General features: G+C 53.6%; 51 protein-coding genes and 1 pseudogene (2 of these 52 only partly in view). 36 read left to right on the top strand and 16 right to left on the bottom strand.

Translation table 11 applies throughout. The features are described 5' to 3' along the window. From B9P82_RS06935 to B9P82_RS06925, 3 genes are all read left to right on the top strand, one after another. On the top strand, positions 1-45 hold the end of the coding sequence (locus tag B9P82_RS06935; protein ID WP_016157127.1) for a peptide MFS transporter. 1,497 nt of this gene lie to the left of the window's left edge; the window shows 45 of its 1,542 coding nt (coding positions 1,498-1,542); its start codon lies beyond the left edge, outside the window; it ends in the stop codon at positions 43-45. 63 nt (positions 46-108) lie between these two features. Continuing rightward, the gene (locus tag B9P82_RS06930) at positions 109-1,191 is read left to right on the top strand and encodes a Gfo/Idh/MocA family oxidoreductase (RefSeq protein WP_101700126.1); all 1,083 of its coding nucleotides are present in this window, start codon (positions 109-111) and stop codon (positions 1,189-1,191) included. A 51-nt stretch (positions 1,192-1,242) separates the two neighbouring features. Beyond that, the gene (locus tag B9P82_RS06925; protein WP_019077377.1) at positions 1,243-1,458 is read left to right on the top strand and encodes a zinc ribbon domain-containing protein; all 216 of its coding nucleotides are present in this window, start codon (positions 1,243-1,245) and stop codon (positions 1,456-1,458) included. On the opposite strand, the gene xseA is transcribed toward B9P82_RS06925, so the two are convergent. Further along, positions 1,455-2,828, bottom strand: a complete 1,374-nt coding sequence (gene xseA / locus B9P82_RS06920; protein WP_080860045.1) for an exodeoxyribonuclease VII large subunit — start codon at positions 2,826-2,828, stop codon at positions 1,455-1,457. The genes B9P82_RS06925 and xseA overlap by 4 nt on opposite strands. 160 nt (positions 2,829-2,988) lie before the next feature. On the opposite strand from xseA, the gene guaB reads away from it, so the two are divergent. Continuing rightward, complete coding sequence (gene guaB, locus B9P82_RS06915; RefSeq protein ID WP_019077375.1) at positions 2,989-4,455, top strand: IMP dehydrogenase; 1,467 nt, start codon at positions 2,989-2,991, stop codon at positions 4,453-4,455. Positions 4,456-4,518: 63 nt separating this feature from the next. Beyond that, on the top strand, positions 4,519-6,096 hold the full coding sequence (gene guaA, locus B9P82_RS06910) for a glutamine-hydrolyzing GMP synthase (protein WP_016153990.1): 1,578 nt from the start codon (positions 4,519-4,521) through the stop codon (positions 6,094-6,096). 555 nt (positions 6,097-6,651) lie between these two features. Here the strand turns inward: guaA and B9P82_RS06905 are convergent. Further along, positions 6,652-6,855: a YfgG family protein gene (locus B9P82_RS06905; RefSeq protein ID WP_047416419.1), complete on the bottom strand. Its 204-nt coding sequence runs from the start codon at positions 6,853-6,855 to the stop codon at positions 6,652-6,654. 350 nt (positions 6,856-7,205) lie between these two features. On the opposite strand from B9P82_RS06905, the gene B9P82_RS06900 reads away from it, so the two are divergent. Next, positions 7,206-9,476: a sensor domain-containing phosphodiesterase gene (locus B9P82_RS06900; protein WP_101700125.1), complete on the top strand. Its 2,271-nt coding sequence runs from the start codon at positions 7,206-7,208 to the stop codon at positions 9,474-9,476. Here B9P82_RS06900 and ppx read toward each other — a convergent pair. The 4 genes from ppx to purM form a co-directional block, all read right to left on the bottom strand. Continuing rightward, positions 9,456-10,997, bottom strand: coding sequence for an exopolyphosphatase (gene ppx / locus B9P82_RS06895; protein WP_046275211.1), 1,542 nt, complete (start codon positions 10,995-10,997; stop codon positions 9,456-9,458). The two genes, B9P82_RS06900 and ppx, sit on opposite strands and share 21 nt — an antisense overlap. Before the next feature lie 4 nt (positions 10,998-11,001). Further along, the gene (ppk1, locus tag B9P82_RS06890; RefSeq protein ID WP_003835119.1) at positions 11,002-13,068 is read right to left on the bottom strand and encodes a polyphosphate kinase 1; all 2,067 of its coding nucleotides are present in this window, start codon (positions 13,066-13,068) and stop codon (positions 11,002-11,004) included. Positions 13,069-13,278: 210 nt separating this feature from the next. Next, on the bottom strand, positions 13,279-13,923 hold the full coding sequence (gene purN, locus B9P82_RS06885) for a phosphoribosylglycinamide formyltransferase (RefSeq protein ID WP_065554051.1): 645 nt from the start codon (positions 13,921-13,923) through the stop codon (positions 13,279-13,281). Continuing rightward, positions 13,920-14,957, bottom strand: coding sequence for a phosphoribosylformylglycinamidine cyclo-ligase (gene purM / locus B9P82_RS06880; RefSeq protein WP_065554052.1), 1,038 nt, complete (start codon positions 14,955-14,957; stop codon positions 13,920-13,922). The genes purN and purM overlap by 4 nt, the downstream gene beginning before the upstream one ends. A 295-nt stretch (positions 14,958-15,252) precedes the next feature. Here purM and B9P82_RS06875 point away from each other — a divergent pair, with 295 nt between their 5' ends. From B9P82_RS06875 to B9P82_RS06860, 4 genes are all read left to right on the top strand, one after another. Next, positions 15,253-16,683 carry a 6-phospho-beta-glucosidase gene (locus B9P82_RS06875; RefSeq protein WP_101700124.1) on the top strand — a complete coding sequence of 477 codons (1,431 nt, stop codon included), beginning with the start codon at positions 15,253-15,255 and terminating at the stop codon, positions 16,681-16,683. Positions 16,684-16,866: 183 nt separating this feature from the next. Further along, positions 16,867-17,493: a uracil phosphoribosyltransferase gene (gene upp, locus B9P82_RS06870; protein ID WP_003835110.1), complete on the top strand. Its 627-nt coding sequence runs from the start codon at positions 16,867-16,869 to the stop codon at positions 17,491-17,493. Between the two features lie 95 nt (positions 17,494-17,588). Continuing rightward, positions 17,589-18,878 (top strand): uracil permease, encoded by a 1,290-nt coding sequence (gene uraA, locus B9P82_RS06865; protein ID WP_016157119.1) that lies wholly within the window; start codon positions 17,589-17,591, stop codon positions 18,876-18,878. 95 nt (positions 18,879-18,973) lie between these two features. After that, positions 18,974-19,675: a DnaA inactivator Hda gene (locus tag B9P82_RS06860; RefSeq protein ID WP_200049399.1), complete on the top strand. Its 702-nt coding sequence runs from the start codon at positions 18,974-18,976 to the stop codon at positions 19,673-19,675. 35 nt (positions 19,676-19,710) lie between these two features. On the opposite strand, the gene arsC is transcribed toward B9P82_RS06860, so the two are convergent. Together arsC and bepA are read right to left on the bottom strand one after the other, a co-directional pair. Beyond that, positions 19,711-20,070 carry an arsenate reductase (glutaredoxin) gene (arsC, locus tag B9P82_RS06855; protein WP_046275209.1) on the bottom strand — a complete coding sequence of 120 codons (360 nt, stop codon included), beginning with the start codon at positions 20,068-20,070 and terminating at the stop codon, positions 19,711-19,713. 87 nt (positions 20,071-20,157) lie between these two features. After that, positions 20,158-21,621, bottom strand: a complete 1,464-nt coding sequence (bepA, locus tag B9P82_RS06850) for a beta-barrel assembly-enhancing protease (RefSeq protein WP_101700123.1) — start codon at positions 21,619-21,621, stop codon at positions 20,158-20,160. A 226-nt stretch (positions 21,622-21,847) separates the two neighbouring features. Between bepA and B9P82_RS06845 the strand changes: the two genes are divergently transcribed. From B9P82_RS06845 to iadA, 4 genes are all read left to right on the top strand, one after another. Then, positions 21,848-22,912, top strand: a complete 1,065-nt coding sequence (locus B9P82_RS06845) for an AI-2E family transporter (protein WP_016153975.1) — start codon at positions 21,848-21,850, stop codon at positions 22,910-22,912. Between the two features lie 165 nt (positions 22,913-23,077). After that, positions 23,078-23,737 carry a nucleoside recognition domain-containing protein gene (locus tag B9P82_RS06840; RefSeq protein ID WP_016153974.1) on the top strand — a complete coding sequence of 220 codons (660 nt, stop codon included), beginning with the start codon at positions 23,078-23,080 and terminating at the stop codon, positions 23,735-23,737. 1 nt (position 23,738) lies between these two features. Continuing rightward, entirely contained in the window at positions 23,739-24,200 is a 462-nt protein-coding gene (locus tag B9P82_RS06835; RefSeq protein WP_003037948.1) for a YjiG family protein, read from the top strand. A gap of 11 nt (positions 24,201-24,211) precedes the next feature. Beyond that, a complete protein-coding gene (iadA, locus tag B9P82_RS06830) occupies positions 24,212-25,375 on the top strand; it encodes a beta-aspartyl-peptidase (protein ID WP_101700122.1) in 1,164 nt (387 codons plus the stop codon). Positions 25,376-25,490: 115 nt separating this feature from the next. Here iadA and bcp read toward each other — a convergent pair whose 3' ends face one another. Beyond that, positions 25,491-25,961 (bottom strand): thioredoxin-dependent thiol peroxidase, encoded by a 471-nt coding sequence (gene bcp / locus B9P82_RS06825; RefSeq protein ID WP_003835095.1) that lies wholly within the window; start codon positions 25,959-25,961, stop codon positions 25,491-25,493. Continuing rightward, a complete protein-coding gene (locus tag B9P82_RS06820) occupies positions 25,961-26,533 on the bottom strand; it encodes a glycine cleavage system transcriptional repressor (RefSeq protein WP_019077363.1) in 573 nt (190 codons plus the stop codon). Before B9P82_RS06820 ends, bcp begins: the two co-directional genes overlap by 1 nt. A 145-nt stretch (positions 26,534-26,678) precedes the next feature. Here B9P82_RS06820 and dapA point away from each other — a divergent pair, with 145 nt between their 5' ends. The 6 genes and pseudogenes from dapA (at position 26,679) to ypfH (ending at position 33,230) form a co-directional block, all read left to right on the top strand. Beyond that, entirely contained in the window at positions 26,679-27,557 is an 879-nt protein-coding gene (gene dapA / locus B9P82_RS06815; RefSeq protein ID WP_016153972.1) for a 4-hydroxy-tetrahydrodipicolinate synthase, read from the top strand. Between the two features lie 16 nt (positions 27,558-27,573). Continuing rightward, positions 27,574-28,607 (top strand): annotated as a pseudogene (gene bamC, locus B9P82_RS06810) (outer membrane protein assembly factor BamC). Between the two features lie 111 nt (positions 28,608-28,718). After that, positions 28,719-29,432 (top strand): phosphoribosylaminoimidazolesuccinocarboxamide synthase, encoded by a 714-nt coding sequence (gene purC / locus B9P82_RS06805; RefSeq protein WP_003835086.1) that lies wholly within the window; start codon positions 28,719-28,721, stop codon positions 29,430-29,432. 128 nt (positions 29,433-29,560) lie between these two features. Next, positions 29,561-30,427: a KPN_02809 family neutral zinc metallopeptidase gene (locus B9P82_RS06800; protein WP_016153970.1), complete on the top strand. Its 867-nt coding sequence runs from the start codon at positions 29,561-29,563 to the stop codon at positions 30,425-30,427. Positions 30,428-30,442: 15 nt separating this feature from the next. Then, positions 30,443-32,458, top strand: a complete 2,016-nt coding sequence (locus B9P82_RS06795; RefSeq protein WP_101700121.1) for a tRNA(Met) cytidine acetyltransferase TmcA — start codon at positions 30,443-30,445, stop codon at positions 32,456-32,458. Between the two features lie 73 nt (positions 32,459-32,531). Next, on the top strand, positions 32,532-33,230 hold the full coding sequence (gene ypfH / locus B9P82_RS06790) for an esterase (protein ID WP_016157110.1): 699 nt from the start codon (positions 32,532-32,534) through the stop codon (positions 33,228-33,230). Positions 33,231-33,278: 48 nt separating this feature from the next. On the opposite strand, the gene B9P82_RS06785 is transcribed toward ypfH, so the two are convergent. From B9P82_RS06785 to B9P82_RS06775, 3 genes are read right to left on the bottom strand one after another with little or no spacing between them, the layout of a single operon-like run. Continuing rightward, on the bottom strand, positions 33,279-33,479 hold the full coding sequence (locus tag B9P82_RS06785) for a YpfN family protein (RefSeq protein ID WP_003835080.1): 201 nt from the start codon (positions 33,477-33,479) through the stop codon (positions 33,279-33,281). 27 nt (positions 33,480-33,506) lie between these two features. Beyond that, positions 33,507-34,634 (bottom strand): succinyl-diaminopimelate desuccinylase, encoded by a 1,128-nt coding sequence (dapE, locus tag B9P82_RS06780; protein WP_016153967.1) that lies wholly within the window; start codon positions 34,632-34,634, stop codon positions 33,507-33,509. A 3-nt stretch (positions 34,635-34,637) separates the two neighbouring features. After that, complete coding sequence (locus B9P82_RS06775; protein ID WP_016153966.1) at positions 34,638-34,994, bottom strand: ArsC family reductase; 357 nt, start codon at positions 34,992-34,994, stop codon at positions 34,638-34,640. A gap of 389 nt (positions 34,995-35,383) precedes the next feature. Between B9P82_RS06775 and ypfM the strand changes: the two genes are divergently transcribed. Continuing rightward, a complete protein-coding gene (gene ypfM / locus B9P82_RS06770; RefSeq protein ID WP_001386977.1) occupies positions 35,384-35,443 on the top strand; it encodes a protein YpfM in 60 nt (19 codons plus the stop codon). A gap of 75 nt (positions 35,444-35,518) precedes the next feature. On the opposite strand, the gene acrD is transcribed toward ypfM, so the two are convergent. Both acrD and narQ read right to left on the bottom strand, forming a co-directional pair. Next, complete coding sequence (acrD, locus tag B9P82_RS06765) at positions 35,519-38,632, bottom strand: multidrug efflux RND transporter permease AcrD (protein ID WP_016153965.1); 3,114 nt, start codon at positions 38,630-38,632, stop codon at positions 35,519-35,521. Positions 38,633-38,816: 184 nt separating this feature from the next. Then, the gene (gene narQ, locus B9P82_RS06760) at positions 38,817-40,514 is read right to left on the bottom strand and encodes a nitrate/nitrite two-component system sensor histidine kinase NarQ (RefSeq protein ID WP_101700120.1); all 1,698 of its coding nucleotides are present in this window, start codon (positions 40,512-40,514) and stop codon (positions 38,817-38,819) included. 263 nt (positions 40,515-40,777) lie between these two features. Here narQ and aegA point away from each other — a divergent pair, with 263 nt between their 5' ends. From aegA to B9P82_RS06745, 3 genes are all read left to right on the top strand, one after another. After that, the gene (aegA, locus tag B9P82_RS06755) at positions 40,778-42,757 is read left to right on the top strand and encodes a formate-dependent uric acid utilization protein AegA (RefSeq protein ID WP_016157108.1); all 1,980 of its coding nucleotides are present in this window, start codon (positions 40,778-40,780) and stop codon (positions 42,755-42,757) included. Positions 42,758-42,914: 157 nt separating this feature from the next. Beyond that, a complete protein-coding gene (gene nudK / locus B9P82_RS06750) occupies positions 42,915-43,490 on the top strand; it encodes a GDP-mannose pyrophosphatase NudK (protein WP_016157107.1) in 576 nt (191 codons plus the stop codon). 123 nt (positions 43,491-43,613) lie between these two features. Beyond that, positions 43,614-44,657 (top strand): DUF1176 domain-containing protein, encoded by a 1,044-nt coding sequence (locus B9P82_RS06745; RefSeq protein ID WP_101700146.1) that lies wholly within the window; start codon positions 43,614-43,616, stop codon positions 44,655-44,657. Here B9P82_RS06745 and tkt read toward each other — a convergent pair. After that, a complete protein-coding gene (tkt, locus tag B9P82_RS06740) occupies positions 44,647-46,641 on the bottom strand; it encodes a transketolase (RefSeq protein WP_101700119.1) in 1,995 nt (664 codons plus the stop codon). The genes B9P82_RS06745 and tkt overlap by 11 nt on opposite strands. Before the next feature lie 280 nt (positions 46,642-46,921). On the opposite strand from tkt, the gene maeB reads away from it, so the two are divergent. The 12 genes from maeB to eutH all read left to right on the top strand — a co-directional run. Beyond that, positions 46,922-49,201 (top strand): NADP-dependent oxaloacetate-decarboxylating malate dehydrogenase, encoded by a 2,280-nt coding sequence (gene maeB, locus B9P82_RS06730; RefSeq protein ID WP_016153959.1) that lies wholly within the window; start codon positions 46,922-46,924, stop codon positions 49,199-49,201. Positions 49,202-49,361: 160 nt separating this feature from the next. Continuing rightward, positions 49,362-49,697 carry an ethanolamine utilization microcompartment protein EutS gene (eutS, locus tag B9P82_RS06725; protein ID WP_003037995.1) on the top strand — a complete coding sequence of 112 codons (336 nt, stop codon included), beginning with the start codon at positions 49,362-49,364 and terminating at the stop codon, positions 49,695-49,697. A 12-nt stretch (positions 49,698-49,709) separates the two neighbouring features. After that, positions 49,710-50,189: an ethanolamine utilization acetate kinase EutP gene (gene eutP, locus B9P82_RS06720; protein ID WP_016153958.1), complete on the top strand. Its 480-nt coding sequence runs from the start codon at positions 49,710-49,712 to the stop codon at positions 50,187-50,189. After that, entirely contained in the window at positions 50,167-50,871 is a 705-nt protein-coding gene (eutQ, locus tag B9P82_RS06715; RefSeq protein ID WP_047416392.1) for an ethanolamine utilization acetate kinase EutQ, read from the top strand. The genes eutP and eutQ overlap by 23 nt, the downstream gene beginning before the upstream one ends. Positions 50,872-50,880: 9 nt before the next feature. Then, positions 50,881-51,684 carry an ethanolamine utilization cob(I)yrinic acid a,c-diamide adenosyltransferase EutT gene (gene eutT / locus B9P82_RS06710; RefSeq protein WP_049282277.1) on the top strand — a complete coding sequence of 268 codons (804 nt, stop codon included), beginning with the start codon at positions 50,881-50,883 and terminating at the stop codon, positions 51,682-51,684. Then, positions 51,681-52,697 (top strand): phosphate acetyltransferase, encoded by a 1,017-nt coding sequence (gene pta / locus B9P82_RS06705; RefSeq protein WP_016153955.1) that lies wholly within the window; start codon positions 51,681-51,683, stop codon positions 52,695-52,697. Before eutT ends, pta begins: the two co-directional genes overlap by 4 nt. Before the next feature lie 36 nt (positions 52,698-52,733). Continuing rightward, complete coding sequence (eutM, locus tag B9P82_RS06700) at positions 52,734-53,027, top strand: ethanolamine utilization microcompartment protein EutM (RefSeq protein WP_003835054.1); 294 nt, start codon at positions 52,734-52,736, stop codon at positions 53,025-53,027. A 114-nt stretch (positions 53,028-53,141) separates the two neighbouring features. Then, positions 53,142-53,429: an ethanolamine utilization microcompartment protein EutN gene (gene eutN, locus B9P82_RS06695; protein WP_016153954.1), complete on the top strand. Its 288-nt coding sequence runs from the start codon at positions 53,142-53,144 to the stop codon at positions 53,427-53,429. 11 nt (positions 53,430-53,440) lie between these two features. After that, on the top strand, positions 53,441-54,844 hold the full coding sequence (locus B9P82_RS06690; RefSeq protein ID WP_016153953.1) for an aldehyde dehydrogenase family protein: 1,404 nt from the start codon (positions 53,441-53,443) through the stop codon (positions 54,842-54,844). Positions 54,845-54,856: 12 nt separating this feature from the next. Next, positions 54,857-55,696, top strand: coding sequence for an ethanolamine utilization protein EutJ (gene eutJ, locus B9P82_RS06685; RefSeq protein WP_016153952.1), 840 nt, complete (start codon positions 54,857-54,859; stop codon positions 55,694-55,696). Beyond that, the gene (gene eutG, locus B9P82_RS06680) at positions 55,686-56,873 is read left to right on the top strand and encodes an ethanolamine utilization ethanol dehydrogenase EutG (protein ID WP_101700118.1); all 1,188 of its coding nucleotides are present in this window, start codon (positions 55,686-55,688) and stop codon (positions 56,871-56,873) included. Before eutJ ends, eutG begins: the two co-directional genes overlap by 11 nt. Positions 56,874-56,900: 27 nt before the next feature. Beyond that, positions 56,901-57,671: the 5' portion of an ethanolamine utilization protein EutH gene (gene eutH / locus B9P82_RS06675; protein WP_016153950.1), read on the top strand. Its footprint extends 462 nt past the window's final position; 771 of the gene's 1,233 nt are visible here — the first part of the coding sequence; its start codon is at positions 56,901-56,903; the stop codon falls past the right edge of the window.

Raw genomic sequence — 57,671 nt, 5'->3', positions numbered from 1 at the left:
CGCATGCTGGAGAATACGCAAACTAAACCGGCAACTAGCGCCTGATAACACCTCGATTGTGCCGGGGCAGACGTTATGTCCCGGCTATTCAATTAACGAGGTAAGAGCATGCTGTTAGGATTTGTTGGGCTTGGTGCCGTCGTTGAAACGGCATACTTGCCCGCATTACGTAATATGTTCGGTGATGCACTACGCTGTGTGGGATTTGATGTTCAACCCGCAAAGCAGCCCGCAGACGTGACACGCTGTGCGTCGCTCGCTGAACTTCTTGCAATGCCGCTTGATACCCTGTTTATTACCACCGCATCCCTGTATCACCTCGATGTGCTTGAACAGGCGCTGGCGGCTCCCATCGCTCGTATCGTGGTCGAAAAGCCTATTGTCGCCACGCTTTCCCAAATTGAAAAACTGAAAACGCTGCTGGCTCAACCGGATGCTGCCAACCGCGTGCTGGCACTCGACCATTGGATGGCACGCAATGGCGCAATGCAGCTGGCGTTGGGCAAACTCGGAGCGCAGTGGCAGGGCGATAATCCGCAACAGGCACTTGTCTCTCATTTTTCACACATTGTTAAAATCGACGGTTTTTTGCAGGAACCGAGCGGGTTTAACGCTGTTGGAGAACCCATTGCGCTTAACTTTGCCACCGGTGAGCCGGATACCCGTGAGCTTCGTCATCCGGACGGTGTGATTCTGGACATTGGCACACATGTACTGGCAATGCTGCGTGAAACAGTGCGTTACCTGGGCGGTAATGACAGTATGACCTTGCAGGTGAAGAGCGCTAAAGACCGTCTGGGACGAAATATTGTAGAGGGCGACCTGACCACAGCAGAAGGAGAGGCGCATCTGCAGGGACAGATTAGCGGCATTCCGCTGGACATCTGGCTGAATAAATACGCGGGGCCGGCTGGCGGACAAAAAGGCCTGCGCCTTTGTCTGCGCGATGGTCGTGTCATTAGCCATGATCGCCGTGGTGTCGAGGATGTGCTCGAATTGATTGACGGTGATGTTGTACAACGCTGGAGTCTGCCTGGTAGCGTATATGCCCATTGTCTGGCGGAGCATATTCTGGGCGCGCAAAGTCTGTTTGAACGCAGCCCACAGGAAGTGAGCCGCACGACGCAGCGCAGGCTGGAGGAAGTGGAGTGCCTGTTAACGTTACAGCAGCAGTTACGCGGGCGGCATTAAACGCATCGTGTTAAACTCAGCGCAGTAATGGATCCCTGTACTGGAGTCGCTATGTCTATTATTTGCCCGGATTGTAATGCAGAGCTGGAGCCGCAAAACGGTATGGCGCACTGTGATAACTGTAATAAAGATATTCAGTTAGAAGCGCACTGCCCGGAGTGCAATCAGCCACTGCAGGTGCTTAAAGCCTGTGGCGCGGTGGATTATTTCTGCCAGAACGGTCATGGCCTTATCTCGAAGAAACGCGTGGCGTTTGTGCCGCTTTAATCCTGTTTTTTCCTGCGTGTTTTCTTTGTCTTCGTGACAGCTCTCACTTCGCTTTCCACCCATCCGTCAGACAGGCGGGTGGTGAGCACATCACCTGCTGTAACCTGTTTAGTCTGTTTCAGCACTTCACCCTCTTTTGCAGTCGTCACGCTATAACCGCGGGCCAGCGTGGCCAGTGGGCTGACTGCCTCAAGATGGGTAACCGCGTTGCCAAAACGCTCGCGCTGTTCGCTTAAACGCGCACGGATATTTTCCGCCAGGCGGTATTCCAGTTGCTGAATGCGTGTTTGCGCACGGTAAATACGCGGCTGCGGGTTTTGCTGATTCAGACGCTGCAGCATGCGCTGCTGACGCTGATTTGCCTGTTTAATCTTATTCTCAAGTGCGAAGTTCATTCTCTGACGCAGTCGTTCCAGCACGGTCTGTTGACGGGCCAGACGCAGTTGCGGATGCTGCTGTTGCAAGCGGTGATGAAGCTGGGTAAATCGACGAGTACGATTGGCGAGGTAGTAGTCCATCGCCATCTCCAGACGCTGCTGACCATGCTGTATTTGACGCAGCAGTTCAAGCTGATTACGGCTGACAATTTCTGCCGCCGCCGACGGCGTAGGTGCCCGTAAATCTGCAATAAAATCGGCAATAGTGACATCGGTTTCATGGCCGACGGCGCTGACGACTGGAATGCGGCTGGCAAAGATCGCCCGTGCAACACGTTCGTCGTTAAAGCTCCACAAATCTTCCAGCGAGCCGCCGCCGCGCCCGACGATCAGCACATCGCACTCGCCCCGCGCGTTCGCCAGTTCAATGGCCCGAACGATCTGCCCTGGCGCATCATCACCCTGGACTGCGGTCGGGTAGATAATAACGGGCAGGGAAGGGTCGCGACGCTTCAGGACGTGGAGGATATCGTGCAGCGCGGCGCCGGTTTTAGAGGTGATTACCCCGACGCAGTGGGCCGGTGAAGGCAGCGTTTTTTTGAACTGCTGATCGAATAGCCCTTCAGCCTGCAGTTTGGCCTTGAGTTGCTCATATTTTTGCTGCAGCAATCCTTCGCCCGCTGGCTGCATGCTTTCAACAATTATCTGATAGTCGCCGCGCGGCTCGTACAATGTAATGTTGGCGCGTACCAGTACCTGCTGACCGTGCTGTGGTCGGAACGTTACACGGCGATTGCTGTTGCGAAACATCGCGCAGCGTACCTGAGCGGTGTCATCTTTGAGCGTGAAATACCAGTGACCGGAGGACGGCTGAGTGAAATTCGAAATTTCACCGCTGATCCACACTTGTCCCATTTCCTGCTCAAGCAGCAAACGAACCGTCTGATTCAGGCGGCTTACGGTAAAAATTGAGGTGGTCTGAGAGGATAACATGTGAGCGGGATCAAATTCTAAATCAGCAAGTTATTCAGTCGAAAGTAACATGCTCACAGAGGAGCGCAAGGTTTTTTTGCAAAAAAGTGTGGATGCAATCGGTTACGCTCTGTATAATGCCGCGGCAATATTTAATAACCTCCCAGGTGAGATATTGCCCATGCTACGTATCGCAAAAGAAGCCCTGACGTTTGACGACGTCCTCCTCGTTCCCGCTCATTCTACCGTTCTGCCGAATACTGCTGATCTCAGCACCCAGTTGACGAAAACCATTCGCCTGAACATTCCTATGCTCTCCGCAGCAATGGACACCGTGACGGAAGCGCGCCTGGCAATTGCCCTGGCTCAGGAAGGCGGCATCGGTTTTATCCACAAAAACATGTCTATTGAGCGCCAGGCGGAAGAAGTTCGTCGCGTGAAGAAACACGAATCTGGCGTCGTGACCGACCCACAAACCGTACTGCCAACCACCACTCTGCGCGAAGTAAAAGAACTGACCGAGCGTAACGGTTTCGCAGGCTACCCGGTAGTGACTGAAGATAACGAACTGGTCGGCATCATCACCGGTCGTGACGTACGGTTTGTGACTGATCTGAATCAGCCGGTTAGCGTCTACATGACGCCGAAAGAGCGTCTGGTGACCGTTCGTGAAGGCGAAGCACGCGATGTTGTCTTTGCCAAAATGCACGAAAAACGCGTCGAGAAAGCGCTGGTTGTTGACGACAGCTTCCATCTGCTCGGCATGATCACCGTTAAAGATTTCCAGAAAGCGGAACGTAAACCTAACGCCTGTAAAGACGAGCATGGTCGTCTGCGCGTTGGGGCTGCTGTAGGCGCAGGTGCGGGTAACGAAGAGCGTGTTGACGCGCTGGTTGCCGCTGGCGTGGATGTTCTGCTGATTGACTCCTCTCACGGTCACTCAGAAGGCGTACTGCAGCGTATCCGTGAAACTCGTGCTAAATACCCGGATCTGCAGATCATCGGGGGGAACGTTGCGACTGGTGCAGGCGCTCGCGCGCTGGCGGAAGCCGGCTGCAGCGCTGTTAAAGTCGGTATCGGCCCAGGCTCCATCTGTACTACCCGTATCGTTACCGGCGTCGGTGTACCGCAGATCACCGCCGTTTCTGACGCTGTTGAAGCGCTGGAAGGCACTGGTATCCCGGTTATTGCCGATGGCGGTATTCGTTTTTCCGGCGACATCGCAAAAGCGATCGCTGCGGGTGCTTCTGCAGTGATGGTTGGCTCTATGCTGGCGGGGACTGAAGAATCTCCGGGCGAAATCGAACTGTATCAGGGCCGTTCTTACAAATCATACCGTGGTATGGGCTCTCTGGGCGCGATGTCCAAAGGTTCTTCCGACCGTTATTTCCAAAGCGATAACGCCGCTGACAAACTGGTCCCGGAAGGTATCGAAGGTCGCGTTGCGTATAAAGGTCGCCTGAAAGAGATCATTCACCAGCAGATGGGTGGCCTGCGCTCCTGTATGGGTCTGACCGGCTGTGGTACTATCGACGCGCTGCGAACAAAAGCAGAGTTTGTACGTATCAGCGGTGCGGGTATTCAGGAAAGTCACGTCCACGATGTGACCATCACCAAAGAGTCCCCTAACTACCGCATGGGCTCCTGATAAGTTTCCGCGCCCGGCTATATGCCGGGCGAATTTGTTTCACTTGCCTCGGAATTAGCGTCAATGACAGACAATATTCATAAACATCGCATTCTCATCCTTGATTTCGGATCTCAGTACACTCAGCTGGTTGCTCGTCGCGTACGTGAACTGGGCGTCTATTGTGAACTGTGGGCGTGGGATGTTACGGAAGCACAAATTCGCGAATTCAACCCAAGCGGTATCATTCTTTCCGGTGGTCCGGAAAGCACCACTGAAGAAAACAGCCCGCGTGCGCCGGAATACGTTTTCACTGCGGGCGTGCCTGTGTTCGGCGTGTGCTACGGCATGCAGACTATGGCAATGCAGCTCGGTGGCCATGTTGAAGGTTCTAACGAACGTGAATTCGGCTATGCGCAGGTTGAAGTTCAGACCGACAGCGCGCTGATCCGCGGTATTGAAGACTCTCTGACCGCAGACGGCAAACCACTGCTGGACGTGTGGATGAGCCACGGCGACAAAGTGACCGCTATTCCGGAAGGTTTCGTGACCGTTGCCAGCACCGACAACTGCCCATTCGCCATCATGGCGCACGAGGAAAAACGTTTCTACGGTGTGCAGTTCCATCCGGAAGTTACCCACACCCGTCAAGGGATGCGCATGCTGGAGCGTTTTGTGCGCGACATCTGCCAGTGTGAAGCGCTGTGGACCCCGGCAAAAATTATCGATGACGCCGTTGCCCGCATTCGTGAGCAGGTTGGCACTGATAAAGTGATCCTCGGCCTCTCCGGCGGCGTTGACTCCTCCGTCACCGCGATGCTGCTGCACCGTGCGATTGGCAAAAACCTGACCTGTGTGTTCGTCGACAACGGTCTGCTGCGTCTCAACGAAGCTCAGCAGGTGATGGATATGTTCGGCGACCATTTCGGCCTGAACATCATTCATGTTGAAGGTGAAAAGCGTTTCCTGGACGCGCTGAAAGGCGAGAACGATCCGGAAGCTAAACGTAAAATCATCGGCCGCGTGTTCGTGGAAGTCTTCGACGAAGAAGCGCTGAAGCTGGAAGACGTTAAGTGGCTGGCGCAGGGAACCATCTATCCGGACGTGATCGAATCCGCGGCTTCTGCCACTGGTAAAGCGCACGTCATCAAATCTCACCACAACGTGGGCGGTTTGCCGAAAGAGATGAAGATGGGTCTGGTTGAACCGCTGCGTGAGCTGTTCAAAGACGAAGTGCGTAAGATTGGTCTGGAACTGGGTCTGCCGTACGACATGCTGTACCGTCACCCATTCCCGGGGCCGGGTCTGGGCGTACGCGTGCTGGGCGAAGTGAAGAAAGAGTACTGCGACCTGCTGCGCCGTGCGGATGCTATCTTCATTGAGGAACTGCACAACGCTGACCTGTACAACAAAGTGAGCCAGGCGTTCACCGTGTTCCTGCCAGTACGTTCCGTTGGCGTCATGGGCGATGGCCGTAAGTACGACTGGGTTGTTTCCCTGCGTGCTGTTGAAACCATCGACTTTATGACCGCGCACTGGGCGCACCTGCCGTATGACTTCTTAGGCCGCGTCTCTAACCGCATTATCAACGAAGTTAACGGTATTTCCCGCGTGGTGTATGACATCAGCGGTAAGCCGCCAGCTACGATTGAGTGGGAATAATATTCCTCCCGTTTAGCGGTTTCTGAACCGGTAGTATGTAAAAGCCCTCTTTTTACAGAGGGCTTTTTATTGCGCGAATTTTATCGATGCGACAGTCCTGCTCGATAGTAGGGTTAATCACACACTTAACGTCTGCGATCCATTCAACACCGCTTCTTATTTACGGAAATAATGAAAAATACTCAGGGTATTACCCTGTAGAATTTAATAACGGTAACAATTCAGATAAGCATTTAAATTTATGCTAAATATGAATGTTTTAGTCAGTGATATTTTCTGGCGATATTAATTAGCGTCTATTTGAGCGCAGTGTCTCTTTTTTATATCCAGTACACTGGAACGTAAAAAATCAGCGCGAATGGCGCGGTGAAGTGGGATTAAAAGATGGTGTATTTGTGCGAAAAACACGGTTGATTATCCGATATATCAGCACGTGTGGGCGGGCAAGACTGCGTGAAGTTTCATTACTCAAATCCCTTACCGGATGGTTAAATGTCAGACGATTAGCCATCCGGTAAGGAATCTTAATGCTGTGGGTATCCTCGGCGCGAGCGATCAGCGTACGTCAGTTTGTGCAGGAGATGCCTGTTGCGGTAGGGTGATCTGCTGAGATTCTTTTTTGTTCTGGTGGTGGTGCCACGCACCTATGGCGGAGTAGACGAAGCGTCCGAAGAAGAAAAGAAAGCTGATAAGCAGTACGATCCGGATCATGCGACTGTTAAATCGGTGTCGTTTGCGTAGGCTGGTAACCTGGCTCACAAAAGGTTCCTTGTAGTGTACCCAACTGAGGGCGATAGTCACATTAAGGCATACTGTGAGGGAATGGTCAATTTTTCCTTATGTAAAATTGCTTCAGTTGTTTTATCTATTTATGTTATGGAAATTAATATTATTATTTGCATTAATAATGAGATAACGATAAAAAACCATGAAAAGAGTAATAATTGATTAATGAGGGACTTATTTATTGATGTGTATCAAGCATCACCCTTTGCTGACAACTAAAATTGATGAGTCATTTTAATGTATTTAACTTTATCGTTTTAACGTCAGGTGGGATGCCTGTCCGAATACCCCCTGCAGGATGTGCGGGATTCTACTGAGCATCTATGAAACTCAATAAAAATTATATTGGTATTAGAGATAAATGGTGGGCGTTACCTCTCATCTTGCCTTCTTTGCTGTTGCCTATATTGAGCACTGCTAACACCTATGCCCATATTAGTACCGGGAACGTAATTCTTTTCTACCTGCCTTTAGCGCTGATGATTAGCCTGATGTTGTTTTTTGGCTGGGCGGCATTACCAGGAATTATCATTTCCATCATCTGGTACAAATATCCGCAGGTTGGGTTATTTGAAATGCTCTCAATAATTTCGCACTTTATAGTTACGATAGTGCTTAGTTGGGGAGGGTATAAAGTTTTTGCTCCCCGGCGGAATAACGTTTCTTACGGTGACTCCCACCTGATGTTTCAGCACATGTTTTGGCAGGTTTTCTGCCCGGCAACGCTGTTTCTGCTATTCTTCCATTTCGCCGCGTTTGTGGGCGTCTATGAGAGCAAATCCGGCATGGTGGGCGTTATGCCCCTTAATACCGGCACGTTGATCAACTATCAGGCCATGCTGGCCGGGAATCTGGTTGGGGTTCCACTGTGCTACTTTATCATTCGCACGATTCGTAATCCTTTGTATATCAGAGGTTATTTATCTCAGTTAAAGCAGCAGTTTGATACCAAAGTTACCAAAACAGAGTTTGCGGTCTGGCTGATTATATTGACCATACTAATGACATTGTTGTGTATGCCGCTAGATGAGAAAAGCTCAATATTTAGCACGAATTATACCTTGTCACTGATGCTGCCCGTCATGCTATGGGGAGCAATGCGTTACGGTTATAAATTTATTTCGTTAATATGGATGCTCGTACTCATTACAGCAATTCATTATTATCAACGCTATATGCCTTGGTATTCGGGTTACGATGTGCAGCTTGCCATTACCTCATCGAGTTACCTGGTTTTCTCCTTCATCGTGAATTTTATTGCCGTACTGGCAACGCGCCAGAGAATTGTCGCCAGACATTCTCATCGTCTGGCCTTCTTTGACCCCATGGTGCATATTCCGAATTTGCGCGCTTTGAACCGGGATTTGAGAAAGGCGCCATGGTCAGTGCTTTGCTTTTTGAGTGTTCCGGGTATGGAACTGCTGGTGAAAAATTATGGCATTATGCTGCGTATCCAGTACAAGCAAAAACTTGCCCAGTGGGTAAAGCCATTGCTGAAACAAGATGAGCATGTCTATCAGTTATCGGGTAATGATTTAGTTCTGCGTTTTAACACCGAGTCGCATCAGGAGCGTATTGAAGCGCTGGACAGGCATATCAAGCAGTTTCGTTTTATCTGGGATGGCATGCCTTTACAGCCGCAGGTGGGGATTAGTTTTTGCTATGTCCGTTCTCCGGTTAATCACATCTACTTGTTACTGGGGGAGTTAAGCACCATCGCCGAGCTTTCTCTGGCGACCAATGCGCCAGAGAATTTGCAGCGCCGAGGCGTGATGCACCTGCAACGTGACCTGAAAGATAAGGTTGCGATGATGAATCGTCTGCAACTGGCGCTGGAGCACAATCGCTTTTTCCTGATGGCGCAGCCGATTTCAGGCGTGCGCGGCGATGTTTATCACGAAATTCTGCTGCGGCTAGAGGGAGATGATGGTAAAACCATCGGTCCTGACAGCTTCTTACCGGTAGCGCATGAGTTTGGATTGTCATCCAGCATCGATCTGTGGGTGATTGAAAATACGCTGAAGTTTATGGCGCAGAATCGGGAAAAAATGCCCGCCCGTCGGTTTGCTATTAACTTATCTCCCACGTCGGTATGCAGGGCCCGGCTTCCGCATGACATCAACCAACTGCTGATTAAGTACAAAGTTGAACCGTGGCAGCTGATTTTTGAAGTAACGGAAAGCAATGCCTTAACCAATGCGGAACAGGCGCAGGCAACGTTACTGCAGCTGCAATCATTGGGCTGTCAGATTGCGATTGATGATTTTGGTACCGGATATGCCAGCTATGCGCGGCTGAAGAATGTGAATGCCGATATCCTGAAAATTGATGGCAGCTTTATTCGCAACATCGTTTCGAATAGCCTCGACTATCAAATCGTGGCCTCTATTTGCCATCTGGCGCGGATGAAAAGAATGCTGGTGGTCGCGGAGTACGTCGAAAGCGAAGAAATACGCAGTGCGGTAATTTCGCTGGGGATTGATTACATGCAGGGGTATCTGATTGGTAAACCGCAGCCGTTGCATGAAATGCTGGAAGAGCAGGTGCCAGAAGAACTGGCACCTGCTGAGAGCTTATGCGGCGATATCGGGTGAACTCTCTTCTTCAATTTTGAGTCGCCAGCCGGTAACGGCTTCCCAGTATTGCTGCTCTTTTTCCAGATCGAGCAGCACCAGCGCATTCTGGCTAAACCAGTCATGCGGAAAGCGTAAGGTCCAGTGGTTGTCGTCGGTAATTAGGGTCAGCGTCGGTGGCGTGGTGGTCGCCTGTCGCTGATTATTCAGCAGCACGCCCAGGCGCAACAGCTGAATTAACGGCAGAAACTGTTTTTTCTTGAACAGCGTAAAGCGGGGCAAATCATCCAGTTTCACCGCTTTGCGATGATATCGAACCAGGGTTGCCATCATCAGCTGTTGTTCCTGATTGAAACCCGGTAAATCGCTGTTTTGGAGGATATACGCCGAGTGGCGATGTAAACCGCTGTGGTTGATGTTCAGCCCAACCTCATGCAGCATCGCCGCCCAGCGCAGCAACGCTTCCAGTTGTGGATTGGCCAGCTTTGGCTGCTGCGTATGCCACTGGTCGTACATTTGCATCGTCGTTTCCAGTACGCGCCGGGCCTGTTCGCTGTCGATGTTGTACTGGTTCGCCAGGCTGCTCGCGGTACGGCTGCGAACGTCCTGGTGGCGAAAACGACCTTCCATCTCATACAGCACGCCTTCGCGTAGTGCGCCATCAGAAAGGCGGAGTTCGCGGATAGCCAGTGCGTCAAAAACGCCGCACAGAATCGCGAGTCCCGGCACAAACACCGCTTTTCGCTCTTCAGACAGCCCCGGCAGGCTGAGCGCATCGAATGACGCATGCTTCAGCACTTCGGTTCGCAGTTTGTCCAGGCGTTCGGGGGTGATAAAACCATCTTTCTCACCCATCTCCAGCAGCACTTCGTGTGCCGCTTTAATCGTGCCCGACGCGCCCAGCGCAACGTTCCAGCCCTGAATGCGAAACTGCCAGGTTAAGGTTTCAAGCTTTTGCGCTGCCGCCATGCGCGCACGCTGGAAGTTTTCCCGACTAATAGCGCCGCCCGGGAAATACATCTGAGCAAAACTGACGCAGCCCATACGACGACTTTCCACCAGTTTGGGCTCGAAATCTTCGCCGATCACCAGTTCTGTTGAACCACCGCCGATATCAATAACCAGCTTACGACCCTTTTCCGGCTGGGTGTGCTCCACGCCCATAAAAATCAGTCGGGCTTCTTCATTACCGGAAATAATCTCAATCGGGTAGGGGATAACTTTTTCTGCTCGCTTGAGAAACTCGGTCGCATTTAGCGCCTGACGCAAAGTATGGGTTCCCACGATGCATACGCTTGATGGGGGAAAGCCCTGCAGACGTTCGGCGAACAGCGACAGGCAGCTTAATCCGCGCTCCATTGCCTCTTCGCTCAGCTTGTTATCTTCGCCGAGGCCATCCGCCAGATGAACGCGCTGTTTCAGTCGCCCGATAATCTGCATTGCGCCATCAACCACGCGGGCAATGACCATATGGAAACTGTTTGAACCAAGGTCGACCGCAGCAAATTCCTGCGGTCGTGGAGTCTTGTCGTGTATTGGCATAGCGTTAGTCAGGTTGCTCGAGTGATTTGATGTAGTCGTATATCGCCAATTGTGACTGAACCTTACGGCGGTTTCCGCGTGGTACGTAGCGATTACTGAGTTCTTTATCGATGAAGCGAGCCTTCACCGTGTCGCTGAACAGGATATCGATAATATCCAGCACACGCTGCTTAAGACGGGGGTCCAGCAGCGGGGTGGCGACTTCGATGCGATAGTCGATATTCCTGGTCATCCAGTCTGCGGAGGAGAGGTATACCTGCTTGTCGCCACCGTTTTCGAAGATATAAACCCGGTCGTGTTCGAGGTAGCGGTCAACTATGCTTATCACGCGAATATTGTCGCTAATGCCTTCCAGATTCGGAATCAAAGAGCACATACCGCGAATCAATAAATTGACTGGCACGCCTGAGCTTGAGGCCGCATAGAGACGATCAACCAGGCCTTTATCGACCAGGTTATTCAGTTTTAGGGTGATACCGGAAGGCTGTCCTTGCTGCGCGTTGGCGATTTCTTTGTCAATCATCGCGTACAGCAAACGGCGCGAGTTCTGCGGAGAAACCAGCAGATAATCGAACGTCACCGGACGATACGGGTTCTCGATGAAGTTGAACACCCGACGAACCTCGTTGGTAATGCGTGAGTCGGCGGTAAGTAACGAGTAGTCGGTATAGAGACGCGCCGTTTTTTCGTTGAAGTTCCCCGTCCCGATATGTGCATAGCGCACAACTTCATCACCTTCTTTACGCGAGATAAGGAACAATTTGGCGTGAATTTTCAGGCCCGGCGCGGAGAAGATAACGTGAACGCCTGCCTCGGTAAGACGCTTGGCCCAATGAATGTTGGCTTCTTCATCAAAGCGAGCCTGCAACTCCACCACCACGGTGACTTTCTTACCGTTGTGCGCAGCATGGATCATCGAATCAATGATGCGCGAGTCTTTGGCCACACGGTAGATGTTGATTTTAATCGCCAGCACGCTCGGGTCGAAAGAGGCCTGGCGCAACAGTTCAAGAACGTGCTCAAAAGTGTGATACGGATAATATAGCAGCACGTCGCGTTCGCGAACGGCGTCAAAGCCGTTACGAAACTTCTCGTTATCGAACCAGATATGGCGCAAACGCGGCAGCGGTTTGTTCACCAGGTTAGCTTTGCCAACGTTGGGGAAATTAATAAAGTCTTTGAAGTTATGGTAACGCCCGCCGGGAACAATCGAGTCGTAGCGAGAAATCGTCAGCTTTTCACGCAGTACCTCGACCAGCGCATTGGGCATGTCGCGCTGATAGACAAAACGTACAGGCTCTGCGGTCAGACGCTGTTTCAGGCTGGACGACATCAGCTCCATCAGGCTCGATTCCATCTCGTGCACCAAATCGTATTCGGCATCGCGAGTCATTTTCATCGAATAGGCGTTCAGCGCATCGTAATCAAAGAACCCTTTGAAAATGTCGTCAAGGCAGTAGCGTAAAATGTTGTCCAGCAGGATCATCGGTTTGCGACGGCGCGGGGTTTCCGGCGGTAGATTCACAAAACGGGGAACCTTGTCGGAAGGGATTTCCAGCAGCGCGTAGCGGATCGTATCGCCGCGGATAATTTCCACCGCCAGATAGGTGTAGTCATCTTTCAGAAACTGAACTAAATCCGTCTCGCGGTTAATCAGGATCGGTGTAATGTGCTGGCGAAGATATTGTTTGAAGTAATGGCGTAACCAGCTCTGTTGATTGACCGACAACTGACGTTCATTGATAAGGAAAATCTGGTTGCGCGCCATCTCCAGCAGCAACTCGTTGTACAGGCCGTCAAATTCCTGATCGGCTTTTAATACGCGGGCCTGGATTTTACCTAACAGATGGCGGGAGTGAGAGTTTGAACCCTGTTCTTCGCTAATAATGATTCGGCGCTTCAGTTCGGCGAAACGAACCTTATAAAACTCGTCGAGATTATTGGAATAGATGCCTAAGAAACGCATCCGTTCGATCAACGGGTTTGACTTATCAGCAGCTTCCTGGAGTACACGTTCGTTGAACGCTAACCAACTGAGTTCTTTCTCGATGTATAGCTTTTCCTGACCCATTACCACTTTTACTCCGTTTCATTCACGGGACACTACCGATTTATTATGGCGAGCATTGCTCTCAGATGTCCAACAGTGCCAGAAAAATATGACAATAAACCGTCTGATAGCAAAGAGAAAGGGGGAGCGTAGATGAATACCGGAGATGTTAACCGGAAAAGGTATTTATGCCTGTAAACCGGATGATGAGATCCGGTTTACAGGTTGATTTTATTCTTCGTCGACGGCGTAGCCTTGTGGCGGCAGACAAACGCCGTCCAGCCATGCTGCGTTATCACGCATCTTCAGGCGACCATCAGTAAACCAGCTTACCACCAGCGGGTAAATGGTATGTTCCTGGGCCTGGACTCGTGCCGTGACATCATCTTCGCTGTCGCCTTCAAATACCGGAACCTTGGCCTGGAGAATAACCGGTCCGCCGTCCAGTTCATCGGTGACGAAATGGACGGAGGTGCCATGCTCTTCATCGCCGTTTTCCAGAACCTGACGGTGCGTGTGCAGGCCAGGATACTTCGGCAATAAAGACGGGTGGATATTCAGCAATCGTTCAGAATAGTGAGCAACAAACGCCGGACTTAGAATGCGCATATAACCGGCCAGCACCACGACATCGGGGGTATAAGCGTCGATCTCTTGTATCAGTTGCTGGTCGAATGCTTCGCGACTGGCAAACTGGGCGGCTTCCAGCGAGTGTGCAGGAATATTCGCTTCGCGTGCGCGCTCAAGGCCGAACGCATCGGCCTTGTTACTGAATACTGCACGTATGGTGCCATTGATTTTATTCTGTTCGCAGGCATCGATTATCGCCTGCAAATTGCTTCCGTTGCCGGAAATGAGCACCACAATGTTTTTCATTCAATGACCACACGCTGTTCGGAATCAGAAGCTTTGATGATACCGATTTTCCATGCGTTTTCACCTTTCTCATTGAGCAAAGCAAGGGCTTTGTCCACTTCAGAAGCTGGCAGGGCGATAACCATGCCTACGCCGCAGTTAAAGGTGCGATACATCTCATGCTGGCTGACGTTACCCGCCGTTTGCATCCAGTTGAAGACGGCTGGCCACTGCCATGAAGATTCGTCGATCACAGCCTGCGTGTTGTCTGGCAGAACGCGTGGAATATTTTCCCAGAAACCACCGCCGGTCAGGTGGGCAATGGCATGCACATCAACCTTCTCAATCAATTCCAGAATGGATTTGACATAAATGCGGGTCGGGGCCAGTAAGTGATCGGCCAGCGGCTTGCCTTCAAGCTCGGTGGTTTCCGGGTCACAACCGCTGACTTCAACAATTTTGCGCACCAGAGAGTAGCCGTTGGAGTGCGGACCGCTGGAGCCGAGTGCAATCAGTACGTCGCCGTCAGCCACTTTTGAACCGTCGATGATCTCTGATTTTTCGACGACGCCAACGCAGAAGCCTGCCACGTCGTAATCTTCGCCGTGGTACATCCCCGGCATTTCAGCCGTTTCCCCGCCGACAAGCGCACAGCCAGACTGCAGACAGCCTTCGGCAATACCGTTAATGACGCTGGCTGCGGTATCCACATCCAGTTTGCCGGTAGCATAGTAGTCGAGGAAAAACAGCGGCTCAGCGCCCTGAACCACGAGGTCGTTGACGCACATTGCGACGAGGTCAATGCCGATAGTGTCGTGGCGTTTCAGATCCATTGCCAGACGCAGTTTTGTGCCGACGCCATCAGTGCCGGAAACCAGTACCGGTTCACGATATTTTTGCGGCAATGCGCACAGCGCACCGAAGCCACCCAGACCACCCATAACTTCCGGACGACGAGTTTTCTTTACTACGCCTTTGATTCGATCAACCAGAGCATTACCTGCATCAATATCAACACCGGCATCTTTGTAGCTAAGAGAGGTTTTATCGGTCACTGCCTGCTTCCCCACATGTTTACTTGCAGTAAAAGTTAAATTCGGCGCAATTCTAACAGGGAAAGCAAACGTTTGCGAGCCTGCTCTGCATCAAGTTTTATGTGCTGATTTTTTCAGCGTTTTACAATCATTTATCTATTTGTTTGAACTGCGCCACGAAAATGAAACCGGGTACAGTCTTGTGCTTGAAACCTGCCTGCTGAATACACAGTATCATACTGAAACCGGTTTCTGTTTTCTGTTGCGGACCTCATCAACAGCGTTTTGCGCAGAGTAATCACGATAGGGGAAGGGTATGTCAGGATTTAAAGCAGATTTCATGTGGGGTGGTGCCGTAGCCGCTCATCAACTGGAAGGTGGCTGGCAGGAAGGTGGAAAAGGAATTAGCGTTGCCGATGTCATGACGGCGGGGGCGCATGGCGTGGCGCGTGAAATCACTGACGGTGTGATTGCTGGTAAAAACTACCCTAACCACGACGCCATCGATTTTTATCACCGCTATAAAGACGACATTAAACTGTTTGCCGAAATGGGGTTTAAATGTTTTCGCACTTCGATTGCCTGGACGCGTATTTTCCCCTTAGGCGACGAAGCGCAACCCAATGAGGCTGGCCTGCAGTTCTATGATGACCTGTTTGACGAATGCCTGAAATATGGCATTGAACCGGTGATTACGTTGTCGCATTTCGAGATGCCATACCATCTGGTGACGGAATATGGCGGCTGGCGTAACCGTAAGCTTATCGATTTCTTTGTCCGTTTTGCCGCAGTGGTTTTTACCCGTTACCAGCACAAAGTGAGGTACTGGATGACGTTTAATGAAATTAACAACCAGGCAAATTATCACGAAGACTTCGCGCCTTTTACTAACTCTGGCCTGAAATACCAGCCCGGTGAAGACCGCGAGCCGGTTATGTACCAGGCGGCGCACTATGAACTGGTGGCAAGCGCACTGGCGGTAAAGGCTGCGCGTGAGATTAACCCGGCATTGCAGATAGGGTGCATGATTGCCATGTGTCCTATCTATCCACTGACCTGCGCGCCGGACGATATGATGATGGCGATGAACGCCATGCACCGGCGTTACTGGTTTACCGATGTCCATGTGCGCGGCAAATACCCGCAGCATCTTCTCAACTACTTTGCCCGGCGTGGCTTTGATCTTGATATCACCGAGGAAGACCGTCAGGCGCTGACCGAGGGTTGTGTCGATTACATCGGCTTTAGCTACTATATGTCTTTCGCAACGCAGGCCACGGCAGACAACCCACAGCTGGACTACGACGAGTCGAAAAGCCTGGTTTCCAACCCGTACGTGCAGAAATCGGACTGGGGCTGGCAGATTGATCCCGTCGGTCTGCGCTATTCGCTGAACTGGTTCTGGGATCATTACCAACTGCCGCTGTTTATCGTCGAAAACGGCTTTGGTGCGATTGACGTGCAGCAGGCCGACGGCTCGGTGGATGATTCCTATCGTATTGACTATATGGCCGCACATATCAGCGAAATGAAAAAAGCGGTAGTGGAAGATGGCGTGGACCTGATGGGCTATACCCCGTGGGGCTGTATTGACTTAGTCTCGGCCGGGACGGGGGAGATGAAAAAACGCTACGGCTTTATCTATGTTGATAAAAATAATGACGGAAGCGGAACGTTAGCACGCTCGCCGAAGAAATCTTTTTCATGGTATCAAAACGTTATCCAGACCAATGCTGAATATCTATAAAATTCATAGTATTGACAGCCAGCCCCGCCAATAATGCGGGGCTTGTTTTATACTCATCATCCAGACGCAAACGACTTTGGTTGATCCATATCAAGCGTATCCAGTGTTGCGCCAGAGACGAAAAGCGGTATAATCCGGCGATTTTTTTTGTGGTTGCCACTCGTCTGAGGAAAGGAGAAGAGTATGAAGATCGTGGAAGTCAAACACCCACTCGTCAAACACAAGCTGGGACTGATGCGTGAAAACGACATCAGCACTAAACGCTTTCGTGAACTCGCCTCGGAAGTTGGCAGCCTGCTGACTTATGAAGCAACCGCTGGTCTGGAAACCGAAAAGGTGACCATTGAAGGCTGGAACGGTCCGGTTGAAGTTGACCAAATCAAAGGTAAAAAAATCACCGTTGTGCCAATCCTGCGTGCGGGCCTGGGCATGATGGAAGGCGTACTGGAAAACGTTCCGAGCGCGCGTATCAGCGTGGTTGGTATGTACCGTAACGAAGAAACGCTGGAGCCGGTTCCGTACTTCCAGAAGCTGGTATCTAACATCGATGAGCGTATGGCGCTGATCGTTGACCCGATGCTGGCAACCGGCGGTTCCGTTATCGCCACCATCGACCTGCTGAAAAATGCAGGCTGCACCAGCATTAAAGTGCTGGTCCTGGTTGCGGCACCGGAAGGTATCGCTGCACTGGAAAAAGCGCACCCGGATGTTGAGCTGTACACGGCCTCCATCGATCAGGGGTTGAACGAGCACGGATACATTATTCCGGGGCTCGGCGATGCCGGCGATAAGATTTTTGGTACCAAGTAAACGAATAAGTGAAAAGAAGCCGACTTTAAGAGTCGGCTTTTTTTTGAATATAACAACCCAAGGCTAATAACAAACAACACTCAGAGGAAAACACTATGACGCGCCGTGCTATCGGGGTGAGTGAAAGACCGCCGCTTTTACAGACAATCCCGCTTAGTTTGCAGCACCTGTTCGCCATGTTTGGCGCAACGGTACTGGTGCCAGTCCTGTTCCACATCAACCCGGCTACCGTTCTGCTGTTTAACGGCATTGGTACGTTGCTGTATCTCTTTATCTGTAAAGGTAAAATTCCTGCGTATCTGGGTTCCAGCTTCGCATTTATTTCCCCGGTACTGCTGTTGCTGCCGTTAGGGTATGAAGTGGCGCTGGGTGGTTTCATTATGTGCGGCGTTCTGTTCTGCCTGGTTTCTTTCATCGTTAAGAAAGCAGGAACCGGCTGGCTGGATGTCATGTTTCCTCCTGCGGCGATGGGCGCAATCGTTGCCGTCATCGGTCTGGAGCTAGCTGGCGTCGCTGCGGGCATGGCGGGGTTACTGCCAGCAGAGGGACAATTACCGGATTCAAAAACCATCATCATCTCAATGGTGACGCTGGCGGTTACGGTATTTGGCTCTGTACTGTTCCGCGGTTTTATGGCGATTATCCCGATTCTGATTGGGGTGCTGGCCGGCTACGCGCTCTCCTTCGTGATGGGGGTCGTGGACACCACGCCGATTGCGCAGGCCCACTGGTTTGCTCTGCCAACGTTCTACACGCCGCGCTTTGAATGGGTTGCCATTCTGACCATCCTGCCGGCGGCGCTGGTGGTCATCGCTGAACACGTTGGACACCTAGTGGTGACGGCGAATATCGTGAAAAAAGATTTGATTCGCGATCCTGGCCTGCATCGTTCTATGTTTGCCAACGGCCTGTCTACGGTTATCTCTGGTTTCTTCGGCTCTACGCCGAACACCACGTACGGCGAAAACATTGGCGTAATGGCGATTACTCGTGTTTACAGTACCTGGGTTATCGGCGGCGCGGCAATTTTTGCCATTCTGCTCTCCTGTGTGGGCAAGCTGGCGGCGGCGATCCAAATCATTCCACTGCCGGTCATGGGTGGCGTATCGCTGCTGCTGTACGGCGTGATTGGTGCTTCCGGTATTCGCGTACTGATCGAGTCAAAAGTTGACTACAACAAAGCGCAAAACCTGATCCTGACCTCGGTTATTTTGATCATCGGCGTGAGTGGCGCGAAAGTTCACATTGGCGCCGCTGAGCTGAAAGGCATGGCGCTGGCGACCATTGTTGGCGTTTGTCTGAGCCTGATTTTCAAAGTTATCAGCCTGCTGCGTCCGGAAGAAGTCGTGCTTGACGCGGAAGATGCCGACAGTCCGCAACAGTAAATCTCTTACCGGGCGGCGATGCTGCCCGGTTCTATCACGACGTATTTCTGTGTTAAACTCAACGCGATTTTATGAAATCCTGGGTTGAGGTATCTCTGAACACACCGGCACAGCTCTCTTTGCCACTTTATCTTCCTGACGACGAAACTTTCGCAAGTTTCTGGCCGGGGGATAACTCCTCTTTACTGGCTGCACTGCAAAACGTGCTGCGTCAGGACCATAGCGGGTATATTTATCTCTGGTCGCGTGAAGGCGCTGGCCGTAGTCATTTGCTGCATGCAGCCTGTGCGGAACTGTCCGCGCGCGGCGATGCGGTAGGCTATGTGCCGCTCGACAAGCGTACCTGGTTCGTCCCCGAGGTGCTCGACGGTATGGAGCATTTATCGCTGGTATGCATCGATAACATCGAATGTGTGGCCGGGGATTCGCTGTGGGAAATGGCGATCTTTGATCTCTACAACCGCATCCTGGAGTCGGGGAAAACGCGTCTGCTGATCACTGGCGATCGCCCGCCAAGACAGCTGAATCTGGGGTTGCCGGATCTCGCCTCGCGCCTGGACTGGGGACAAATCTACAAGCTGCAGCCGCTTTCCGATGAAGATAAGCTGCAGGCGTTGCAATTACGCGCCAGACTTCGTGGGTTTGAACTGCCGGAAGATGTGGGACGCTTCCTGCTCAAGCGTCTGGATCGAGAAATGCGTACGCTGTTTATGACGTTGGATCAGCTTGATCATGCATCGATCACCGCCCAGCGTAAGCTGACCATTCCATTCGTAAAAGAGATACTGAAGCTGTAAGCGCCGCAGCCGAAAAAACTGCGGCAGGTTTCAGGTTAACCGATGATTTCCAGTACCTGCTCCGGCGGGCGTCCAATTCTCGCCTGGCCTTTGGCAACCACAATCGGGCGCTCCATCAATTTCGGGTTTTCCACCATTGCCTGAATCAGCGCATCCTCACTCAGATTTACGTCCGCCAGATTAAGTGACTTATAGAGATCTTCTTTCTGGCGCATCAGCTCGCGCGCGCTGGACATGCCCAGCATCTGCAACAATTCACGCAGGGTTGTGGCGTCAGCCGGGGTTTCCAGATACAACACCACTTCCGGGTCCACACCGTTAGACTTCAGTAACTCCAGCGTTTCACGGCTCTTGGAGCAGCGTGGGTTATGGTAGATTTTAATCGCGTCTGACATGACTTCTCCTTGCATAACAATCCTGCCGGATGGCGACCAAAAGACCTTATCTGGCCTACATATCGCCATCCGGCAAGGGTTCGATAATTACATTTTCGTATACGGTTTAAAGCGCTCTTGCAGTTGGCGTAGCTGGTCGATACGGGCATCGTATCTGGCCTGCTGCTGGCTACCCAGCTTGACCTGTGAGCTTGCGCTGCTGAGCATCGAAATCGCCTGATCCAGACGTCCTGCGAGGGCATACCCTTCCGCGCGGGCCGCCAGTTCCTGATCGCGGTTGTTCAGGTTGGCTTCCGTTTGCGCTAACAGATCCCAGCCGTTAGGGTCGTCCTTATGGCTAAACGTATAGCGATTCAGGATGGTCGCTGCCTCTTTGGCTTGCCCGGCCTGTAAATACGCATTTGCCAGGTTGAGCTGCAGTACCGGGTTGGTGCGCAGGTCGCGGGCGTTTTTCAACCGATTAATGGCATCGCTGGTTTTCTTCTGGCCGAGATCGATATCCGTTGCCAGGTCGAGATACCAGGCATTGTTAGCATCTGCCGCCAGCAGCGGTTGCAGTGCTTTACGTGCCTCGTCATATTTACTGGCCTCCATTGCCTGCAATGCCCGGCCATACTGCGCCGCACGTTGCTCACGTATGTTGCCTTTCGACCAGTTACTCAGCAGGTCATCGGTCAGCTGGTTGCGACCAGAGTTGTACATGCCTAAGGTGCGTGCCTTGGCCAGATAAAAATCTTCTGAAGACTGGACGACAGCCGGACGCATTTGGTTGGCGCGGTTACGGGCATCCGACAGACGGCTTTCTGGCAGGGGGTGAGTCAGCAAAATTTCTGGTGGACGCGAAGAGTAACGGGCCTGATCGAGCAATTTTTCCAGAAACGTCGGCATGGCCTGGGGATCGAATCCCGAGCGTTGCAGTACCTGAATACCGATGCGGTCTGCTTCCTGTTCGTTTTGCTGCGTAAAGCTAATCATCCCCTGGCGTGTACCCGCCAGCGTACCGGTCAGCGCCGCCATACCCGCCTGCGGGCTGGCCATCGCCAATAAAATTGACCCTAACGCACCCACCCACGTTAGCGGCGCGCTGCGTTTCTGGTCTTCCATTGCACGCGCCAGGTGACGCTGCGTAACGTGGGAAATTTCGTGCGCCATAACCGATGCCAGTTGGCTTTCGTTATCGGAATAGCGGAACAGTGCGGAGTGCAAAACAACGTTGCCGCCAAAGAAAGCAAAGGCGTTGATTTCATCGTTGTTAATCAAAAAGAAGGTGAAGGGCGTTTTTACCGAGTCGGCGTGCGAGACCAGACGCATCCCCAGCGCATTAATGTATTGCGTCAGCAACGGATCGTTAATTAATGGCGCACTGCCGCGCAGCTGGCGTACATAATAATCGCCCATCTGCATTTCCTGTCCTATGGAAAGCGTACTCCCTGCCGAGGTTCCCATATCAGGTAGGGTGTCCGCGGTTTCTGCAAATGCGGACGCAACCTGACCGATGGTCAGTGCAGCAATGAGGGTAGCAACCAGGTTTTTTTTCAACTGCCTGAACATAACCTCTGTCCTGTATTCTTTTTTGAGATAGCCATTTGACCAATGCCGTGAAGTTTCGTTCACACTCCGCAAGCTTAGGGAGTGTAACTGCGAAACCTGACGATGAACACCCAGGAAAAATGACTTTTCACTTTGCGTAATCCGCTATAAAAAGCGAAGTCTTTTTTGTGACATTTCGATACAATTCGGGATCGCAATCCCGCTATTGGATTCATGGAAGGGTTTTATGCTCGAAATGTTGATGCAATGGTATCGCCGCCGCTTTAGCGACCCCGAAGCCATCGCCTTGCTGATTATTCTGGTTGCCGGTTTTGGCATCCTGTTCTTTTTTAGCGGTCTTCTGGCGCCGCTGCTGGTCGCCATTGTGCTGGCGTACCTGCTCGAATGGCCGACAGTACGGCTGGAACATATTGGTTGTTCACGGCGTTGGGCGACATCGATTGTTTTGGTGGTGTTTGTCGGTATTTTGCTGCTGATGGCGTTTGTGGTAATGCCCGTTGCATGGCAACAGGGGATCTACCTGATCCGCGATATGCCCGGCATGCTCAACAAATTGTCTGATTTTGCCGCCACCTTACCGCGGCGTTATCCGGCGCTGATGGATGCGGGCATTATTGATGCGATGGCGGAGAATATGCGCTCGCGAATGCTCACCATGGGCGATTCGGTGGTGAAATATTCACTGGCTTCACTGGTCGGATTGCTGACGCTGGCGGTGTATCTGATTCTCGTCCCGTTGATGGTGTTCTTCCTGATCAAAGATAAAGGACAAATGCTGAACGCAGTGCGTCGGGTGCTGCCGCGTAATCGCGGACTGGCGGGGCAGGTGTGGAAAGAGATGAACCAGCAAATCACCAACTATATCCGTGGCAAGGTGCTGGAAATGGTGGTGGTCGGCGTGGCGACCTGGCTCGGCTTCCTGCTGTTTGGCCTCAACTATTCGCTGCTGCTGGCGGTGCTGGTAGGCTTCTCCGTGCTGATCCCGTATATCGGCGCTTTCGTGGTCACTATTCCGGTGGTCGGTGTGGCATTGTTCCAGTTCGGGCTTGGCACCGAGTTCTGGAGCTGTTTTGCCGTATACCTGATAATCCAGGCGCTGGACGGTAATTTGCTGGTGCCGGTGCTGTTCTCCGAGGCGGTAAATCTGCATCCGCTGGTGATTATTCTCTCTGTAGTGATATTCGGCGGCCTGTGGGGATTCTGGGGCGTATTCTTTGCGATTCCTCTGGCGACGTTAATCAAAGCGGTAATGCATGCCTGGCCGGATGGTCAGGTCGTTGATGAACCCTAATCTGTTTGCTCCGGCGATGCAATGTCGCCGGAGCCGAACTTGTCTGACCTCTATCCACACATTCTGAATAATCTCCTCTGGTGTCGTTTTTCTCTGCGTTTGTCTTTAACTTGACCCGCGTGATGTCTTTAGTCACGCAAGGAATAAGGCCAACAGGAGAACAAAATGGGTCACAACACACACACGCAGCAGAAGGTGGGATGGGGCGGTTATCTCGCTTTTTTTATTACGATTATTCTTTTTTCCGGCATGTTTGCGAAAAGTACCGAATGGTGGCGAGTCTTTGATTTCACCGTTCTCAACGGTGCGTTTGGGCAGATTAATGCGGCGGGGGACACGGCGGTCTCTTTTCGCGGCACGGGCGGTATGGGCGCAAAAGACGGCTTCTTATTCGCGCTTGAGCTGGCGCCTTCCGTCATTCTTTCACTCGGGATAATTTCCGTCACCGAAGGGCTGGGAGGGTTGCGTGCGGCACAGCAACTGATGACGCCAGTCCTGCGCCCGTTACTCGGTATTCCGGGTATTTGCTCGTTGGCGCTGATTGCGAATTTGCAAAATACCGATGCTGCGGCAGGGATGACTAAAGAAATGGCGGAAGAGGGCATTATCACTGAACAGGAACGTGCCATTTTTGCCTGCTGGCAAACCAGCGGCAGTGCGTGTATTACCAACTATTTTTCCTCGGGTGCCGCGCTGTTTACGATGGTTACCGTTCCGGTGATTACGCCGCTGGCGGTGATCCTTGTCTTCAAATTTGTGGGTGCGAACCTGCTGCGTTTGTGGATTGCGCAGCTGGAAAATCGCCGTACGCAGCAGGAGGCGTGAGATGACAACGCAAGTACGTAAAAACGTCATGGATATGTTTATCGATGGCGCACGGCGCGGATTCACTATTGCAACAACCAGCCTGTTGCCTAACGTGGTAATGGCGTTTGTGATTATTCAGGCGCTGAAGGTGACGGGACTGCTCGAGATTGTCGGGCGGGTATGTGAGCCGGTAATGGCTCTGTGGGGACTGCCGGGGGAATCTGCTACCGTACTGCTGGCGGCGGTGATGAGTATGGGAGGCGGCGTCGGTGTTTGCGCCAGCCTGGTTGTCGCCGGTACGCTTTCGGGACATGATGCTACGGTGCTGTTACCGGCTATCTACCTGATGGGCAATCCGGTGCAAAATGTGGGACGCTGTCTGGGTACCGCGGGGGTCCATCCCCGTTATTACCCGCTTATTATTGCGGTATGCGTAATTAATGCGCTGCTCTCTATTTGGGTTATGCAGGTTATTGCCTGACAAGGAAGGTTATGAACTGTTCCATTCTTAATTTGACGTTGTTCCTGCAGGGACACGTGTACGCGCCGGAAGATTTAGGACGCCAGGATATACTGGTGTCTGGCAGCAAAATTGTTGCCATCGCGCCGTCGATTTCCCCTGACGATTTTCCAGGCTGCGAGTGTATCAATCTTGACGGTGCGATTGTGTGCCCAGGATTTATCGATCAACACGTCCATCTGATTGGCGGCGGCGGAGAAGCAGGGCCGCACACCCGCACGCCGGAAGTGCGCTTGTCGCGGCTGGTTGAAGCTGGCGTCACCTCGGTGGTGGGATTGCTGGGGACAGATGGTATTACCCGTCACCCTGAATCGCTGCTGGCGAAAACCCGCGCGCTGGAATTTGAAGGCATCAGCGCATGGATGCTGACCGGGGCGTATTCTCTGCCTTCCCCGACCATCACCGGCAGTATCGATCGCGATGTGGCGCTGATCGATAAAATCATTGGCGTGAAATGTGCGGTTTCGGACCATCGTTCTTCAGCCCCGGACTCCTCGGCGCTGGCAAACATGGCGGCGCAGTCTCGCGTTGGTGGATTGTTAGGGCGCAAGCCGGGGATTAGCGTCTTCCATATGGGCGACAGCCCGCGCATGCTGGAGCCGTTGTACCAGATCCTCGAAAGTTGCGATGTACCGATTACCAAGCTGCTGCCCACACACGTCAATCGTGCGGAACCGTTGTTTCAGTCGGCGCTGGAGTATGCCCGCAAAGGCGGTTATATCGACATTACCAGCAGCATAGATGAACCCGTCGACCCGGCCACGGCTATCGCCACGGCGCTACGCCAGAACGTGCCGCTGTCGCGTATTACCTTGAGTTCGGATGGCAACGGTAGCCAGCCGGAATTTGATGACTACGGTAATCTTACCGGCATCGGTGTCGCAGGGTTTGAATCACTGGCTGAAACAGTGCGCCAGTTGGTGAAGGTTCATGCCATACCGCTGGAACTGGCGCTGTGTCCGCTGACGCGAACGGTCGCAGAATTTTTGGGACTGGAACATAAAGGGCGTCTGGCGGTGGGATGCGATGCCGACATTCTGGTGCTCAATGATGCGCTTGAAGTTCATCACCTGTGGGCGAAGGGCAAAGCCGTCGTCAGAGAGAAAAAAGCCTGTATAAAAGGGACGTTTGAATAAACGACGTTGATGCCGGATGGCGGCGTAAACGCCTTATCCGGCTACGGAGTTATGCGGATGGTGGCCTGATAAGACGCGTGGCGTCACCATCAGGCGCTATCCGGCAAAATGTAAATCAGGCGTTCTCTTTCAGCCAGTTCATTACCACGTCGTGGTGGTTGCTGGTTTTGAAGTCATCAAACACATGCTCAATTTTCCCTTCAGCATCAATCAGGAAGCTGATGCGGTGGATGCCATCATAGGTTTTGCCCATAAATGACTTCTCACCCCAGACGCCGAACTGCTCGCAAACCTGGTGATCTTCGTCGGACAGGAGAGTGAAGTTAAGGACTTCTTTCTCCGCGAATCGGGAAAGCTTCTCTGGTTTATCGGTGCTGATTCCCAGCACTTCAACACCTGCTTTTTTTAACTCATCCATGTTATCGCGCAGGCCGCAGGCCTGTACGGTACAGCCGGGTGTCATGGCTTTCGGGTAAAAATAAACCAGAACACGCTGTCCCTGGAAGTCGGTTAAATTTACTTGTTCTCCGTCTTGATCCGGCAAGCTAAATTTCGGTGCGATATCACCGGCTTTCAGTGGGTTCATTACTTAACTCCATCCTGTTCATCATGCTGTGAGTAATTGACGACGTTAATACTGCCTTGCGCATTGAGTTCTGTACAGAGTGCTTTAAACGCATCTTCAATATTTGCCGAATCATGTGACGCAGGACTATGTGCGGTAATTTGAATAAACAGCTGTGCCGCCTTTTCGTTCTCAGCCGGTTGCGTGCGTGAAACCAGTTCCGCAATATTCATTTGGTGGCTGTCAAACAGGGCGGTAAAGCGTTCAATCAAATGCGGAGAATCAGGAACATCGACCTGCACCCATACCGTAGCGGGCATCGCCGGACGGGGGCGTGCGGTCGTGCGCTTCATCACAATCAGTAAATCCAGCTCTGCACCTTTCAACGGCAAGGTTGATTCAATTAGGGTAATGGCATTCCAGGTGCCCGACAGCAACATGATAAACGTGAACTCGTCACCCAGCATGGCCAGTCGGCTGTCTTCGATATTACAGCCGCAACTGCTGACATGACGTGTGATGGTGTTCACAATTCCCGGGCGGTCAGCACCCAGCGCAGTAATGACCAGATAGTGTTGCGATGACGATGTCAAACCTGTTCTTCCTTTGAGCGGTGAGGTAATCATAAGGAAAGCATAAAAAAAACATGCATACAACAATCAGAACGGCTCTGGTCGCTTGCTTTTATTGTCGTACCAAACGTACCATTGAGACACTTGTTTGCACAGAGGATGGCCCATGTTCACGGGAAGTATTGTCGCGCTTGTTACGCCGATGGATGAGAAAGGTAAAGTCTGCCGGTCGAGCCTGAAAAAACTGATTGATTATCATGTCGCCAGCGGCACCTCGGCGATCGTTTCGGTTGGCACCACCGGTGAGTCTGCCACCCTGAGTCATGATGAACATGGCGATGTGGTGATGATGACCCTGGAGCTGGCCGACGGGCGTATTCCGGTGATTGCCGGAACCGGCGCTAATGCGACCGCGGAAGCCATTAGTCTGACGCAGCGTTTCAACGACAGTGGTGTTGTCGGCTGCCTGACGGTGACGCCTTACTACAACCGCCCAACCCAGGAAGGTTTGTTCCAGCATTTCAAAGCCATCGCTGAACATACTGACCTGCCGCAAATTCTGTATAATGTACCGTCCCGTACCGGCTGCGATATGTTGCCGGAAACCGTTGGTCGCCTGGCGAAAGTAAAAAATATTATCGCTATTAAAGAGGCCACGGGGAACTTAAGTCGCGTTCACCAGATCAAAGAGCTGGTTTCAGACGACTTTATTCTGCTCAGCGGTGATGACGCGACCGGACTGGATTTTATGCAGCTCGGTGGTCATGGCGTGATTTCCGTGACGTCTAACGTTGCGGCACGCGATATGGCCGAAATGTGCAAACTGGCGGCAGCCGGGAACTTTGCCGAGGCGCGGGTGATTAACCAGCGTCTGATGCCGTTACACAACAAACTATTTGTCGAACCCAATCCTATCCCAGTGAAATGGGCGTGTAAGGAGTTGGGACTTGTGGCGACCGATACGCTACGTCTGCCTATGACGCCAATCACGGATAATGCTCGTGAAATCGTCAAAGCGGCGCTTAAGCATGCCGGTTTGCTGTAAAGTTTAGGGAGATTTGATGGCTTACTCAGTACAAAAGTCGCGCCTGGCCAAGGTTGCGGGTGTTTCGCTTGTTATGTTGCTCGCGGCCTGTAGTTCTGACTCCGTTATAAGCGCCAGGTGAGCGGTGATGAATCCTATCTGGAGGCCGCACCGCTTGCTGAGCTTCACGCTCCAGCTGGGATGATTCTGCCGGTTATGTCGGGTGACTATAATATCCCGGTCACCAACGGCAGCGGTGCCGTTGGTAAAGCGCTGGACATTCGCCCGCCGGCTCAGCCGTTAGCACTAGTCACCGGCGCTCGCACTCAGATCGCGGGTGATACGTCGACATTGCTGGTGGAAAATGGTCGTGGCAACACGCTGTGGCCACAGGTCGTTAGCGTCATTCAGTCTAAAAACTACACGATCACCAAACGTGATGATGCCAGCCAGACGTTGACCACCGACTGGGTTAACTGGAACCGTCTGGATGAAGACGAGCAGTACCGTGGACGTTATCAAATCTCGGTTAAACCGCAGGGTTATCAGCAAGCGGTAACGGTGAAACTGATTAACCTCGAGCAGGCGGGTAAACCCGTAGCTGATCCAGCATCAATGCAGCGTTACAGCGCTGAGATGATGAACGTTATTTCCGCAGGTCTGGATAAGAACGCCACTGATGCCGCGAATGCCGCGCAGAACCGCTCTGCCGCCACCATGGATGTTCAGAGTGCTGCCGATGACACCGGTTTACCGATGCTGGTGGTACGTGGACCGTTCAACGTGGTATGGCAGCGTCTGCCGGCAGCGCTTGAGAAAGTGGGGATGAAAGTGACCGACAGCACCCGTTCTCAGGGCAGCATCGCCGTGACCTACAAACCACTGTCTGATAGTAACTGGCAGGAGCTGGGCGCAAGCGATCCGGGTCTGGTATCCGGCGACTATAAACTGCAGGTCGGTGATTTAGACAACCGCAGTAGCTTGCAGTTTATCGATCCGAAGGGGCATACCCTGACGCAAAGCCAGAACGACGCGCTGGTCGCCGTCTTCCAGGCAGCGTTCAGTAAGTAAAAATAAAGGGCTGGATAACTCCAGCCCTTTTTTTCTGATATGATACGCAAACGTGTGCGTCGGCAGAAAAACGCAATATTTATCGTTAATTCACACCCAGGAGTAATAAAGATGCAAAAGCAAGCTGAGTTGTATCGTGGTAAAGCGAAGACCGTATACAGCACGGAAAACCCGGACCTGTTGGTGCTCGAATTCCGCAATGATACGTCAGCAGGGGATGGCGCGCGCATTGAACAGTTTGATCGTAAAGGCATGGTGAACAACAAGTTCAACCATTTCATTATGACTAAACTGCAAGAAGCGGGCATTCCTACCCAGATGGAGCGACTGCTTTCCGATACTGAATGTCTGGTGAAAAAACTGGAGATGGTACCGGTTGAATGTGTGGTTCGTAACCGCGCAGCAGGTTCCCTGGTTAAGCGTTTAGGCGTTGAGGAAGGTATTGAACTGAATCCGCCGCTGTTTGATCTGTTCCTGAAAAACGATGCTATGCACGATCCAATGATTAACGATTCCTATTGCGAAACTTTTGGTTGGGTGAGCAAAGAGAATCTGGCGCGTATGAAAGAGCTGACCTACAAAGCCAACGACGTGCTGAAAAAGATGTTTGATGATGCCGGTCTGATTCTGGTCGACTTCAAACTTGAATTTGGTTTGTATAAAGGTGAAGTGGTCCTGGGCGATGAGTTCTCACCGGACGGCAGCCGTCTGTGGGACAAAGAAACGCTGGATAAAATGGACAAAGATCGCTTCCGCCAGAGCTTGGGCGGCCTGATCGAAGCCTATGAAGCCGTCGCGCATCGTCTGGGTGTGAAGTTAGACTAATCCTCCCCTGAGCCGGCGATCGCTCTCCGGCTCATCAATCCCGCCGATTTTGATTACTGTTTCTTATGGTAATCCTGTTCCGAACCGCCTACGATCATCATCATAATGAATAAAAAGTTGAGGTGATTATGCGCTGGCAAGGGCGTCGTGAAAGTGACAATGTGGAAGACAGACGAAATAGCTCCGGTGGCGGCCCTTCTATAGGCGGCCCTGGTTTTCGTTTGCCCAGTGGTAAAGGCGGCATCATCCTGCTGATTGTGGTGCTGGTGGCGGGATATTATGGCGTGGATCTCACCGGATTAATGACCGGCCAGCCAGTTTCCCAACAGCAATCATCACACTCCATCAGCCCAAATGATGATGAAGCAGCAAAATTTACCTCGGTGATTCTGGCCACCACGGAAGATACCTGGGGGCAGCAGTTTGAAAAAATGGGCCGGACCTACCAACAGCCGAAGCTGGTAATGTATCGCGGAGCGACGCGTACCGGCTGTGGCGCAGGTCAGTCGGTGATGGGGCCGTTTTACTGCCCGGCGGATGGTACGGTGTATATCGACCTCTCATTTTATGATGACATGAAAAACAAGCTGGGCGCCGATGGTGATTTTGCTCAGGGCTATGTTATCGCCCATGAAGTGGGTCACCACGTGCAGAAACTGCTGGGTATTGAACCGAAAGTTCGCCAGATGCAGCAGAATGCCTCACAGGCTGAAGTGAACCGTCTTTCCGTACGTATGGAACTGCAGGCGGACTGCTTTGCCGGCGTCTGGGGCAACAGTATGCAGCAGCAGGGCGTGCTGGAGTCCGGCGACCTGGCTGAAGCGCTGAACGCCGCTCAGGCTATTGGCGACGATCGCCTGCAGCAGCAGGGACAAGGACGCGTTGTGCCGGACAGCTTTACCCACGGCACTTCTGAGCAGCGGCTTAGCTGGTTCAAACGCGGTTTTGACAGCGGCGATCCGGGACAATGTAATACTTTTGGTAAAGGCATTTAAGCTACTGAGGCAGGGATGTCTGATAATACGGCGCTGAGCGCGTTAACTGAACAGATGGCCCACGAAGGGATCCGTCGTCTGCTGATTATCAGTGGCGAGGGGAACTGGTGTCAGGAGCGGGCTTTAGCGCTACGCGACACGTTACCCGGCGACTGGTTATGGGTGGGCGCACTCGCCCCTGCTGAGCCAAACTGTACGCCACAGGCGCTGCAAACGTTATTAGGGCGCGAATTTCGTCATGCGGTTTTTGACGCCGGGCAGGGATTTGACGCTGCGGCGTTTGCCGCCTTAAGCGGAACGCTGATCGCCGGGAGCTGGCTGGTTTTGCTGACTCCCCCCTGGCATACCTGGCACACGCATCCGGACGTGGATTCACTGCGCTGGAGCGACTGTGCTGAACCTATCCCAACGCCGCACTTTGTTGAACATGTCAAACGGGTGATTTCCCGTGACGGACAGGCGCTGCACTGGCAGCAGCATCACGCAGTTTCCAGCCCGCGTTTTCCTGTTTGTGCAGTCTGGCACGCGGCAACCGGTGATCCTCAGCCTGAACAGGCGATGATTTTAACCCAGTTGCTGGATATGCCTCCCGGCGTGGCTGCGGTCACAGCTGCACGTGGCCGGGGTAAATCGGCTCTGGCAGGGCAACTGATAGCACGTATCAACGGGACCGCGATTGTCACCGCGCCTGCTAAAGCGGCAACGGATGTGCTGGCGCAATTTGCCGCAGAGCGTTACCGCTTTATGGCCCCCGATGCGCTGTTAAGCAGTTCTGCAACCGCAGACTGGCTGGTTGTGGATGAAGCCGCCGCGATCCCCGCGCCGCTGCTGCACCAACTGGTTGCGCGTTTCCCTCGTACGCTGTTAACCACCACCGTACAGGGCTATGAGGGAACTGGCAGAGGCTTTTTGTTGAAATTTTGCGCCCGCTTTCCCCATCTTCGACGCTATGAGTTGCAACAACCCGTGCGCTGGGCGCAGGGATGTCCGCTGGAGAAAATCGTCAGCGATGCGCTGGTGTTTGACGACGAAACCTTTGCGCATGCCCCCTTAGGGGAGCTTAGCTTCTCGGCATTTGAGCAACTCTCATGGCAGACAAACCCGGCGCTGCCGTTAGCGGTATATCAGCTGCTTTCCGGCGCGCATTATCGCACCTCGCCACTGGATCTGCGGCGAATGATGGACGCGCCGGGTCAGCATTTTCTTCAGGCTTCGGCTGCTGACTCGGTGGCGGGCGCCGTCTGGCTGGTCGACGAGGGGGGATTATCCGCAGAATTAAGCCAGGCCGTCTGGGCCGGATATCGCCGACCAAGAGGAAATTTGGTTGCGCAGTCACTGGCGGCGCACGGCGGAGACCCATTGGCAGCGACGCTCGTCGGGCGGCGGGTCAGTCGAATTGCGGTTCATCCCGCACGTCAAAGAGAAGGTATTGGGCAACAGCTGATTCTGCAGGCCCGGCACTATTGCACGCAGTGCGACTATCTGTCCGTCAGCTTTGGTTATACGGCTGAATTATGGCGTTTCTGGCAGCGCTGCGGTTTTGTCCTGGTACGGATGGGTAATCATCGGGAAGCCAGCAGCGGCTGTTATACCGCTATGGCGGTGCTGCCCATCAGCGAAGCGGGAAAACGCCTTGCCTGGCGGGCGCACCAGCGCCTGCGACGGGATGCGGAGATTCTTGCTCAGTGGAACGCAGAGCGCATTCCGCTGGTACCACTGAAAGAGACTACGCTTAATGAGGATGACTGGGGTGAGCTGGCTGGGTTTGCCTTCGCGCATCGACCATTACTTACATCATTAGGTTGTCTGAGTCGTTTGCTTGAGCACAGCGAGTTGCCTCTTCCGGCATTACGCGGGCGTATACAGGCTCAACGCAGCGATGCTGAATTGTGCCAACAGCTGAAAATATCGGGTCGCAAAGCGCTGTTGGCAGTTCAGCGCGCCGAGGCGGCGCAGGCCTTAAAACAGCTGGATGCTGAACGTGAACAACGGCTACATAATCGCATTATGCAATGGCAATTTTTTCACTGACTTCTTCAATTTCCTGGCATGGTCATTGCGGTTAAGCGGCGTAGAATGATTCTCATCAGTTAAGGAGATCGCCATGAAACATGACCATTTTGTTGTTCAAAGTCCCGATAAACCCGCTCAACAGCTCTTGTTGCTGTTTCATGGCGTCGGCGATAACCCGGTTGCCATGGGCGAAATTGGCTCCTGGTTTGCGCCGCTGTTTCCAGATGCGCTAATCGTCAGCATTGGCGGGGCAGAGCCTTATGGTACAACTTCCGGGCGTCAGTGGTTTTCTGTACAGGGGATAACGGAAGAGAACCGCCAGGCGCGTATTGACGCGATTATGCCGGTCTTTATCGAAACCGTTCGCTACTGGCAGAAGCAAAGCGGCGTTTCGCCTCAGGCGACCGCGCTGATTGGTTTTTCTCAGGGCTCGATTATGTCGCTTGAGAGTATTAAAGCCGAGCCTGGGCTGGCGTCGCGGGTCATCGCCTTTAATGGTCGCTATGCCACGTTGCCGGAGGTTGCAACTACCGCGACGACGGTGCATTTGATTCACGGCGGTGAAGACCGGGTGATTGAGTTATCTCATGCCGTTGCCGCGCAGGAGGCGTTAATACGCGCCGGTGGGGATGTGACGCTGGATATCGTCGAAAATCTGGGGCACGCCATTGATGAACGCAGTATGCAGTTTGCGCTCGACCACCTGCGTTTTACCGTACCGAAGCACTACTTTGATGAAGCGCTGAGCGGTGGTAAGCCTCACGATGATGATGTGATTGAGATGATTTAACCCGCAGGCCGGATGGCGATGTGAAACCGCCATTCGGCCTGCGTTGGCTTATTTCTTCGGTTGATCCTTGTTTGGCCAATCGTCGTCGTCATCCCATTTATCGTTAAAATCACGATGCGGGGGAAGCTCCGGCTTATTGGCAAGAAATTTCTTGTGGTCGACGCGCTTGAGATCTTTAATCACGTTCAGCAATACGCCTACCAGAAACACCAACACCAGAATCCACCAGTATTTTGCCAGCCAGTCCATGCTCATTTCCTCTTACAGGAACACTCATCAGGCGACGAGTTGCTCCATGATACGTTGATACATACGGGCAAGCAGCTGCAGGTCGGCGGCATTAACACATTCATTAATTTTATGAATGGTCGCGTTGACCGGCCCCAGTTCTACTACCTGTGCCCCCATGCGGGCAATAAAACGCCCGTCGGACGTCCCGCCTGTAGTCAGTAACTGCGGTTTAATCTCATTATAGTGCTCAATGGCGTTCACCACCGCATCCACCAGTTTACCGCGTGCGGTCAGGAACGGCTGACCGGAAAGCCACCAGTCGACGGTATAACGCAGCTGATGTTTCTCCAGCAACTCCAGCACCCGGGACTTAATCATTTCATCGTTTAATTCGGTGCTGAAACGGAAGTTGAACTGGATAAACAGTTCGCCGGGAATAACATTGTTGCTGCCGGTTCCTGCCTGAATATTGGCAATCTGCATGCTGGTAGCCGGGAAGAATTCGTTGCCCTGATCCCACTCAATCGCCACCAGTTCATTAAGCATTGGCGCCGCGCGGTGTACCGGGTTATCGGCCAGATGCGGGTAGGCTACGTGGCCCTGCACACCGTGAATGGTCAGATTGCAGGTCAGTGAACCACGACGCCCATTTTTCACCACGTCGCCAACGATTTCCGTGCTGGACGGCTCGCCAACCAGACAATAATCCAGTCGTTCATTGCGTGCCATAAGTGCTTCAACCACTTTTACGGTGCCGTTTTGGGCGCTGGCCTCTTCGTCAGAGGTTATCAAAAACGCCAGACGACCCTGATGGTTCGGATGCTGGGCGACAAAACGTTCTGCGGCCACGACCATTGCCGCCAGTGAGCCTTTCATATCGGCTGCGCCACGCCCGAACAACATGCCATCGCGAATGGTCGGTTCGAACGGTGGATTAATCCAACGATCGACATCGCCGACAGGCACTACGTCAGTGTGACCGGCAAATGCCAGAGTCTCACCTTTGCCGCGCCATGCCCAAAAATTCTGTGTGTCACCAAAATCCATACGCTCAACGGTAAAACCTACCGCGCGCAGGCGTTCAATCATTAACGCCTGGCACCCGGCATCATCCGGGCTCAGGGAAGGACGGCGAATAAGCTGCTGTGTCAGCTCAATAACCGGGCACGACATAGACTATACCTCATTAAAAAACTGCGTATAACTGGATTCACTAAAGCCAAGCAGCATAGGCTTACCCGGCGCGCAGAGCAATGGGCGTTTGATAATTGCAGGCATTTCAATCATCAATGCAGCAGCAGAGGACGCATCGGTGATTTGGTTACGTGTGGCTTCATCCAGTTTGCGCCAGGTGGTTCCACGTGTATTGAGCAGCGCCTCCCAACCTAATTCGCTGATAAAGGCGTGTAATAACGCATTGTCCAGGCCGTCGACGCGATAATCATGGAAGCGGTAGTCGACCCCATTGTCTTCCAGCCAGCGTCTGGCTTTTTTAATCGTATCGCAATTCTTAATGCCGTAGAGGGTGATCATTTGAATCCTTATTGACGTAATTTGAATATTTATTCTCGTGTTCTATAAACATGAATAATACATATTGTCATCGAACCGTTATAGAAAAATATAACATTGTTGTTGAATGGTGAATAATGATTCCTGAAAGTTCCAAAATTCACGGGGAACTGAAAATCAGATTTTGCCTGTTTGCATCAGCCTGTTTTTCCATCAGAATTGCCAAAGTCGTAGATGATGTATGAATATTTCAAAATATTGCAGTAAGTCACATAAAATTTATGGGGTTAGCGCATAGTGATTACATATACCCCCGAACACTGGAGGATGTAATCGCAACCATTGGTTAAATGATCTTCTTTTTATGATGATGATTTCGTAGAATGCCCATAATAATAAGAGAGGTTGTTATGATTGAACGTGAACTGGGGAACTGGAAAGACTTTATCGAAGTGATGCTTCGTAAATAATTTTCTGGAAGAAATTCATATCCTGCAAAGGATAATAAAAGGCGACTCAACGTAAGTCGCCTTTTTTGTGTCCGATTATTCTGGGCGTGGCTTCAACGGGAAGCGTCTGCGTACCAGCACAAAGAACAGAGGAACGAAGTAAATCGCAAGGACAGTGGCTGAAATCATCCCGCCCATTACGCCAGTCCCCACCGCATGTTGACCGCCGGAACCTGCGCCACTGCTGATGGTCATCGGCAACACCCCAAAGATAAACGCCAGTGACGTCATCAGAATTGGGCGTAAGCGTTGGCGACAGGCATGCAGCGTGGCGTCGAGCAAGTCGTGACCTTTCTCGTTCATCTCATTGGCGAATTCAACAATCAATATTGCGTTCTTCGCCGAAAGCCCGATCACGGTGAGTAACCCGACCTGAAAGTACACGTCGTTTTCCAGACCGCGCATCCAGGTAGCGAGCAGCGCGCCAATGACCCCCAGCGGTACAACCAGCATGACGGAGAAGGGAACCGACCAGCTTTCGTACAGAGCCGCCAGACACAGGAACACCACCAGCAAAGAAATGGCGTACAGGGCTGGCGCCTGAGAGCCCGACAGCCGTTCCTGGTAAGACATTGCGGTCCATTCGAGGCCGAATCCGGTCGGCAACTGGTGGACCAGCGATTCCATAATGTCCATCGCCGTACCGGTACTGACGCCTGGGGCGGCTTCGCCAACAATCTCGACGGCGGAGTAGCCGTTATAGCGTTCCAGACGCGGTGAACCCGTTTCCCAGCGCGACGTGGCAAAGGCCGAGAAAGGCACCATGCCGCCGCTATTATTGCGGACGTACCACAGATTGATGTCGTCCGGGAGCATGCGATATTTTGCTGCCGCCTGTACGTAAACCTTCTTCACACGACCCCGGTCCATAAAGTCATTGACGTAGCTGGAGCCCCAGGCCGTTTGCAAGGTGTCGTTGATGTCATCAATGGAAACGCCCAGCGCCTGGGCTTTGCGCTGATCGATATCAATTTGCAACTGCGGGCTGTCGTCCAGACCGTTATGACGAACACGGGTCAGAGACGCGTCTTTCCCGGCCAGCTCAATCAGCTTGTCGCGCGCGGCCATTAACGCATCATGGCCCGCACCGGCGTGATCTTGCAGTTCCATATCGAAACCGGCAGAGCTCCCGAGACCGCTAATCGCCGGAGGGCTGCTGGCGAAGACGCGGGCTTCCTTAATCTTATTAAAGGCTTTAGTCGCGCGCTCGATGATGGCGAAAGAGGTTCCGGTGGTGGTGTCGCGATCATCCCAGTCTTTTAAGCGGACAAACATCCGCGCCACGTTTTGACCGTTCCCGCCAGGGCCGGAACCGACCGTGGAAAAGACCGACGTAATGTTGTCTTTCTCATGGGTGAAGTAATACTTCTCCACTTCCTCAACCACTTTCAATGTTTGCTGCTGGGTCGAGCCGCTGGGCAACTGTATTGAGGTGGTAAACATGCCGCGGTCTTCGAGCGGCAGGAAGGAGGTTGGCAGGCGCAGGAACAGGAAAACCATACCGCCGAGCAGCAGGCCGTAAATCAGTATCCAGCGCAGGCTGCGGTGCAGGATCCTGGCGACGCCTTTTTCGTAGCGTTCGGCGTTGCGGTTAAACATCCGGTTAAACCAGCCAAAGAAACCGGTTTGCCCGTGATGCTCGCCTTTATGTAGCGGTTTGAGCAGAGTGGCGCACAGGGCAGGGGTGAGGATCATCGCCACCAGAACTGAAAGAACCATTGCGGAGACGATGGTAATCGAGAACTGGCGGTAGATAGCCCCGGTAGTGCCGCCGAAGAAGGCCATCGGGATAAACACCGCCGACAGCACCATGGCGATACCGACCAGCGCGCCCTGGATTTGCCCCATCGATTTCCGCGTCGCTTCCCGCGGTGAGAGGCCTTCCTCACTCATAATACGCTCGACGTTTTCCACCACCACAATGGCATCATCGACCAGCAGGCCGATCGCCAGCACCATCGCAAACATCGTCAGGGTGTTAACGCTGTAGCCAAAGGCGTAGAGCACGGAAAAAGTACCCATCAGGACGACGGGAACGGCGATTGTAGGGATCAGCGTGGCGCGGAAGTTTTGCAGGAACAGGTACATCACAAGGAATACCAGCGCGATCGCTTCCAGCAGCGTTTTCACCACGTCGATAATTGAGGCTTTGACAAAGGAGGTAGTTTCATACGCCACCTTGTATTCCAGCCCATGCGGAAAATACTGTGAGAGCTCGTTCAGGCGGTCGATAACCAGCTCCGCCGTTGCCATTTCATTGGCGCCGGAGGCCAGTTTTACCCCCAGACCGGAAGCCGGGTGGCCGTTGAAGCGGCTGAGATAGTCGTACTTTTCCGCTCCCATTTCGACCGTCGCCACATCACCCAGTTTAACTTCTGAGCCGTCCTGGTTGACGCGTAGCGTAATCGCGCGGAATTCATCCGGAGTCTGTAGCAGCGACTGGGCGTTGATTGTCGCATTCAGCGCTTGTTTGTCTACCGAAGGCGTGCCGCCAAGTTGCCCGACGGCAATCTGCGCATTCTGTGACTCGATAGCATCGGTCACATCTTTGGCGGTCATCTGGAAGCTGTTAAGTTTGACCGGGTCGAGCCAGATACGCATGGAATATTGTGAACCGTAGGCGTCAATATCGCCCACGCCGTTTATACGACTGAGCGGATCCTGGATATTACTGGCGACGTAGTCGGCGATGTCCTGCTTATCCATTGAGCCATCGGTGGAGACGAAGGCGATGGTCAGAATATTGGTGTCACCGGTCTTGCGCACCGTGACCCCTTGATTCTGTACCGCCTGTGGCAGCTTACGCATTGCCGATTGCAGCTGGTTTTGCACCTGCTGGACGGCCTCATCAGGATCGGTTCCCGCGAGGAAGCTCAGCGTAACTGACGCCTGGCCTGTCCCGCTGCTCTGCGACGACATGTACATCAGATTATCGAGACCAGTCATGTTCTGCTCGATAACCTGGGTGACGGTATTTTCCAGGGTTTGTGCGGACGCGCCAGGGTAGTTCGCGGTTACCCGCACGTTTGGCGGTGCCAGATCGGGATATTGCTCAACGGGCAGCGAAAAAATAGCCAGGGCTCCTGTCAGGCACAACAGGATTGCTAACACCCAGGCAAAAATGGGGCGATCGATGAAAAAATTCGCCATTAAAAGGGGACCTCGTGTTTCTGCATATCGTTATGGGTGTGAATTGCTTCACTTTAGCGGCAAGGTACGGGGCAAACGTGGAGAAAAAAAGAAGATAATGTAAATTATCATGCCCGTTTACAGCTTACCTTTCGTGCCAACGCCGTCAGGCCTGGATCGAGAACCGACGGCGCTTTGCGGTTCTTTACGTTAGCTCACCGTCGGATTCTGCCGAACGAAAACTGATGCTCACCAGCGTTCCCCCTCCGGAGGGTTGAGAGAAAGTCAGCGTGGCGCTCAGCCTTTCCGCCCGCTCGCGCATAATATTTAATCCATAGTGCCCCGAAGGCTCATGCGGCTCGCCAATGCCGATGCCGTTATCGCGAATATAAACCGTATGATTACCATCCGGCGCGGTCACGCAACTGACGGCAATTTCGGTTGCGCTGGCATGTTTAATCGCGTTCAGCACCGCTTCACGGACGATCTGCAGCAGATGCACCTGCATTTGCGCATCCAGCGCCAGGGTCGGTAACCGGCAATCAAGCGTCAGTTTAGCCGAGGTCTGATTTTGCAGCGTTTCCAGCATTTCATGCAGGGCGGAGGGGAGATCGGCCTGCTGTAAAGTCAGGCGGAAGGTGGTGAGCAGTTCGCGTAGCTGGCGGTAGGCATCGTTCAGCGCCTGAGAGAAATCCGCCATAATGCTTTGCGCTGGGGCGTTATCTTCGGGAATCGAACGCTTCAGCAGCGTGAGCTGAATGCGTAAATAAGAGAGCACTTGCGCCAGCGAGTCGTGCAGCTCGCGCGCAATCGTCGCCCGTTCCTCCATTAACAACAGCTGCTGAAAATGTTTTTGCGCCTGGTTGAAGTACAACCCGCGACCCAGCATCGAGGAGACGCTGTTAAGCAGCGGGGTAGAAGCATTGACGTTCGGGCTTTGCCAGTGCAGTTCACCGTAGACGGTTTCCTGCATGGTGACCGGCAGGATCTGCATCGGCAGCTCGGGGCTTTTTGCGCCTTCGCTAATTCGCCAGTTATCTCCGACGGTGAGTTCCAGGAAATAGGCGGCGTCATGCTCGCGGACGATCTGTAAAATATGGCGGAAGCAGTACACATCAATCTGACTGGTATTTAACGCCTGAGAGCACTGATACAACACTTCCAGACGACGATTAGCTTCGTGGAGATCGTGGGTCTTCTCAGCGACAGACGCTTCCAGTGAGCGGTACAGCTTGTGTAATTCACTCGACATCTGGCTGAAGGTCTTGCCCAACAACCCGAGTTCGTTGGGCAAATCAGTATCCAGCGACGGGATGTCAAACTGACCGTGTTCAATGTGCTGGCTTGCCACCACCAGCTTATTCAGCGGACGCACCACCTGCTGGCGAATACGCCGTAAGGTAAAGAAAACGAGGGTGAATATGCCGATCCCGCCCGCCAGTGAAATACCAAAAACCAGCATCACTTTGCGTTCGGCATAATGCTGCAGCGCCAGCACGAAGAGATCGATTTGATCGACATAGTTATTGATATTGCTCTGGTACCAATTTAAATCGCCATCGATCAGACGGGCGTTCATTTCCAACCAGTTTGCATGTAGACGTCCATAGCGACTTTTTACCGCTTGAGGCACGTACCACGCGTTCAGGTTCTGTAGTGCTGGCGAATTTAGCGCCTGCTGGAAAAGCTGGCGGTGAGCGTTAAGCTGCGGACTTTGGCTTTGCAGATCGTAACCCAGACGGTAACTTTGCATGCGCAATGAGCCAGCCACGTTGATGGCTTCGGCATCTCGTAAGCTGCTGGTCAGCGTGAGCAGAGCAATACCCGTTGAGAGAATCGACAACAGCACTATGTAGAAAAAAGCTTTAGCCAGACTGGCCGAGACCGGACGCTTTACCGTCACTTGTGCATCCTCACACAATACACGTCGCGCCTTAAAACAGCCCGAACGATGCGGTGTATTTGATAAATGTTAATAAAACGCCATGAAACTGGATGGTAACTGAAACACAATTTCATATGCGATGAAATAAATTGATCTGCCACAGGTTCTGGATAAATAGTTGTGCTTCCTGGGCAAATGAACATTGCCGCTTCCTTCCGTGTCGGTTAATAACAACACTCATATAAAGAATAAGGTTTTTGCAACCAAAAAAGAAGGAAGCCATGAATCGTTTTATTATGGTTAATAGCCAGCAGTGCCTGGGATGCCATGCCTGTGAGGTCGCCTGCGTCATGGCTCACAATGGCGAGCAGCATGTCCTGAGTCAACGGCATTTCCAGCCCCGAATTACCGTCATCAAGCATCAGCAGCAGCGCAGTGCGGTAACCTGCCATCACTGTGAAGATGCGCCCTGCGCCAGAAGTTGCCCGAACGGGGCAATCAGCCATGATAACGACAGCGTTCAGGTGAACCCGAAAAAGTGTATTGGCTGTAAATCGTGCGTCGTTGCTTGTCCTTTCGGCACGATGCAGATCGTACTCACTCCTGTCGCTAAAGGGAAGGTGAAAGCCACTGCGCACAAATGCGATTTGTGTCAGGGACGCGAACAGGGACCCGCCTGCGTAGAGAACTGTCCGGCGCAAGCGTTACAACTGGTGACGGAAAATTCGCTTACTGGTCTGTCAAAAGCGCGCAGGCTACGCACCGCCAGTCTGGAAAGCCAGCCCTGGCACGCCAACGCCACCGATTTCGTTTCGCATAAAATTACCAAACGTGAGCAAATGCAGGCGACGCCTGCGCGTGGTGAGCCGGATAAGCTGGCAATTGAGGCCCGTAAAACCAGCTTTGAGGAGATCTATCTGCCGTTTCGTACGGCGCAGGCGGAACGGGAAGCGTCCCGCTGCCTGAAATGCGGCGACCACAGTATTTGCGAATGGACCTGCCCATTGCATAACCATATTCCGCAGTGGATTGAACTGGTCAAAGCCGGGAATATCGACGCGGCGGTTGAGCTTTCTCACCAGACCAACTGCCTGCCGGAAGTGACCGGGCGCGTATGTCCGCAGGACCGACTCTGCGAAGGGGCATGTACGGTGCGTAGCGAGCATGGGGCGGTCACTATCGGAAATATTGAGCGTTACATCTCTGATCGGGCCCTGAGCAAAGGATGGCGACCGGACTTAAGCCACGTGCAGAAAGTGGATAAGCGCGTTGCTATCATCGGCGCGGGTCCGGCGGGTCTGGCCTGCGCGGATGTGCTGGCGCGCAGCGGAGTCAGCGCCACCGTATACGATCGCCACCCTGAAATCGGCGGTTTGCTGACGTTCGGCATTCCGGCCTTCAAGCTGGACAAATCGCTGCTGGCCCGCCGCCGTGAAATCTTCAGCGCCATGGGTATTCATTTCGAACTTAACTGTGAAGTGGGTAAGGATGTGGCGCTGTCGGCGCTGCTGGAGGATTACGATGCCGTGTTCGTGGGCGTAGGAACCTATCGTTCCATGAAGGCGGATCTGCCGAATGAAGACGCGCCTGGCGTTTATGACGCGTTACCGTTCCTGATTGCCAACACCAAACAGGTGATGGGGCTGGATGAACTGCCTGAAGAGCCGTTCATCGATACCGCCGGACTGAACGTGGTTGTACTGGGCGGAGGCGATACGGCAATGGACTGTGTGCGTACCGCGCTGCGTCATGGCGCACGCCAGGTGACCTGCGCTTATCGTCGTGATGAAGCCAACATGCCCGGTTCGAAAAAAGAGGTGAAGAACGCCCGGGAAGAGGGGGCTAACTTCGAGTTTAACGTCCAGCCGGTTGAGCTGGTGTTACATGATGATGGGCGAGTCAGCGGCGTGCGTTTTTTACGTACCCAGCTTGGCGAGCCAGACGCGCAGGGACGTCGTCGCCCGGTTCCCCTCGCCGGGAGTGAGTTTGTCATGCCCGCAGATGCGGTGATCATGGCGTTTGGTTTTCACCCACATGGCATGCCGTGGCTGGAGACGCATGGGGTTAAGGTCGATAACTGGGGGCGCATAGCCGCCAATGTTGAAAGCGCATACCGTTATCAAACCAGTAACCCGAAAATCTTCGCTGGTGGTGACGCGGTACGCGGTGCGGATCTGGTGGTTACGGCCATGGCGGAAGGACGGCATGCCGCCCAGGGGATCGTCGACTGGCTGGGCGTAAAATCAGTCAAATCTCACTAAGTCGCTAAGAAGGCCGGATAAGGCGCGTTAGCGTTGCTATCCGGCTCTGCGCCGCCTAATTGCCTGATGGCGCTTCGCTTATCAGGCCGACATTGCACCAAGACAAACCCGGTTTCACGGCGTAGTATTATTTCTCACTTCTTGCTGTGGAGCCGGTATGTCGCAAAAAATTACCCTCATCAAAGATAAAGTCCTTTCCGATAACTACTTCATCCTGCGCAATATCACCTATGACCTGACCCGTAGCAATGGTGAGGTGATTCGTCACAAACGCGAGGTTTACGATCGCGGCAACGGCGCCACTATCCTGCTGTATAACCCGGAGAAGAAAACGGTGGTGCTCATCCGCCAGTTTCGCGTCGCCACCTGGGTCAATGGTAATGAAAGCGGTCAACTGATTGAAACCTGCGCCGGGCTGCTGGATAACGACGAACCGGAAGCGTGCATTCGGAAAGAGGCCATTGAAGAGACCGGCTTTGAAGTGGGTGAAGTGCGTAAGCTGTTTGAGCTCTATATGTCGCCGGGCGGCGTGACGGAGATAATTCATTTCTTTATTGCACAATACAGCGACAGCCAGCGGGCAAATGCGGGTGGAGGGGTGGAAGATGAAGATATTGAGGTTCTGGAGCTGCCGTTCACCCAGGCGCTGGAAATGATTAAAACGGGTGAGATCCGTGACGGTAAGACGGTGCTATTGCTGAACTATTTGCAGTCGTCGCATCTCATGGACTAATGCGCGGGATTTATATTTCTTTACAAATTTTCGGCCAATCCGACGATTCTTATTGAGCCACATCAGTCGCGCAAGGAAGATACCGCTTAGGCTGTGTGTTTTGACTTCGGGGTTGTACCGTCCATGCGCTATCGCGTTATTTTACTTTTCCTGCTCGGGTTGTTACCCGTCCGTTTGCTGTGGGCCGCGCCCGCGCAACAGACGTTTTCTGACTGGCAGGTGACGTGCAATAACCAAAACTTTTGCGTGGCGCGCAATACCGGAGAACATCACGGCCTGGTCATGACCTTGAGCCGCAGTGCCGGGGCACATACCGACGCCGTGTTGCGTATTGAACTGGGTGGGCTGGAATCGCCCACAGCCAAAGAGAGCGATATTGCGCCACGTCTGCTACTGGATGGCTCAGCGCTCACGCTTCGCGGCGAACACTGGCGTATTACCCCCTGGCAGCTGATGACCGATGATCCGGCCACCATCAGCGCATTTTTAACAACCGTACAGGACGCGAAGGCGATAACCCTGCAAAAAGGGGCGCAAAACCTGTCCCTGGTCGGGCTAAAAGCCGCGCTGCTTTTTATCGACGCCCAGCAAAAACGGGTCGGCAGCGAAACCGCATGGATCGAAAAAGGCGACGAGCCTCCGCTCAGCGTGCCTCCCGCTCCCGCTTTAAAAGGCGTGGCTGTGATTAACCCAACGCCAACGCCTCTCACGCAACAAGAGCGCAGTGAATTGCTGGATTACGGTAACTGGCGGATCAACGGTATTCGCTGTTCGATCGATCCGCTGCGTCGCGAGATGCGCGTCACGGCCTTAACGGATGATAAAGCGCTGCTGATGATCGGCTGTGAAGCCGGGGCATATAACACCATCGATCTGGCGTGGGTGGTTTCACGTACTACCCCGTTGACGTCACGGGCGGTACGGCTAAGCCTGCCTTTTAAAACGGATGCGGAAAGCCGCGATATGGAGCTGACCAACGCCACGTTTGATGAGAAGTCGCGCGAGCTGGTAACCCTCGCTAAAGGACGAGGGTTGGCAGATTGCGGTATCCAGACCCGCTGGCGCTACGACGGCCAGCGTTTTCGTCTGGTGCGCTATGCCCAAGAGCCAAGCTGCGATAACTGGCATGGGCCAGATGCCTGGCCCACGCTGTGGATCACACGTTAAGCACCTTATGCGCTTTGTCGACAATGTTATCCACCGTAAAGCCGAAGAACGGGAACAGCTTGTCTGCCGGAGCCGACTCCCCATAACCCGTCATACCGACAATCGCCCCTTTCAGCCCAACATATTTGTACCAGTAGTCGGCAATTCCTGCTTCTACCGCCACGCGCGCGCTGACGTTTGAGGGGAGAACCGATTCCCGATACGCCTCATCCTGGGCGTCGAAGATATCGGTTGAGGGCAGAGAAACCACCCGCACGTTACGACCTTCACCGGTCAGTTTTTCCGCCGCCAGCAGCGTGATTTCCATTTCTGAACCGGTAGCAATCAGGATAACATCCGGCTTACCGCCACCATCCTTCAGCACATAGCCGCCGCGGGCAATCTGCTGCACTTGCTCAGGCGTCCGCTCAACCTGCGCCAGATTTTGCCGCGAGAGGATCAGCGCCGTTGGCCCGTCATGGCGTTCGACCGCCAGCTTCCAGCCTACCGCCGCTTCAACCTGATCGCAGGGTCGCCAGGTGCTGAAATTAGGCGTCAGACGCAGGCTGGCGAGCTGTTCGACGGCCTGGTGCGTGGGACCATCTTCCCCAAGGCCAATCGAGTCGTGGGTATAAACCATGATTTGTCTGGCTTTCATCAGCGCCGCCATGCGTGCGGCATTACGGGCATATTCGACAAACATCAGGAATGTTGCGGTGTACGGTACGAAGCCCCCGTGGTGAGCGATACCGTTGGCAATTGCGGTCATGCCAAACTCCCGCACGCCGTAGTGGATGTAGTTTCCTGCATGATCCTCTTTAAGAGAAGTGGAGCCTTTCCAGATGGTCAGGTTGCTGGGCGCCAGATCCGCCGAACCGCCAAGCAGCTCAGGCAGTATCGGCCCGTAGGCGTTCAGGGTATTTTGCGAGGCCTTACGGGTGGCGATTTTGGCCGGATTGGCCTGCAGCTCGGTGATATATTTCTGGGTCGTTTCTTCCCACTCTTCCGGCAGTCCACCGCTCATCCTGCGGGTAAACTCTGCCGCCAGATCCGGATGCGCATGTCGATAAGCGGCGAATTTCTCATTCCAGCTCTGTTGGGCTTTCTCGCCTTTTTCACGAGCGTCCCACGCCCGGTAAATCTCTTTGGGGATTTCAAAGGCAGGATGATGCCACCCCAACTTCTGCCGGGTCAGCGTCACTTCTTCTTCACCCAGCGCAGCGCCGTGCGCTTCCTCTTTCCCGGCTTTATTCGGTGAACCAAAACCAATCACCGTGCGGCAGATAATCAGCGACGGTTTATCGGTAACGGCCTGTGCTTCCTGAATCGCTTTTTTCACCGCCTCAGGGTCATGACCGTCAATCTCGTGCACTACATGCCAGTGATAGGCCTCAAAGCGTTTCGCGGTATCGTCGGTAAACCAGCCGTCGGTTTCGCCATCAATTGAGATGCCGTTGTGATCGTAAAAGCCGATGAGTTTGCCAAGTCCCAGGGTGCCCGCCAGCGAGCACACTTCGTGAGAAATGCCCTCCATCAGACAGCCGTCGCCCATAAAGACCCAGGTATAGTGATTAACAATCTCGTGGTCTGGCTGGTTAAACTGCGCCGCCAGGGTGCGTTCTGCAATCGCCATTCCGACAGCGTTGGCTAAACCCTGACCCAACGGTCCGGTGGTGGTCTCCACGCCCGGTGTATAGCCAATTTCCGGGTGTCCTGGCGTCTTCGAATGGAGCTGGCGGAAGTTCTTTAACTCTTCGAGCGGCAGGTTGTAGCCGGAAAGATGCAACAGGCTGTAAAGCAGCATTGAGGCGTGGCCATTGGATAAAATAAACCGGTCACGATCGTACCAGGTGGGATCGGACGGGTTATGGCGCAGGAAATCGTTCCACAGCACTTCGGCGATATCGGCCATCCCCATTGGTGCTCCAGGGTGGCCGGAGTTAGCTTTTTGGACGGCATCCATACTTAGCGCACGAATGGCATTGGCAAGCTCTTTACGGGTCATAGGAAATACTCCTTGAAAAGTAAAGTGTTAGATGCGTGTTGTGATTCACACTTTTGAGATAATTGCGGGTGTTGTCAGCAAAAAGCATAGCAGACAAGCATGGTATTGCTGGCTTAAGCAGGTAACATAGATGTTATAAATTGATAACAAATTCTTTCTTTGAATGGTGAGAGTATGGGGACCTTCAAAGTTTGTGCCGTTGACTGAGGTGATAATGTGCGGCTCAGTAGAATGGTTACCCGCGCCACTTTTTTGATAGATACGTGAAAGGAACAACAAGATGGATGACCAGTTAAAACAAAGCGCCCTCGATTTCCACGAATTTCCGGTACCCGGTAAAATCCAGGTTTCTCCGACCAAGCCTCTGGCAACCCAGCGCGACCTCGCGTTGGCCTACTCGCCGGGCGTGGCTGCACCGTGTCTTGAAATTGAAAAGGACCCGCTGGCAGCCTACAAATACACCGCACGCGGCAACCTGGTTGCGGTTATTTCCAACGGTACTGCGGTTCTGGGCCTGGGTAATATTGGCGCGCTGGCCGGTAAACCAGTGATGGAAGGTAAAGGCGTTCTGTTTAAGAAATTCGCCGGGATTGACGTGTTCGACATCGAAGTTGATGAACTCGATCCGGATAAATTTATCAACGTGGTAGCGGCACTTGAACCAACGTTTGGCGGCATTAATCTCGAAGATATCAAAGCGCCGGAGTGCTTCTACATTGAGCAAAAACTCCGTGAGCGCATGAATATTCCGGTATTCCATGATGACCAGCACGGCACGGCAATCATCAGTACTGCCGCAATCCTTAACGGTCTGCGGGTGGTTGAGAAAAATATCTCTGATGTGCGCATGGTGGTGTCCGGTGCAGGTGCGGCGGCGATTGCCTGTATGAACCTGCTGGTGGCGCTGGGGATGCAGAAACACAACATTGTGGTCTGCGACTCCAAAGGGGTGATTTACAAAGATCGTGAACCAAACATGGCGGAAACCAAAGCGGCATACGCAGTGGTGGATGACGGTAAGCGTACGCTGGATGATGTCATTGACGGCGCGGATATTTTCCTCGGTTGCTCTGGTCCGAAAGTGCTGACGCAGGAAATGGTTAAGAAGATGGCGCGTGCGCCAATGATCCTGGCCCTCGCCAACCCGGAACCGGAAATCCTGCCGCCACTGGCGAAAGAGGTGCGTTCCGACGCCATCATTTGCACCGGCCGTTCCGACTACCCGAACCAGGTTAACAACGTCCTGTGCTTCCCGTTCATCTTCCGCGGCGCGCTGGACGTCGGCGCTACTGCCATCAACGAAGAGATGAAACTGGCCGCGGTACACGCCATTGCTGAGCTGGCGCACGCCGAGCAGAGCGAAGTGGTGGCCTCCGCCTATGGCGACCAGGACCTGAGCTTCGGGCCGGAATACATTATTCCGAAACCGTTCGACCCGCGTCTGATCGTCAAAATCGCCCCTGCGGTGGCGAAGGCGGCGATGGATTCCGGTGTGGCAACGCGTCCGATTGCCGACTTTGATGCTTACATCGATAAGCTGACCGAATTCGTCTACAAAACCAACCTGTTCATGAAGCCGATTTTCTCCCTGGCACGCAAAGCGCCGAAGCGTGTGGTGCTGACTGAAGGGGAAGAGGCGCGTGTACTGCATGCCACGCAGGAGCTGATCACTTTAGGTCTGGCGAAACCGATCCTGATCGGTCGTCCGAGCGTTATCGAAATGCGTATCCAGAAACTGGGTCTGCAGATCAAAGCGGGCGTCGATTTTGAGATTGTCAACAATGAGTCAGATCCGCGCTTTAAAGAGTACTGGAGCGAGTACTACCAGATTATGAAACGTCGTGGTATTACCCAGGAGCAGGCGCAGCGTGCGGTAATTGCCAACACCACGGTGATCGGCGCGATCATGGTGCAGCGCGGCGAAGCGGATGCAATGATCTGCGGTACGATAGGCGACTACCATGAGCACTTCAGCGTGGTGAAAGAGGTGTTTGGTCATCGCGATGGCGTGCATACTGCCGGGGCGATGAACGCCTTGCTGCTGCCAAGCGGTAACACCTTTATCGCCGATACCTACGTTAACGACGATCCTACGCCGGAGCAACTGGCGGAAATCGCCGTGATGGCGGCAGAAACCGTGCGCCGCTTTGGTATCGAACCGAAGGTGGCGCTGCTGTCGCACTCCAACTTTGGTTCATCTAACTGTCCGTCGGCCAGCAAAATGCGCGAAGCGCTGGAGCTGATTAAGGCGCGTGCGCCAGAGTTGATGATTGATGGCGAAATGCACGGCGATGCCGCGCTGGTGGAAAGCATCCGTCATGACCGCATGCCGGACAGTCCGCTGAAAGGCTCAGCGAATATTCTGGTGATGCCGAATATGGAAGCTGCCCGTATTAGTTACAACTTACTACGCGTTTCCAGCTCTGAAGGCGTAACGGTCGGCCCGGTGCTGATGGGGGTTGCGAAACCGGTTCACGTATTAACGCCGATCGCTTCTGTTCGTCGTATCGTTAATATGGTGGCGCTGGCGGTTGTAGAAGCCCAAACTCAGCCGCTGTAATTTCACTTTAATTTATTTCCGGCGCGGGTTTCTCCCGCGCCTTTTTATTTCCCCTTTCTTAGTGATCCACTTCACCTTTTAAACATGGTTGCCGAATTTTGTTATTTACTCTGACAAAAAATTGCCACGATGAGGGCAGTTTTAGCGGAGGCGGTGAGCAATGGAAAAAGAACGCATTATTCAGGAATTTGTGCCGGGGAAACAGGTTACGCTGGCGCATCTCATTGCGCACCCTGGTGAGGAACTGGCGAAAAAGATCGGCGTTCCCGAAGCGGGCGCTATCGGCATCATGACGCTGACGCCAGGCGAAACCGCGATGATTGCCGGTGACTTAGCTATGAAGGCGGCAGATGTACATATCGGCTTTCTCGATCGATTCAGCGGTGCGCTGGTCATCTACGGCTCGGTAGGCGCGGTAGAAGAAGCGTTATTACAGACGGTAAGCGGTCTGGGTCGGTTATTAAATTTCACTTTGTGCAACCTGACAAAAAGTTAATCAGAGGCGGCGATGAAACGTATTGCGTTTGTCGGTACGGTGGGGGCGGGGAAAACAACGCTCTTTAATGCGCTACAGGGAAATTATTCCCTCGCCAGAAAAACACAGGCCGTGGAGTTTAATGAAAATGGCGATATCGACACGCCAGGAGAATATTTTAGCCATCCGCGCTGGTATCACGCCTTAATTACCACGCTGCAGGATGTTGATACGTTGATTTATATACACGCGGCAAATGATAAAGAAAGTCGCTTACCTGCCGGGCTGTTGGATATCGGCGCCAGTAAACGACAAATCGCCGTTATCAGCAAAACGGACATGCCGGATGCCGACGTCGCCGCAACGCGACAACTACTTCGCGGGATAGGGTTCCAGGAGCCGATTTTCGAACTCAACAGCCATGACCCGCGCAGCGTGCAGCACCTGGTGGATTATCTGACTGAGCTCAGCCAAAAGGAGGAAAGGGCAGGTGAAAAAACTCATCACAGCTAACGATATTCGTGCGGCCCACGCACGCGGCGAACAGGAAATGTCGGTTGTTCTGCGCGCCAGCATCATCACCCCGGAGGCGCGCGAAGTTGCGGAGCTGCTGGGCGTCACCATCAGTGAATGCGATGAATCCGCGCCAACCGCTGCTGCTGTCGCACCGGTTGCGGTGGATGATGGCAAAACGGAAAGCCAGCGCATTCGCGAAACCATCATTGCGCAGTTACCGGAAGGGCAGTTTACCGAAAGCCTGGTCGCCCAACTGATGGACAAAGTCATGAAGGAGAAACAGTCGCTGGAGCAGGGCGGAATGCAGCCGAGCTTTAACTCGGTGACCGGCAAAGGCGGCGTCAAAGTCATCGACGGCAGCAGCGTGAAGTTTGGTCGTTTTGACGGCGCACAGCCGCACTGCGTGGGTTTAACCGATCTGGTGACCGACCAGGACGGTAGCAGCATGGCCGCCGGGTTCATGCAGTGGGATAACGCTTTTTTCCCATGGACGCTGAACTACGACGAAATCGACATGATTCTGGAAGGCGAGCTGCACGTTCGCCACGAAGGCGAAACCATGATTGCTAAAGCCGGGGACGTGATGTTTATCCCGAAAGGCTCCAGCATCGAATTTGGTACGCCATCGACGGTGAAATTTCTGTATGTGGCCTGGCCTGCGAACTGGCAGTCCTGCTAAGGCGGATGTATGAAGGATTTCATTACCGAAGCGTGGCTTAGAGCGAATCATACGCTCAGCGAAGGGGCTGAAATTCATCTCCCCGCTGATGCTCGCCTGACGCCATCTGCCCGGGAATTACTGGAAAGCCGACATCTGCGCATTAAGTTTATCGACGAGCAGGGCAGCCTGTTTATTGATGACGAAGAACAGCAGCCGCAGCCGGTGCATGGTTTAACCAGCAGCGATACGCATCCACAGGCCAGTTGCGAACTGTGTCATCAACCGGTGGTGAAGAAAGCAGACACGCTGACGCATCTGACAGCGGACAAGATGGTCGCTAAAAGTGACCCGCGCCTGGGATTTCGCGCCGCGCTGGACAGCACCATCGCCCTGGCCGTGTGGTTGCAGATAGAGCTGGCGGAACCGTGGCAGCCGTGGCTGGCGGATATCCGTTCGCGTCTGGGCAACATTATGCGCGCCGACGCTATCGACGAGCCGCTGGCAGCACAAGCTATCGTCGGTTTAAGCGACGAAGATTTACACCGGCTTTCGCATCAGCCGCTGCGCTATCTGGACCACGACCATCTGGTGCCTGAAGCCAGTCATGGCCGTGATTGCGCGTTGCTTAATCTGCTGCGTACCAAAGTTCGTGAAACGGAGACGGTGGCGGCCCAGGTATTCATCACCCGTAGTTTTGACGTGATGCGACCGGACATCATGCAGGCGCTCAATCGCCTTTCCAGTACGGTTTACGTGATGATGATTCTGAGCGTAGCGAAGCATCCACTGACGGTTAGCCAAATTCAACAGCGACTGGGGGAGAAGCAATGATCATTGAACGTGCTCGTCAACTCGCCCAGCGCTCACCTGCACGGGTGGTGTTCCCGGATGCGCTGGATGTTCGGGTGTTGAAAGCGGCAAATTACCTGCATCAGCACGGTCTGGCACATCCTGTTCTCGTCGCCAGTCCGTTTGCGCTGCGCCAGTTTGCCCTCAGCCATCGGGTGGCAATGGATGGCATTCAGGTTATCGACCCGCAAAGCAACCAGTCCATGCGTGAAGAGTTTGCGCTGCGCTGGCTGGCCCGCGCGGGAGATAAAACGCCTGCAGATGCGCTGGAAAAACTCAACGATCCGCTGATGTTCGCCGCCGCCATGGTTAGCGCGGGTAAAGCTGACGTCTGTATTGCGGGCAATTTGTCGTCGACAGCAAACGTGCTGCGCGCTGGGTTACGCATTATTGGGTTACAGCCAGGCTGTAAAACGCTGTCGTCAATTTTCCTGATGCTGCCGCAGTACCTCGGGCCGGCATTAGGGTTTGCCGATTGCAGCGTCGTGCCGCAGCCCACAGCCGCGCAGCTGGCGGATATTGCGATTGCCAGCGCGCAGACATGGCAGGCGATCACCGGTGAAGAACCGCGCGTGGCCATGCTGTCGTTTTCAAGTCAAGGCAGCGCTCGTCATCCTAACGTCGCTAACGTGCAGCAGGCTACGGAGATCGTTCGTGAGCGCGCCCCTCAGCTTACCGTGGATGGGGAACTGCAATTTGATGCCGCCTTTGTTCCGGATGTCGCCGCGCAAAAAGCGCCCGCCAGTCCGTTAAAGGGCAATGCCAATGTGATGGTCTTCCCATCGCTGGAGGCAGGCAATATTGGCTACAAAATCGCCCAGCGTCTGGGAGGGTATCGTGCCGTAGGTCCGTTGATCCAAGGGCTTGCCGCACCGCTTCATGACCTCTCTCGCGGCTGTAGCGTACAGGAAATTATCGAACTGGCGTTGGTGGCAGCAGTGCCGCGTCAGACTGACATGAGTCGTGAAAACGCCTCACACACACTGGTTGTTTAGGTCCCGTTCTGGACCCCTTAATGAGAGGAAAACACAATGGAAGCATTAGGAATGATTGAAACCCGGGGCCTGGTTGCACTGATTGAGGCTTCTGACGCAATGGTTAAAGCGGCACGCGTGAAACTGGTCGGCGTGAAGCAGATCGGCGGCGGTCTGGTTACTGCAATGGTCCGTGGCGACGTAGCGGCATGTAAAGCCGCAACGGATGCTGGTGCTGCTGCTGCACAGCGTATTGGTGAGCTGGTTTCCGTACACGTAATCCCGCGTCCGCATGGCGATCTGGAAGAAGTGTTCCCGATCAGCTTTAAAGGCGACAGCAACGACATGTAAGTCGTCCATGTGACGCCACAGACTTCATTGCTGGCGTCACCCTCTCTCCTTTTCACATTACCTTCTGCGGAGGGTAGGGGGAGGTTTTACCTGAAATATGCCACGGAGGCGCGTATGAAACTGGCAATCGTCACAGGACAAATTGTTTGTACCGTACGCCATCAGGGGCTCGCGCACGACAAGTTGCTGATGGTGGAAATGATTGATGCCTGCGGAAATCCCGACGGGCAATGTGCTGTTGCTATCGACAGCATTGGGGCGGGAACCGGAGAGTGGGTGCTGCTGGTCAGCGGAAGCTCAGCCCGTCAGGCGCACCGTAACGAATCATCACCTGTCGATCTGTGCGTGATTGGCATTGTTGATGAAGTGGTGGCAGGTGGTCAGGTGATCTTCCATAAATAAGGCAGAAAATCATGAATCAACAGGATATTGAACAGGTCGTGAAAGCGGTACTGCTGAAAATGAAAGACAGCAGCCAACCCGTCAGTGCCGTTCAAGAAATGGGCGTTTTTGCCTCCCTGGATGACGCAGTGGCGGCAGCAAAACTGGCCCAGCAAGGGCTGAAAAGCGTTGCCATGCGCCAACTGGCTATCACGGCTCTACGTGAGGCGGGTGAAAAACATGCCCGAGAATTAGCGGAACTTGCCGTCACAGAAACCGGCATGGGACGCGTTGAAGATAAATTTGCCAAAAATGTGGCGCAGGCACGCGCCACGCCGGGCGTGGAATGCCTGTCTCCACAGGTTCTGACCGGTGATAACGGCCTGACGCTGATTGAAAACGCGCCGTGGGGCGTGGTGGCCTCGGTGACACCGTCCACCAACCCGGCTGCGACCGTTATTAACAACGCCATCAGCCTGATTGCGGCTGGCAACAGCGTGGTCTTCGCACCGCATCCGGCTGCCAAGGGCGTGTCTCAGCGCGCTATCACTCTGCTTAACCAGGCGGTAGTTGCTGCAGGCGGACCGGCAAACCTGCTGGTTACCGTGGCCAATCCGGATATTGAAACCGCCCAGCGTCTGTTTAAGTACCCAGGCATCGGCCTGCTGGTGGTGACCGGCGGTGAAGCCGTAGTGGATGCCGCGCGTAAGCACACCAACAAACGTCTGATTGCCGCCGGTGCGGGAAATCCGCCGGTGGTGGTTGATGAAACGGCTGATCTGGCACGCGCAGCCCAGTCGATCGTCAAAGGCGCTTCGTTTGACAACAACATTATCTGCGCCGACGAAAAAGTGCTGATCGTGGTCGATAGCGTCGCTGATGAGCTGATGCGTCTGATGGAAAGCCAGCATGCAGTCAAGCTGACCACGGCTCAGGCCGAACAGCTGCAACCGGTGCTGCTGAAAAATGTCGATGAACGCGGTAAAGGCACGGTCAGTCGTGACTGGGTAGGTCGCGACGCAGGAAAAATCGCTGCGGCGATTGGTCTGAACGTACCGGAGCAAACCCGGCTGTTGTTCGTCGAAACCTCTGCGACTCACCCGTTTGCCGTAACCGAACTGATGATGCCGGTTCTGCCGGTCGTGCGGGTCGCCAACGTCGATGAGGCCATTGAACTGGCGGTCAAGCTTGAAGGCGGCTGTCACCATACGGCGGCGATGCACTCGCGCAATATCGACAACATGAACCGCATGGCCAACGCCATTGATACCAGCATTTTCGTTAAGAACGGACCGTGCATTGCCGGTCTTGGACTCGGCGGCGAAGGCTGGACCACGATGACCATTACCACGCCAACCGGGGAAGGGGTGACCAGCGCACGCACGTTTGTGCGTCTGCGTCGCTGTGTGTTGGTGGATGCCTTCAGAATTGTATAAGGAGTGAACGACATGGCGCACGACGAACAACGTTGGCTGACACCCAGATTGCTAAAAGCGGCAACGCTATGTAACCAGACGCCCGTAAAGAGCGATTCACCGCTGTGGCTGGGCGTGGATTTGGGGACGTGTGATGTGGTGTCGATGGTTGTCGACAGTGACGGACAGCCGGTTGCGGTTTGCCTGGACTGGGCCGACGTCGTGCGCGATGGCATCGTCTGGGATTTCTTCGGTGCGGTGACCATCGTTCGTCGCCATCTCGATACGCTCGAACAACAGTTGGGTTGCCGCTTTACCCACGCGGCAACCTCGTTTCCACCGGGAACTGACCCACGGATCTCGATCAACGTGCTGGAATCTGCCGGGCTTGAAGTCAGTCATGTGCTCGACGAACCGACCGCGGTGGCAGACCTGTTGCAGCTTGATAACGCTGGCGTGGTGGATATCGGTGGCGGTACCACCGGGATTGCGATTGTGAAGCGAGGCAAGGTGACTTACTCCGCCGATGAAGCGACCGGCGGGCACCACATTTCTCTGACGCTTGCCGGGAACCGTCGCATCCAGTTGGAAGAGGCGGAGCAGTACAAACGCAGCAACGGTAAAGAAATCTGGCCGGTGGTTAAGCCGGTCTACGAAAAAATGGCGGAAATTGTGGCTCACCATATTGCCGGACAGGGCGTGGCAGATTTATGGCTGGCCGGTGGTTCCTGTATGCAGCCGGGCGTTGATGAACTGTTTCGTAAGCGTTTCCCGGAACTGCAGGTGCATTTACCCCAGCACAGCCTGTTTATGACCCCGCTGGCGATTGCAAATAGCGGAAAAGAAAAAGCGGAAGGAATCTATGCAAGCTGAATTGCAGACCGCGCTCTTTCAGGCATTCGATACCCTGAATCTGCAACGCGTAAAAACGTTTAGCGTTCCACCGGTTACGTTGTGTGGACTGGGAGCGCTCAGTACCTGCGGACAGGAAGCACAAACGCGCGGCCTGACGCATATGTTCGTCATGGTCGACAGTTTCCTGCACCAGGCGGGGATGACCGCCGCACTGGAACGCAGCCTGGCGATGAAAGGCGTGGCGATGACGCTGTGGCCATGTCCGGTGGGCGAACCGTGCATTACGGACGTCTGCGCGGCGGTCGCGCAACTGCGTGAATCGAAGTGCGATGGCGTAGTGGCCTTTGGTGGCGGTTCCGTATTGGATGCCGCAAAGGCTGTGGCGTTGCTGGTGACCAATCCTACCCAGACGCTGGCAGACATGGATGAGAGCAGCGCGTTACGCCCGCGTCTGCCGCTGATTGCCGTACCGACTACCGCCGGAACGGGTTCAGAAACCACTAATGTCACGGTGATTATCGACGCCGCGACCGGGCTTAAAAAAGTGCTGGCCCACGCAACCCTGATGCCGGATGTGGCGATTCTTGACGCCGCGCTGACGGAAGGTGTGCCCGCACACGTAACGGCGATGACCGGGATCGATGCGCTGACGCACGCCGTTGAAGCGTATAGCGCTCTGAACGCGACACCGTTTACCGACAGTCTGGCGATTGGCGCGATTGCGATGATAGGTAAATCGCTGCCGAAGGCCGTTGGCTATGGTCAGGATCTGGCGGCGCGAGAAAGCATGCTACTGGCTTCCTGTATGGCCGGGATGGCGTTTTCCAGCGCGGGGCTGGGCCTGTGTCACGCGATGGCGCACCAGCCGGGTGCGATGCTGCACATCCCACATGGACAGGCTAACGCCATGCTGCTGCCCACAGTAATGGGTTTCAACCGCATGGTGTGTCGTGAGCGTTTCAGCCATATCGGACGGGCGCTAACCAACAAGAAGTCGGACGATCGCGATGCCATCAACGCCGTCAGCGAGCTGATTAGCGAAGTGGGCCAGACCAAACGACTCTCTGACGTTGGGGCAAAGCCCGAGCATTACAGCGCATGGGCTCACGCCGCGCTGGAGGATATTTGTATTCGCAGTAACCCACGCACCGCCACGCAGGCCGACATTATCGCGTTGTATGCGGCGGCACAATAAATACACATATGACAGGGAGTGAAGGTTATGGGAATTAACGAAATCATCATGTACATCATGATGTTCTTTATGCTGATTGCCGCCGTGGACAGGATCCTGTCGCAGTTCGGCGGTTCGGCACGCTTCCTCGGTAAGTTCGGGAAGAGTATTGAGGGATCGGGCGGCCAGTTTGAAGAAGGTTTTATGGCGATGGGCGCGCTGGGTCTGGCGATGGTCGGTATGACCGCGCTGGCACCGGTACTGGCGCATGTGCTCGGGCCGGTGATTATTCCACTGTACGAAATGTTGGGCGCGAACCCGTCGATGTTTGCCGGAACGCTGCTGGCGTGCGATATGGGCGGCTTCTTCCTGGCGAAAGAACTGGCGGGCGGCGACGTTGCGGCGTGGCTGTACTCCGGCCTGATCCTCGGGGCGATGATGGGGCCGACGCTGGTCTTCTCTATTCCGGTTGCGCTGGGGATTATTGAGCCGTCCGACCGTCGTTATCTGGCGCTGGGCGTGCTGGCTGGGATCGTCACCATTCCGATTGGCTGTATTGCGGGTGGTTTGATCGCGATGTACTCCGGTGTCGAAATCAACGGGCAGCCGGTGGAGTTCACCTTCGCACTGATCCTGATGAACATGATCCCGGTGCTGATCGTTGCCGTGCTGGTGGCGCTGGGACTGAAATTCATCCCGGAAAAAATGATCAACGGCTTCCAGATCTTCGCGAAATTCCTGGTGGCGCTGATCACCATCGGTCTGGCGGCAGCGGTAATCAAATTCCTGCTCGGCTGGGAACTGATTCCGGGTCTTGAT

The sequence above is a fragment of the Citrobacter sp. L55 genome (assembly GCF_002850715.1).
Taxonomy (GTDB): domain Bacteria; phylum Pseudomonadota; class Gammaproteobacteria; order Enterobacterales; family Enterobacteriaceae; genus Citrobacter; species Citrobacter braakii.
Note: the sequence above shows the minus strand (reverse complement) of the source record. Positions and strands in the feature narration are given on the sequence as shown.

Excerpts from the sequence above, each read along its gene's own strand:
- eutS (WP_003037995.1), top strand. The coding sequence starts at position 49,362 with ATGGAAAAAGAACGCATTATTCAGGAATTTGTGCCGGGGAAACAGGTT.
- B9P82_RS06835 (WP_003037948.1), top strand. The coding sequence starts at position 23,739 with ATGACAACGCAAGTACGTAAAAACGTCATGGATATGTTTATCGATGGC.
- B9P82_RS06800 (WP_016153970.1), top strand. The coding sequence starts at position 29,561 with ATGCGCTGGCAAGGGCGTCGTGAAAGTGACAATGTGGAAGACAGACGA.
- acrD (WP_016153965.1), bottom strand. The coding sequence starts at position 38,632 with ATGGCGAATTTTTTCATCGATCGCCCCATTTTTGCCTGGGTGTTAGCA.
- eutM (WP_003835054.1), top strand. The coding sequence starts at position 52,734 with ATGGAAGCATTAGGAATGATTGAAACCCGGGGCCTGGTTGCACTGATT.
- B9P82_RS06785 (WP_003835080.1), bottom strand. The coding sequence starts at position 33,479 with ATGGACTGGCTGGCAAAATACTGGTGGATTCTGGTGTTGGTGTTTCTG.
- B9P82_RS06845 (WP_016153975.1), top strand. The coding sequence starts at position 21,848 with ATGCTCGAAATGTTGATGCAATGGTATCGCCGCCGCTTTAGCGACCCC.
- eutG (WP_101700118.1), top strand. The coding sequence starts at position 55,686 with ATGCAAGCTGAATTGCAGACCGCGCTCTTTCAGGCATTCGATACCCTG.
- eutT (WP_049282277.1), top strand. The coding sequence starts at position 50,881 with ATGAAGGATTTCATTACCGAAGCGTGGCTTAGAGCGAATCATACGCTC.
- purN (WP_065554051.1), bottom strand. The coding sequence starts at position 13,923 with ATGAAAAACATTGTGGTGCTCATTTCCGGCAACGGAAGCAATTTGCAG.
- bepA (WP_101700123.1), bottom strand. The coding sequence starts at position 21,621 with ATGTTCAGGCAGTTGAAAAAAAACCTGGTTGCTACCCTCATTGCTGCA.
- eutN (WP_016153954.1), top strand. The coding sequence starts at position 53,142 with ATGAAACTGGCAATCGTCACAGGACAAATTGTTTGTACCGTACGCCAT.
- eutP (WP_016153958.1), top strand. The coding sequence starts at position 49,710 with ATGAAACGTATTGCGTTTGTCGGTACGGTGGGGGCGGGGAAAACAACG.
- uraA (WP_016157119.1), top strand. The coding sequence starts at position 17,589 with ATGACGCGCCGTGCTATCGGGGTGAGTGAAAGACCGCCGCTTTTACAG.
- B9P82_RS06840 (WP_016153974.1), top strand. The coding sequence starts at position 23,078 with ATGGGTCACAACACACACACGCAGCAGAAGGTGGGATGGGGCGGTTAT.
- ypfH (WP_016157110.1), top strand. The coding sequence starts at position 32,532 with ATGAAACATGACCATTTTGTTGTTCAAAGTCCCGATAAACCCGCTCAA.
- maeB (WP_016153959.1), top strand. The coding sequence starts at position 46,922 with ATGGATGACCAGTTAAAACAAAGCGCCCTCGATTTCCACGAATTTCCG.
- ppk1 (WP_003835119.1), bottom strand. The coding sequence starts at position 13,068 with ATGGGTCAGGAAAAGCTATACATCGAGAAAGAACTCAGTTGGTTAGCG.
- pta (WP_016153955.1), top strand. The coding sequence starts at position 51,681 with ATGATCATTGAACGTGCTCGTCAACTCGCCCAGCGCTCACCTGCACGG.
- purC (WP_003835086.1), top strand. The coding sequence starts at position 28,719 with ATGCAAAAGCAAGCTGAGTTGTATCGTGGTAAAGCGAAGACCGTATAC.
- nudK (WP_016157107.1), top strand. The coding sequence starts at position 42,915 with ATGTCGCAAAAAATTACCCTCATCAAAGATAAAGTCCTTTCCGATAAC.
- B9P82_RS06690 (WP_016153953.1), top strand. The coding sequence starts at position 53,441 with ATGAATCAACAGGATATTGAACAGGTCGTGAAAGCGGTACTGCTGAAA.
- guaB (WP_019077375.1), top strand. The coding sequence starts at position 2,989 with ATGCTACGTATCGCAAAAGAAGCCCTGACGTTTGACGACGTCCTCCTC.
- arsC (WP_046275209.1), bottom strand. The coding sequence starts at position 20,070 with ATGTCAGACGCGATTAAAATCTACCATAACCCACGCTGCTCCAAGAGC.
- dapE (WP_016153967.1), bottom strand. The coding sequence starts at position 34,634 with ATGTCGTGCCCGGTTATTGAGCTGACACAGCAGCTTATTCGCCGTCCT.
- dapA (WP_016153972.1), top strand. The coding sequence starts at position 26,679 with ATGTTCACGGGAAGTATTGTCGCGCTTGTTACGCCGATGGATGAGAAA.
- B9P82_RS06795 (WP_101700121.1), top strand. The coding sequence starts at position 30,443 with ATGTCTGATAATACGGCGCTGAGCGCGTTAACTGAACAGATGGCCCAC.
- iadA (WP_101700122.1), top strand. The coding sequence starts at position 24,212 with ATGAACTGTTCCATTCTTAATTTGACGTTGTTCCTGCAGGGACACGTG.
- xseA (WP_080860045.1), bottom strand. The coding sequence starts at position 2,828 with ATGTTATCCTCTCAGACCACCTCAATTTTTACCGTAAGCCGCCTGAAT.
- B9P82_RS06745 (WP_101700146.1), top strand. The coding sequence starts at position 43,614 with ATGCGCTATCGCGTTATTTTACTTTTCCTGCTCGGGTTGTTACCCGTC.
- bcp (WP_003835095.1), bottom strand. The coding sequence starts at position 25,961 with ATGAACCCACTGAAAGCCGGTGATATCGCACCGAAATTTAGCTTGCCG.
- tkt (WP_101700119.1), bottom strand. The coding sequence starts at position 46,641 with ATGACCCGTAAAGAGCTTGCCAATGCCATTCGTGCGCTAAGTATGGAT.
- B9P82_RS06925 (WP_019077377.1), top strand. The coding sequence starts at position 1,243 with ATGTCTATTATTTGCCCGGATTGTAATGCAGAGCTGGAGCCGCAAAAC.
- B9P82_RS06875 (WP_101700124.1), top strand. The coding sequence starts at position 15,253 with ATGTCAGGATTTAAAGCAGATTTCATGTGGGGTGGTGCCGTAGCCGCT.
- ppx (WP_046275211.1), bottom strand. The coding sequence starts at position 10,997 with ATGCCAATACACGACAAGACTCCACGACCGCAGGAATTTGCTGCGGTC.
- B9P82_RS06775 (WP_016153966.1), bottom strand. The coding sequence starts at position 34,994 with ATGATCACCCTCTACGGCATTAAGAATTGCGATACGATTAAAAAAGCC.
- aegA (WP_016157108.1), top strand. The coding sequence starts at position 40,778 with ATGAATCGTTTTATTATGGTTAATAGCCAGCAGTGCCTGGGATGCCAT.
- guaA (WP_016153990.1), top strand. The coding sequence starts at position 4,519 with ATGACAGACAATATTCATAAACATCGCATTCTCATCCTTGATTTCGGA.
- upp (WP_003835110.1), top strand. The coding sequence starts at position 16,867 with ATGAAGATCGTGGAAGTCAAACACCCACTCGTCAAACACAAGCTGGGA.
- B9P82_RS06900 (WP_101700125.1), top strand. The coding sequence starts at position 7,206 with ATGAAACTCAATAAAAATTATATTGGTATTAGAGATAAATGGTGGGCG.
- eutJ (WP_016153952.1), top strand. The coding sequence starts at position 54,857 with ATGGCGCACGACGAACAACGTTGGCTGACACCCAGATTGCTAAAAGCG.
- B9P82_RS06930 (WP_101700126.1), top strand. The coding sequence starts at position 109 with ATGCTGTTAGGATTTGTTGGGCTTGGTGCCGTCGTTGAAACGGCATAC.